Raw genomic sequence first — 47,143 nt, forward strand, 5'->3', positions numbered from 1 at the left:
CCCGCGTAACCAGAGACCCGATCTCCCGGTGGTTTCATGGGGGTAAAACCCAACCCCCGGGGCCCCCGGCGCGACAGGCGCGGGGGCCCCTCGTGATGTGGAGGTGTTGATGGTTCCAGAACCCCGCAATTCCGGGGACATGTTCGACGACGAGCACTACCCGGCCTACACCATGGGCCGCGCCGCGGCGATGCTCGGCACCACGGCCGGGTTCCTGCGCAGTCTGGACGAAGCGAAACTGATCAACCCGCAGCGGTCCGACGGCGGCCACCGCCGCTACTCCCGGTACCAGCTGCGTATCGCCGCCCGCGTGCGGGAACTGGTCGACCAGGGCACCGCCCTGGACGCCGCTTGCCGCATCGTGACCCTCGAGGACCAACTCAACGAAGCCCAACGCCTCAACACCGAGCTCCGCGACCAGATCTGACCGGCCGGGCGCCGGCACGAGCGGAGCGAGTGGACCGTGTGGATGACCTGGCCGGACACAGCCGTGCCAGGGCCGGCAGGTCATCCCGAGTCGCTCAGGCCGTTGACTGCGGGCACGGCCAGCGCATTCGCACCAGTGTGCCCGAGGCGTTGCGACACAACTCGACCTCGGCGGCCAGCTTCTCGATCATCAGCAACCCGCGCCCCCGCCACGACGGGACCGAGTCCGGCTCTCGGGCCTTCCACCGACCGTGATCGGCGACGACGACGGTCAGGATGTCCGCCTCGCTGTCGGCGTGCAGGTCGAACACCCGGTGTGTGGCGCCGGCGGGATACGCGTGGTCGATGACATTGGCCATCGCCTCGTACACCGCCAGTCCGATGTCGTCGACGATCTCCCGCGACCGACACACCGCCCGTGCCCAGCGCAGCACCGCCGCTCGGACCGCCCCGGCCTGCTCGGCGACTGCCGGCACCGCACGCAGGTGCAGGGCCGTTTCCACGGGATCGGTCGGCAAGCTACCGGGATCGTCCACCCGTTCCCCCATCTCCGCTCGGCGAACCTCACCGTGACAGTGTGCCCAGCCAACCCCGGAACTATCCCGACGCAGCCGGAGCCGGTGGTGCTCGACCTGAACAGCGTGACGTTCCTGGCCCCCGGCGTTCGGTCAGCACGGCTCAGCCGGCGCGTCCGGACGGCACCTGAGGAGCGCGCCGGCAAGTGGCCAGCGACACCACGGCGGGTGAGTGATGCCGACGCGAGCCGCGATCGCCTCCAGGCGCGCGCCGGCCAGGCCCTGCGCGCGCTTCCGGCGCCGTCGCCGGCAGCAACCTCGCCGACGTCGCCGTCACCCCCGATGGCTCCGTTCTCTATGCCGCCGCCGGTTCCCAGACCTCCGTCGCCGGCTTCGCCACCACCGACCTCGCCTCGCGCGGCGCGTACTCCACCGGCCACTTCCCGAACGCCGTCGCGAGCTCCACCGACGGCCAGTACCTCGCGGTCGGCATCTACTCCGCCGACCACAAGGTTCTGGTGTTCAAGGTCGGCGGCACCACGCCCGTACGGGCCGACGGCCTCTCCAACAACACCACCGCCGCCCGCGGCCTGGTCTTCTCCACCGACAGCAAGAAGCTGTTCGTCATCGTCGACGGCGTGGACGGTCCCGCGCTGAAGGTCGTCGACGACCCGACCGAGGGCCGCAGCCTGCTCTGCTGAGTGCTCAGCAGGCGCCGTTGTCCTGCCAGATGTTCCACGCGATCGCCGAGCCCGGCGTCACGCCGGTGGACCAGTAGGTCGCGGTCCACTTGTGGCTGTTGTACGAGACGACGTTGCCCGGCACGTACGAGGTGCTGGTGCTCCACGCGGCCAGGCCGGCGCAGCCGCCACCGCCGGGCGGCGTCGTCGTGGTGGTCGTGGTGGGCGGCGGCGTGCCGCCCCCGCCGTTGCCGCCGTTGTAGGCGTCGAAGATCTTACTGAAGTCCAGTGTGGACTGACTGATGTTGGTGCACGACGGCAGGCCGCTCACCCCGCCGCCGCACGGCTGGTCGCGGTCGACGGACCAGAACGCCAGCCGGCCGATCCCGTTGGCATTGGCGAAGTTCACCACGGTGTGCGCGTCGTTCTCGGTGAAGATCTCGGCCGCGTCGTCGTTCTGGCCGATCATCGGGGTGATGCCGATGTTGCCGTAGGTGTCGGACGACCACAGGGTGCGGGCGAAGTTCAGCGTCGCGGTGGCGGCCTGGGTGGCGTAGGAACCCATCTGCGGGTTGCCGTCCCAGCTGCCGTAGTAGTCCATGGTCATCACGTTGATCAGGTCGAGCCGCGCGCCGTCGGCCTTGGCGGCTTGCAGGAACGACTGCCCGTAGTTGTCGGGACCGGTGGGCAGCACCGGAATCGTCACCGACACCACCAGGCCGGGGTTGGCGCTCTCCAGACTCTTGATCGCGGCGAACCGGCGGTTGAGCGAGGCGGTGTCGGCGATCGCCGCGCCCTCCACGTCGAAGTCGATGTGGTTGACATGCAACGTGTTGATCACCGACTGGTAGGCCGAAGTGACCTGGTTGGTGTCGGTGCAGGACTGGGCCAGCTCGACGCCGCCCGCGCCGCCGAAGGACACGATCGCCTGCGCCCCGGCCGACTGCGCGGAGGCGATCTCGCCGTTCACGGTCGGGTCGTTGGTCACCGGCAGCGTGTCGCCCCAGATAGGGGTGCAGCCGGCGCCGATCACGAACGCCGCGGTGAACGCCTTGAGCCCGGCACCGCTGATCGCGGCGTTCAGCATGGGTTCCTGGTTGTTGGTCATGTCGACGTACGGCGCGACGCCGTAGCCGGTCGCCGCGGGGGCCGCGACCGCCTGGCTCTGGCTGGTCGCGCCGGCATAGCCGATCAGGCCGAGGGTGAGCAGCAGCCCGGCGGCCGGCAGGGCTGCCTTGGGGCGTAAGGATCTCATCGCGATACCTCGCAGGGGTTCAGTACTGTGTGATGATCTTGGTGAAGTCGTAGGCGTTCTGCGTGATGTTGCTGCAGGTGCCCGGCGCCCAGTTCTCCGGAACGCCGGCGGGGCACTGGAAGTCCCGGTTGACCGACCAGTACGAGAACCAGGCGGGATGGTTCGCCCTGGCGAAGGACAGCAACTGGGTGAACGTGTCCTGGGTGAACAGCTCGCTGGGCTGGTCGCTGTGCCCGTTCATCAGCTGGAGACCCAGGTGCGCCCACGCCGTCGCCGCGCTCCAGCCGTAGATCGACGCCAGTTGGGACGCCGCCGTGGTGGCGATGTTCTCCGTCTGCGCCACCTCGGCGCCGCTGGTCAGTCCGGTGTCGAAGTCCATGATGTTGACGATGTCCAGCCGCGCGCCGGCGGCGACCGCTTGCCGGATCTCGTCCGTGCCGCTGCCCGGGAAGCCGACGGTGGTCATCGGAATCGTCAGGGAGACAACAAGATTCGGGTTGTTGCGCTCCAGGATCGCGATGGCGCCGAAGCGGACCGCGGTGTTGGCGTCCAGCGCGCCGTTCTCGTAGTCGAAGTCGACGTGCTTGAGCTGGTACTTGGTGATCACCTGCTGGTAGGCGCCGGCCAGCGCGGTCGCGCTGCCGCAGGTGCTGCCGAGCTCGGTCCCGTTGTAGCCGCCGAAGGACACGGCGGCGTCGCCACCGGCCGCGCGGATCGCGTTGATCTGCGTCGCCACCGCGGTGTCGTTGGCCACGAGCTGGGTGCTGCTGCCGTCCCATGCCGGCGTGCAGCCGCCGGAGTCGAGCACGAACGCGAGGTTGAACTCTTTCTCCCCGGAGCCGGCCACGATGGCGCTGATCGACGGCGGGTTGTTGTCCAACGGCATCAGGTACGCCGGATGGCTCCAGCCGGTGTTCGGCGGCGGAGTGACCGTGGTGGTTGTCGTCGTGGTGGTGCTGGTCGGCGGAGGAGTGCTGCCGGACGGTCCGGCAAGGGTGACGTCGTCGGCGTAGTAGGTGGCCTGGCCGTACCAGCCGTGCACGAACACGGTGACGCTCGTGGTCGACGCGCCGGTGGTGAAGGTCGTGCTGAGCTGCTGGTACGACGGCGCGGACTGGGTCCAGGTGCTCGCGCTGACACCGGTCCCGGTCGCGCCGAGGTAGACGTACGAGCACTGGACGAACGCGGTCAGCGTGTACGCGCTGTTCGGCGCGACGCTGATGGTCTGCGTGCACTGGGCGGTGGCGGCGCTGGACGGCGCGCCCGCCAACGCCTTCGCGCCGGCGTGCACCGGCGAGGACACCACGGACGCGGTGCCGGCGCCGCAAGTCCAGCCGGTGAGGCCGGACTCGAAGCCGGGATCGGCCACGAGGTTGGTCGCCGCGGTGGCGGACGGGGCGATCGTCAGGGCGGCGGTGAGGAGGGCGGTCATGGCGGTGGCGAGGGCCGCCGCGATGCCGAGGCGGGTGCGTGACAGGGAAGGCATGTGTTCCCTCCAACGGCGGCGGTGGGTACCACCCTGAAAGTGGACTAGACCACCGGCCGCCGTCAAGTGCTGTCAACTGTGAACGCCCGCCGGGCGCGGACCACCGGGCTCGGTGGTCCGCCCTGGGTTTCTCCTGACGGCCACACCAATGCCCGATTCGTCACTATCCACAGTGGACTAAAGCAGGGTCCAGCGCTGGTTGGCGCCGGCGTTGCAGTCCCAGATGATCAGCTGCGTGCCGTCGGTGGCCGATGCGCCGGGGTCGTCGAGACACCTGCCGGACTGCACGCTCACCAGCGAGCCGTTCGCGCCGGAGGACCACTGCTGGTTGACGCCGCCGCTGCACGTCCACAGCTCCACGTGCGTGCCGTTCGCTGTGTTGCCGCCCGTGACGTCCAGGCACAGGCCGTTCAGCCGCAGCGTGCGATCCGGCATCACGGTCCAGTGCTGCGCCGCGGATCCGTTGCAGCTCCACAGATCCACGGTCGCACCGGCGGTGGCCGACGAGTTGTAGTCGTCCATGCACTTGCCGGCGACCCCGGATGGCACCGGCCCGGCCAGCAATCCGGTCTGCTGCCGGATCAGCGCGGCGACCAGGGCGTGGCCGGGAAAGTCCGTCATCACCACGCCGACATGGCTGGTGGCGCCGCCGTCCAGGTAGTCGACGGCCTTCGGATTCATGCCGGCGGCCATGTCGGCGGGGTTCGCGCCGAACGGCGAGCAGTTCGCCGACAGGTACGTGGTGTACATCGCGCCGGAGGTGTTCGCCTTGGCCATGTTCGACTGCGCCTCGGCCCACTTGCTGTTGAGGTCGCACTGCGTCCAGTCGTTCTCCACGTACTGGCCCCAGTCGCCGGTCGTCAGCTGGGTCAGGCCGTAGCCGCCGTAGACCTGGCCGCGCGGGCCGGTGAACGTGGTCAGCACGATGTGCCCGCGCGCCTGGCCCAGCGTCGGCATGTCGGCGGTTCCGTTTCCGCTCACCGACGGCGCGTAGAACAGGCCGGGGTAACGGGACACGTAGCCGTCGAAGATCCGGACCCGGTCCGCCTGGGTGATGGTGGACGGATCGTCGGCGCAGTGCCCGATCGAGCCGCTGCCGCTGCCGCCCTCCGTGGAGTCGCCGTCGCATTCGCCGTGCAGGTCCATCAGCACGGACTCCCCGGGATGCGCGGACAGGAAGGTCTGGGCGTGCGTGAGCACGTCGTCGAAGTTGGCGTTCTGGTAGACGTCGGTGTGGTGGACGGCGAACGCGGTGTTGTTGTTCACCACCCGCACCCGGATGTCGATCGCGCGGATGCCGGCGTTCAGCTGCGCGTCGAGAGTCGCGGCGCCGTCGCCGTGATCCTCCTGGGCCTCGTAGTAGGACGGGAACAGCCCGCCGTGGATGGCGAGCGTGTCGTGCGTGCCGGGAATGGACAGCGTGCCGAGGCCGGTCTGCGCCGGCAGGCCGGCCATCCAGTCCGGATGGCTCTCCGCGGTGAGGCTGTTGAACGCGTCCGTCGACGACGAGGGCTGTGCGGAAGCGGTGCCGGAGAAGGCGACGAGCAGGAGCAGGGCGGTGGACAACACGGGCACGGCGGGATGCCGCATGGTCTTCCTCCATCGGATCGGTCCACAAACGACCCGTACGGTGGACTGGACCAATGGCGGTGTCAAGCGCTGTAACGGTTCCGCTGACAAGATCGGACAGGACCGCCCGACAACGTTGACGGCGAAGGCCGAGCACCGCACGCTTCCGTTGTCCCCTAACGACAATCGACGGGCCGCCACCCGAGCAGAAGGGTAAGGCCATGCGATCAACCCTGCCGATCGCCGCCGCGCTCGCCACCGTTGTGCTCACCGCTGGCGTCGCCCAGGCCGCGCCGGCGATCAGCAACGGGCTCTACGCCGGCTACATCGCCTACTCCGGCCACTACACCGCCGTCAGCGCCGCCTGGACCGAGCCGACCGTCAGCTGCGCGGCCGGCGAGCGTTCCTCGGCGACGTTCTGGATCGGCCTGGACGGCTACGGAACCTCGGACCTCGAGCAGATCGGCACCGCCGTGGACTGCTACTCCGGTCCGCCCGCCTATTCCGCTTGGTACGAATGGTTTCCGGCCGCCGGGGTCGGCATTCCCAACACCGTCCGGCCGGGCGACCGGATGAGTTCGTCGATCACCGCCAACGGCAGCGACTTCACCATGACGTTGACCGACAGCACACAGAGCTGGTCCCGCTCGTTCACCAACACGATCTCCGGCGTGCCGCTCAGCTCGGCCGAAGTTGTCGTGGAACCGCCGACGGTCGGCACCGGTCCGCTGCCACTGGCCAACTTCAGCTCCGTCACGTTCTCGTCGGCCTCCGTCAACGGGGCGCCGCTGGGCAACTCCACCAACGGTAAAACGGAGATCGACATCAACGGCAGCGGCCCCAAGACGTCGACGACGTCGCTGTCCGGCGGCAACCAGTTCACAACGCGGTGGTTGACGCACTGAGGGCACACGACCCGTCGCGCACGCGCGCGACGGGTCGGCCGGTGGCCACGTCAGGTGTGAGCGAGGAATCCTGACTTCGGCACGCTGGTGACGTCGCCCACGGCATCACGGCGGCCATCTCGTCGTACCACGGGTGAGCCGGGGGAAATGCCGTTGTGCGTGGGCATTGATGGGGAACAATCTGCGCCCATGGATCTGGAGGAGTTGTCGGCTCGACTCGACTCACTGGCCTATCCGGCACGCCAGCGAGTCCTCGCCGACACGGCACGCTCGCTGGCCGGGTCGCCGACGCTGACCGCCCTGTTGGCCGAGCTGGAGGCGCAGCCCGGCATCGCCCGCATGTGGGCCGTGACGATGGCGGTCGTCGCGGGTGACCAGACCTGTCTGCAGCGCTGCCTGACCTCGCCCGACATCGCGGTGGCGGAGGCCACCGTGAACCACTGCGTGCGGCAGGGCCTGCACCTCGACGTGATCGCGGCCGTGCTGCCGACCGCGCCGCTCGCCTGGCGGCGCTCCCTCTACCGGGCCATGCGCGGCAGCGAGAACCTCGACTGGGCGAGCAGCCTGCTGCCTTCGGTGCGCAAGCGGTTCGGCGACCACGAGGCGGCCGCCATGCTGCCGGCATGCGACGCGGACACCGTCACGACGCTGCTGCCCGAGTTGGACTTCGCGGTACCGAACGTGGACCTGCTCGCCCGCCGTCATCCGACCGTGCTGCTTGATCACCTGCGGCGCCGGCTGACCGACGCGGGCGAGGCCGAACGCGCCACCGTGTGGGCGCGGTACAGCCCGGCGGTCGGCGATCTTGCCCGGCACGACGTCGGACAGATCCTCGACCTGGTGGAGCGGCTGGGCCCGGTGACCGGGTTGCCGACCGGGGCCGGTCGCTGGCTGGTCATGCTGGCCAAGGCCGACCCGGAGCGGGTGGCCTCGATCCTCGCCGACCCCGATCGGCGGATCCGGTTTCACCCCAGCCGAAGCCTGTGCGAGGCGTTGCGGCAGGTGTCGGACACGTCCTTGGCCGCACTGGTGCGTGCCACGATCGGCGACCATGGTCGCCTGACCACGCTGCTGCGCCGATTCCCGCCGTCCCGGCGGACCGCGGTGTTGGACGGCGCACTGGATGGCCGGGACATGGTCGCGGCCGGACTGCCCACCTCGGTGTTGGATCTCCTGCCGTGGCCGGCACGGCATGCCCACGCCCGCCTGCTGCTGACCACTCGGATCGTGGCCGACGACCCCCGGACCCTGCTGGAGGTCACCGCCAGGCTCCCCTGGGCGGAAGCCGAACCGGTGCTGCGCGCGCGGACTGCCCGCTCGGTCGCCGCGGAGCGCGAGCACGCCTACGTGCTGCTGATCGGCGCGGCGAGGGCCACCCGTGACCCGAGCACGCTCGGGCAGGCGTTGGCGTCGTTGACCCGACTGTCCAACGAGCAGGATCCGGTCCGCCGCGCCGCGCTGCAGGCGATTGCCGCGATCCCCGCCGGGCTACTCGCACAGTCCGACCTGTCGCAGCTGGAGAAGATCGCCACCGACGCCCTTGAGGCCAGGGACGCGTCCTGGATCACGCGGCAGGCCGTGGAAGCCGTGGCCATGAGCCTGATCCGACACGGCGCGACGACGACCGCATCCCCCGTGCTCGACTGCGGCCTGCGGATCATGGACCTGGCCGGCGGCCACAACCGCACGCTCAACCTGCACGCCCTGGACCGCAACCTGCCGCACGGTGCGGAACACGCCGTGTTCCAGGTGCTGCGGCCACGCATCGCCGCCGACGCGCGAGTGGACCGCCACGAACTCGCCCTGTCACTGGCCGCGGGCCTGCGGCGACGCGCCTGGGCCATGCCGGACCTGCAGAACTACCTCGGCACGGCCGTCACCGCCGCGGACGACGGCACGGTCCGGCGCGCGATCGACCTGTGGTTGGCGCCACCGGCCACCCGATCCGAACGAGTCGAGATCGTGTTCGGCCGCGACCCGTCGACGATCACCGTCGGCTCGGTCGCGGAGGCGATCAGCCGCCGACGCACCGATCTGGTGGATCGCGTGCTGGCGGGTCCGGTGCACGGCCGGTTCGTCAATCCGGGCGTCCGGCTCGTGCCGATCTTCGACGACTCGCTGCGGCACTGGCTGCCCCGTCAGGTCGCCCGCTATGCGGAACTGTTGACCGACCTGGCGACCGCACCGGAGAAGACTGTCTGGGAACGAACAGCCGCCGTGCGGCGGCTGGGCCGCCTGCCCGGGGCGGGAGCCGACGCCGTGCGGCCGTTCCTCTCCGACGACGAGGTGGCCGTCGTCGAAACCGCCCTGGCCGCGTTGGCCTGGACCGATCGTCCCGACCAGGTGCTGGGCGAGTTGCTCGGCTACGCCGACACCGATCGTGCCCGGGTCGCGGTGCACGCGGCGACTCGCTGCGCCCGCGCCGTCGCACCGGACGTGCTGCTGGCTGCCCTGCGGCCGGTGCTCGCCGGCCGAAAGGTGACCTCCCGCAAGGAGGCCGTGCGGCTGATCGCCGAGCATCGCACGCCCGGCGCGGTGGACCAGTTGACGGCGTTGTGGGCCGACCCGGAGCTGCACCGCGATGTCCGGCGCAGCATCGTGTCGGCGGCGCGGTGGGTGCTGGACGACGATCGCATGTGGACGGTGCTGGCCGAGGCCACGACGGCCACGCCCGCTGTTGCCACCGCCCTGGCCGATGCCGGACCGTTCACGGTCGCCGAGCGCCACCGGGCCCGGTACGGCGTCCTGGTCCGCACGGTGGCGCGTCACCCCGATCCCGACACGGCCCGGGCGGGGTTGGCCGCGTGGCCGGCGTGGGCTGCCTGGGACCACGGCGGCGCGGCATCGCTGGCGACCGTGATCCACGACCTGGACAACACCGCCACCTGGCGGTCAGCGGTCGACGGGCTGATCACCGCCTGCGCGGTCACCGGCGACCCCGCGCCTCTACGGGCCGCGGTCGCGGCGTTGGCCGGCGCGGACGACGTCATGGATCCTGATCGGGACCTGCCGGCTCAGCAGCGGGTGAGCTATCTGGTGAAGGGCCTCGCCGCACGCGTCGACATGTCCGGTGAAGCCCTGCGCGGTGCGGCGGAAGCGCTGTCCGAGGTGCTGGTCTCCACTACGGACCACCGTACCGACGGGCTCACGCTGGCCGTGGCCGCGCTGCCCAAGCGGGGCGACCTGCTGCCGGCGTTGCGACGGATCGCCACGTTCGCGGATCGGCCGGTGCTGGCGTGGTGCGTCACCGACCGGGTGGAGAGCTGGCTGGCCGCGCACGATCCGGGACGTCCGTCGTTGCTGTCCACCGCCCGCGACCTTTCGACGACGGCCGCGGGTGCGCTGCTGGCCGCCGGCATCTCCAGCCAGGCCGGCCAGTACGCGGGCTGGCCGGCGCCGTGGCGTGATCTCGTGCTGGAGCTGCGCGAACACGCCGACCCCGACGTACGCCAACGCGCCCGACGAACTGCCATGGCACCCGAATGACGCGGTCATCGCCGTGCTGACGCACGTGGCGTCACAAGGCCCACCCGACGCTGCCCAGAAAGAACCGGCCGGAGTTGTCGAATCCGGGCCGTCTCGTTCGTCGCACAGGTGAGACAGCACCCACCGGGGCGCCGTCACGACCCATCGGAGAGACCGATGTCGCACCCTCTGACCAAGGTCCACCGCATGTTCGAGCTCATCGAGCCGATCGCCACCGTCACCTACTCCGAGGTTGCGAACGAGCCGTTCCTGGCCGTGGGCATACGCAACTTCTGGGACGGCTATTTCGCCGGCCGGGCCGCTCCGCTGGGTCTGGCGCCGGCCGAGGTGGTGCACGCGGTCTTCTACAACTTCGCCGACGGCGAGGTCGCGCGCCACATCCCGTGGGTCTGGGGGAAGATCACCCCGCAGGAGGCGATCGCCGTGCGCGAGCGGGGCAGCACCGCCGCGCTGCGGCAAAGGCTCGGGGCGCTCGCCGACTCCCCCGGTCTGGCGCGGGCCGCCGACCTCGCCGTCCGAGCCGCGGTCAGCGCGCCGACCGACGGCCGGGCGCTGTACGCCGGGCTCCGGGCCCTCGACGTGCCCGAGGAGCCGGTGGCCAGGCTCTGGCACGCGACGACGCTGCTGCGGGAGCACCGCGGAGACGGCCACAACGCCGTCCTGCTGGCCAACGGCGTCGGCGGCACTGAGGGCCACGTCCTGCTCGCCCTGTCCCTCGGCATGCGGGCGGAGGAGTTCGGCCGGATCCACCACCTGCCCGCAGCCCAGCTGGCCGCCGTCATCGACGGCCTACGTGCCCGCGGCCTGGTGAACGCCGCCGGCGGCTTCACCACCGCCGGCCGGGAGATCAAGGAGCGGATCGAGGCCCTCACCGACGAGCTGGCGGCACCGGCCTACGACGTGTTCAGCGCAGATGACCTCGACGAGCTGATCGCGGCGCTCGAACCCCTCGCCGCCGCCGCGCAGTCCGCCGACCACTGAACGCAGGCCAGCTCGGCAAGCTCCACCGATCGCTCGTTATCCGGCCTACTCGTCCGTAACACTGGCCAGAGCACGATTGTTCAGCACGGGATAGAAGACCAGCGTGACCAGAATGAGAAAAACACCAGCGGCGACATACGAGACCTGGACGGCGAACAAGCTGGCGAGAATGCCGCCGAGTCCCGCGCCGACCGGTCCCCCGGCCATTACCACCAGTCTGCTCGACGAGAGCACCCTCCCCAGCAGGTCACCAGGCACGATCTGCTGACGCAGGGTGCTCACCACGACTTTCTCCGCGGTCATCAGCGCACCGGTCGCCATCATCATCGCGGCCGCAATCCACACATTGGCGACAAGTCCGAGAACCAGAATGGCCGCGCCCACGCCGGCCTTGCCCGTGAGCATCACCGTGCCGGGGCCGAACCGCTTGCTGACTGCCGCGGCGGCCAGTCCCCCGACCGTCGCGCCGACCGTGGTGGCCGTCAGCAACAGACCGAAACCGAAATCCGGAAGTCCCAGGTCCTCCTTGGCCAACAGCGCGAGCATCGCGAACTGAGCGGTGACGGCCACGTTGCCGAGGCAGGAAACCGTGGCCAGCGCCCGCAGGGTCCGGTTGCCGAACAACCACCGAATGCCCTCGACGATGTCGCTCCGCACGCTCTTGCGCGCAGCGTCGGGCGTCTCCTTCGGCGCGGCGTCCGTCCGGATCGAGAAGATCAACAGGCCGCTGGCGGCGAACGAGAGAGCGTTGCCGGCGAACGGCAGGAAGTTCCACAGGCCGAACAGCGCGGAGCCGAGCGGAGGCCCCGCGAAGTCCTCACCGTTGCTCTCCGCTGCGGCGATCCGCCCGTTCGCCGTGGCCAGACCCCGCGGATCCCGCGACACGAAGTCGGGAATGGCCGACTGGGCGGCGAGGTCGAAGAAGACCTGGCCGATGCCCAGCAGGAACGCCGCGAGCACCAGCCACACCAGGTCTACCCGCGCGGTCAGGACCAGCACCGCGACAGCGACCATGACGACGAACCGGCCCAGGTCGGCCCACACCATCACCCGCCGGCGGTCCAGCCGGTCCACCACCACACCGGCGTGCAGCGACAGCAGCGCCCAGGGGATCTCGGCGGCCATGACGACGACGCTCAACGCCATCGGACTGCTGGTGCTCTGCAGGACCAGCAGGGGCAATGCGGCGGCGTGCATGCCGGTGCCGATGGCCGACACGAGCGTGGCGCCGAAGAGTCGGTGGAATCGGCTTCCCAGTCTCACCTTGACGTTGCCAACCCGATTCTCAGCCATGCTCATCCACGGGCTGGCACCGTACGGGGCCGACTTTCGCCGGCCACTCCCGAGGTCGACCGCGGGAGCGGCCGGAAAAGCCGCTCGGAGGTCCAGCCGGGCCCCCTGCGCCGGTGGCTGGACAAACCCCGCCTGCTACTACACCTGCTCGGCGTCGACCGTCGTCGCGGGCTGACTGCCGGACTTCCGGCGGTCCTCGAACTTGATGCCGCACTTGCCGGCCAACGCGACACCGGCACCGACCGTGGTGGCCACCGGAGCAACCAGAGCCGCCACCAGCCCGAGAGCCATCGGCACCTCCAACACCACGTCGTCCTTGCTGTCCCGCACCACCACGCGACGGTTGATGCCCTCGCTGACCAGCCCGCGAACGGCGTCGACCACCGAGTCGACGGCGGTACGGGTGTACTCGGGCTTGGATTCGCTCATGACTCTCCTCGAACTGCGGATGTCCCCTTGCACCTCCAGCGTGCCCGCGGGCCGAGCACGCTGCCATCAGGGTTTCCCCTGATCCGCGCCTGATTCCCTCGCAGGAACGATCCCGAGGTGAGGATCAGGGGCCTTCCCGGACAGGCCCCGGCGTCGACTTCGACGGGGACTTGCGCCGGTCCTCGCCGAGCCGGCTACTCACCGAGCATCGAGCGGCGGATCTCGGCCAGCCGGTCCTTGCCCGCCTGCTCACGGTCGGCGATCTTCTTGTCCAGGGCTTCCGCCGTGTTCTCCGTGCCCAGCCCGGCCAGCTCGGCCGAGCCCAGCGACGTCGTGTACCGGCTCTCGATCTTGTCCCGGACGAAGTCGAAGCCGGGCACGCCGCTCTCGTCGTAGTCCGGATCGGGCAACGACGGCGCGGGGACCACGAGCGCGGTGGTCGAGGTGTCGTCGACGACCTCGCCGTCCACCACGTCACGCTCCTGCTGGTGTTCGTCCATCGTCGTCTCCTCACGGCCGGTCTGACCTCCGACCTTAGCGCCAACCGAGCCGCCTGGCGGTCGGCGCCCGCACGGTGCGGGCCGCAGCGATGACTCTGGACGGCACAGACCGGCACGGCGGGGACCAGCGTGTCGCGTTCGTAGATCGCCACCGGACACGTGTCCTCCATGAAGGCCACTGTCCACAATAGACTCGATGCACGGAGCCATTCCGGACGAGCGCGGCTCGCACCGCCGTCGACCACGAACCACGTCCTTTCGCACAGCGGAAGGGTTTCGCCGCGGATGTTTGGCTGACAGTCTCTAGCTCGTCGCGCCGGTGTATCGCTTCAAACCCTGCCGCCACACGACTGTCGCCACCATCACCGCGACGACGCTGGTCCCCAGGGCGGCCACGACGGCGGTCACGTCGAGTGTGCCGGCCAGTGCCCGCGCCGGCACGGTGGCGATGAGCGCGACCGGGAGGACGTAGGTGAACAGGAGCCGGACCGGGCGGGCGTATATGTCGGCCGGATAGCGGGCCAACTGCCAGGTGTTGCTGAACAGGCTGTGGAGATCGAGGCGAGGGGCCCAGAAGGCGATGCTGGCGAAGATCATGCCCACGGCCCACATCGTCACGGTCGCGGCGGTCACGAGCGCCAGCCAGAGCGCAACGGCGCCGAGACCGGGTGGGCGGGCGCTGAGTCCGACGACGACCAGCCCCAACGGGATCTGCACGCCGGCGAGCGGCGTGGCGGTGCTCAGGCTGACCAGGAACATGCTCGGCGCCGGTCGCAGCAGGTGGTGGTCGAGCCCGCCGTCACGGATGCCGCGGGTGGGGAACGCGGCGAGGTTGGGGTCCACGAAGGTCGCCTTGATGCCGCTGAGCAGCTCGAAGGTGCCGATCAGGACGATGACGTCGGATTCGCTCCAGCCGGCGAGGCTGTCGGTGCGGGAGAAGATCACCAGCGTGGTCGCGATGGTCGACAGCAGGGCGACCACGGCCAGCCCGGTGTCGAACAGCAGGTTCACCCGGAACGCCACGGTCTGCCGCAGCGACAGGGAGAAGCCGATGCCGAGCAGGCGCAGGAGTCTCACGGCTCACGCCCCGACGACCGAGTAGCGGCGGATGCCGCGCCGCCAGACGACGGCGGCGAGCCCGGCGAACAGGCTGCCCCAGCCGAGTAGCAGCAGGTAGCCGGCGCCGACCGGGGCGCCGGTGGCGATGTCCGCCGGCAGGCCGAGCATGGCGTAGAACGGCAGCGCCAGGGCGATCGAGCGCCACGGCTCCGGCAGGTCGGCGATCGGGGCCGCAGTGCCGCCGAGCAGGTAGGCCAGGATGTGGGAGAAGGCGACGATCGCGTGGACCCGCTCGGTCCAGAACGCCGTCAGCGCCAGCAGCCATGTCCACAGGAACCGCACGATCGCGGCGCCGAGCAGCGCCGGCACGGCCAGCAGCAGCGCGGACGGCCGGTAGCTCGCGCCGGCGACGATCGCCACCACGATGGTCAGCGGCAGGCCGAAAAGCCCGAGCCAGAGCCGGATCGCGATGTTCTCTCCGGCCGGGCCGATGATCACCGGCTGCGGCTTGAGCAGGTCGTGGCTGACGCGGCCGTCGTACACCGCCTCGGAGAAGGTGTAGTCCTCGAACGAGGCCGTCACCAGGTACACGCCGACCAGCGCGACGAAGTAGTTCAGCGTGTTCCGGTCGCCGGGCAGCACCGAGGTCCACACGACGAGGCCGATCAGCGGCCCGATGGCGTAGTTGACGGCGAGCGTCGCGGCGAACGTCCACGAGCTGGCCCAGTCCAGGAACTGGTTGCGGACCCGGAGTCCGAGCAGTCGAGCCAGCCGGGTGGTCATACCCCCTCCCGGTAGGCGAGATCGATCACTGCCTCCAGCGCCGGCTCCTCCACGGACAGGTCGACGACGTCGATCGCGCGCAGCAGGGTCGACGTCACCTCGGCGACCTGGTCACGCGGCACGCGCAGCTCCCAGATGTCGTCGTGGGCGGCGACAACCTCGGCCACGTCGAGGAAATCCCACATGGTGGCCGACGGGGCGGTGATCCGGATGATCTTGCACGGCGCCAGCCGGACCGCCAGCTGCTCCCGCGGACCGTCGTAGCGCACGCTGCCGTGGTCGATGAGGATCAGCCTGCGGCACAACGATTCCACGTCGGCCATGTAGTGGCTGGTGAGCAGGATCGCCGCGCCGGTCTCGGCGGCGTAGGCGGCGAGGAACCGCCGGATCGCCGCCGCCGCGGAGACGTCGAGACCCAGCGTGGGCTCGTCGAGGAACAGCACCCGTGGCCGGTAGAGCAGCGACAGGGCGAGCCCGGCGCGCATCTTCTCGCCCAGGCTCAGCGCCCGCAACTGCCGATCCAGCAACGGTTCCAGTTCGAGCATGACCACCAGCTCGTCGAGGGTGCGCAGGTACTCGGCCCCGGGGATCTCGTAGAGCACCTTCTGGTACAGCAGGGAATCCAGCAGGGTCAGCTCCTGCTGGCCGCCGGTGGGCTGGCTGCCGCGGACCAGCGCGATCTGCTTGAGGAACGGCGTCTGCCGCCGCCACGGCGTGTGGCCCAGCACCTTGACGTCGCCGCCGGTGGGGTGCAGCAGGCCGGACATCATCTTCATGGTGGTGGTCTTGCCGGCGCCGTTCGGTCCGATGAAGCCGACCACCTCGCCGGCCGCGACCTCGAACGACACACCGCGCACGGCGTGCACGTCACGAAAACGTCTATGCAGCAACGATTTGAACGCCGCAGCCAGCCCGGCCTCCCGGACGGGCACGCGGTAGGTCATGGTCAGGTCGTCGACGACGACGGCCGTCACGTCCATAGCTGCTCCAGCGGCAGGTCGGCGAACAGCGCGTCCCAGGCCTCGTCGTCGCCCTGCCAGCGGCCGGGCAGCAGAGGGACCTCGCGGAAGGCGACCCCCGGCGGCAGCTGGTCGAGATCGGCCGGCGGCGTGCGGCCCAGCCACAGAATCGCGAAGTCGTGGGCGGGATACCGGGCCGCGACGAGGTCGCGGAGCTCGACGATGTCGGCGACCTTCTCCACGCCGTTGGCGTCCTGCCGCACGTACAGCACACGGGCCGAGGACGCTGTCATCTCGCGCCAACGCTCGGCCAGGAAGGCGAACTTCTCCTGCGCCTCGGGAAGTTGGGCCTCGATGTCGGCGACCGTGAGCGGCCGGCCCTCCTCGGCGTGGAACTCGTGGTAGAACTCCATGCCCGCGTGCAGGTCCAGCGCGCCGTCGCCGTCGCTGGTCAGCGCCATCCGGCCGGACCGGAGCACCTCGCCGAAGTCGGTGGCGATGGCGTCCCGGACGTAGACCAGATCGATCTCCAGCCAGTCGAAGAAGTGCGCGCCGTCCTGACCGAGGATCCGCCGGATCTGGTAGGTGGACTCGCAGTGCTGGCCGAGTCCGACACACAGGTCAAACGACCTCATGCCGACTCCTTTCCGAGCGCCCGGACGCGCCGGCGCAGGGCATCGTGGTCGAGCAGGCCACACTCGATGCCGTGCTGGCGATCGAGCGCGAGGCCCGCCAGCCGGCCGGATCCGCGCCACTCGACCGGTTCCAGCGCGGCGATCGGGTCCCGGTACGCCTCGTCCATCGACACGATCTGCCAGCCGGCGGCCCGCAACGCCGCGGCCGCGTCGGCGATGAACAACGCGTTCACATCGTTCTCGTGCAACAGGAACACGTGAGCCGGCGACCGGCCCAGCGCCCTGACCGCCAGCTCGTCGTAGAACTCCGCCGGCCCGAGCAGCGACTCCACGTAGAGGTCACGCAGGGCGTCCAGGCTCATGTCGGGTTTCGCGAGGGACTCCAGCAGCCAGTCCAGCGTCGGCACGGTGATGTAGGCGTTGGTCCATCCCTGGTCGGCCAGCGCCGCGCTCACGGCCGACCGCTTCGCCGGGTCGGCGTCGCCCTCGTCGATGTACGGGTAGCGGAACCAGGGCCGCCGGCCTTCGCGGTCGGTGAACCAGGCCGCGGCCCGGTCGAGGTCCGCGAGGTAGTCCTCGACCGAGGTCTCCGACAGCGCCGGGTGGCTGTAGCTGTGGCTGCCGATGACATGCCCGGCCGCGGTGTAGGCCTTGATCCGCTCCTCGCCGCCGACGCCGCGTGGCTCCCGGAGGCCGCCGACCACCACGAAGAACGCCGCCTGGTCGATGCCCGCCCGGGCCAGGTTCTCGATCAACGTCTCGGTGCGCCGGTCGGGCGAGAAGAAGGCGCCCGCGTAGTGCGGCACGTCGTCGAAGCTGAAGGCAATCCGTTTCACAGCCGCCCCTCTTCCAACATCGGCACCCGCACGTCACCGCTGCGGTCGAGCTTGTTCCAGGCCGTGCCGCGGCCCGTGAGCACTCGGTACCAGGCGACCCAGGTCACCAGCGAGCTCACCATCGGAACGACCATGGTGGACAGCGGCCCCGACCGCGTGTCCGGCAGCCCGGCGGCCGCCCGGCCCTCGGCATCGAGCGAATGCGCGAATCTTCGCGTCACCCGAAGGTAGACGTAGTTCAACAGCAGCACCGCGATCGCCACCAGCAGCACGGGCGCGAGCCCTTCCCGGACCAGGATCAGGACGGCCAGCACCGGCAGGAAAACGGTGCCCAGCACCGAGAACAGCGGCAGGATCGAGTGGTTCCACAGCATGTAGCACCACATCAGCGCCATCGAGTCGCGCCGCCGCAGCGCCGGTCCGGCGGTCTTCAGCATCACCTGCGTCTTGCCGGTCGCCCAGCGCAGTCGCTGTTTGCACAGACTGCCCAGTGTGTCCGGCGCCTCGGTCAGCACGATCGCCGACGGGCGGTGCACCACCTCGAAACCGTTCATCAGCAACAACATCGTCAGGTGCGCATCCTCGGCCAGCGTGCCTTCCGGGTAACCGCCGAGCCGGGCGACCGCCCGGCTGCGGAAGGCTCCGACGGCGCCCGGCACGACGGTGATCCGCCGGATCAGCGAGAACGCGCGGCGCTCGACGTTGTTGGCGAACTCGTACTCCCGCACCTGCGCGTCGAAGACGGTCCGGCTGGCGGGAAAGCGGTTTCCGACCAGCATGTGCCCGGAGACCGCGCCGACCCGGCCGGAGTCGAAGCCGGCGAGCAGGCTGGCGATCGTGTCCGGCAGCACCTGCGTGTCGGCGTCGATGGCGACGAAGAACTCGGTGTCCACCGCGGTCAGCCCGTGGTTGAGCGCGGCGGCCTTGCCCCGGTTCTCCTGGCCCAGCACCGCGATCACGTCACCGTGCCGGCGGCACAGTTCGCGCATGACCTCGATGGTGCCGTCGGTGGAGCCGTCGTCGACGCAGATGACCCTGGCGATGTCGACGTGCCGCGACGCCAGGATCGACTCCACGGTCTGACGCAGCACCTTGCGCTCGTTGAAACACGGCACCAGCACGGAGATCCGCCGGGGCGGTCCGGTGACCGGTCTGGTGGCCGCCGGATCGGGTCTGGACGCCATCACCAGCAGGACGAAGCCCTGCACGGACGCGTAACAGGTGATCAGGGCAAGGAGAACGAAGCCGACGTCGATGCTCACGGCTCACTGCACGCCGAGGTCGTGGGGCGTGACGGTGACGTCGGCGAAGGCCTCCAGGTAGGTGGTCATCGAGGTGCCGGCCTCGTCGTGGTGGGGCCGGCCATGCTCCAGATAGGCGACGACCCCGAACGGGCCTGCGAGGTGCGCGGCCCCGAGCAGGCTGGCCGGCGACGGGACGTCCGGCCCGGCCGTCCAGATGTCGCAGCCGGTCGTGGCGAAGTGCCGGTCGAGGATGGTGACGGTGTGGCGCAGCGACCGGCGCAGGATTGCGAGCTGGCAGTCGTAGGTCCGCAGGTCGTCGAACGAGTGCACGCCGTCGCGGCCGGTGAAGGTGCCCTGCCAGCGGTTGACGTCGGTCCCGATCCGCCAGCGGCCGGTGGCCTCGTCCTGGTAGAGCACGCTGGTCTTGCCGTCCCGCCAGGTGCTGTCGGGCAGCGTGCTGGCGTAGAAGGAGGGCACGCCGACCTGCTGGCCGTCGACGACGGCGTCCTCCATCGCCGGGCGGTAGTACTGGAGGTCGATCAGCAGCGGCTCGCCGAACTGGAAGCCGACGAAGCCCCACGGGTTGATGACGGCGGCCTGCACCGCGGCCAGGCCGATCGTCTCGCGGTCCTGGAAGAGGTCGAGCACGCCCGTGGCGGCCAGGAACTCCGCGATCGTGCACCGCCTCGGCAGCGGCGCCCCGGTCTCGACCGACCGCACCAGGCGGCCGGGCTGCCGCACGGCCCAGTAGTCCATTGCCTCGGTGTCGAGGTTGGCCGTGTACCAGCCAAGGTCGCGCGAGTCGATGCGCGACTCCATGTCGAGCAGGCGCTGAAAGAAGTCCGTCCGCCGCACCGTTTCCATGACTCCTACCTCAGAGGGTTGTCGTGGCACGCGAGCAGTCGCCGGCTGCCGAAGAGCACGTTGTACTGCTGTGGCGTCTCCGCGTCGCGGGCCAGCGGCGTCAGGCCGTGCCCGGCCAGCTCGGCCACCACGTCGCCGACCAGCCACTGGTCGCGCCAGAAAGCGCTTTCCTCTACTTCGATCTTGAGCACGTCGCACTCGGACAGAAATGCGGCACAGCCGGACAGCACGGTCCTGGCGGCGCCTTCCACGTCCATCCACATGGCGAACGGACCGGCCGTGTCCGCGAACTCGTGGTCCAAGGTGGTGGCCGCCACGGACACTTCCTCGTACTCGACGTCACCGAGCCAGTCGCCGCCGGCGCGGGTGAGCAGCGAGTTGTAACCCTCGACCCGATCGTCGCACCAACTGGAACTCTCCGCGACCACGAAGAACGAGATCTCGCCCGGCTCCGCGGCCAATGCCTGGTGCCGGTATTCGACCCGACCGGCCGCAAAGTCGGTAATGCGTGAAAATCGTGCGTAAACGTAGGGATTTGCCTCGAACGCCACGACCCTGCACTCGGGCAGCGCCCGCGCGACCCGCAGCGACGCGGCCGCCTCATAGGCGCCGGCCTCGACGAAGACGCGCGGTTCCACCCGCAGCACCAGGTCGTGAAATAGATCGTCGAGTTCGGCAACCGTCATTGGCAACAGGTCCACAGCACCGCTCACGAGATCCATACTCAGCCGGTATTCGCGTTTACGTCAAGCGGCCCGACCATTCGCACCGAAATCGCTGCCCGGTTCCCGGCGCTCACATCCGCATTGCCATGGCAAGCACGCAGCGAACAAGACACATCAATTCGGTGTTTTCCCTAGTGGTAGATCAGCCAGCGGCGGGCCGCTCGTCACGTGCGGTCGAGGCGAGCCACCAGTGCGTCGAGGGCCAGGTCGACGGCGAACTCGTACTCGACGGCGCTGTCGAAGCGGGCGAGGTGAGCGGCGGCGGCGGCGATCGCGGGCAGGCCGCTGCGCTCCAGGACGGCGCGGCGGTGGGCGATGCCGTCAGTGTCGGTGGTGCCGAAGGCGGGCCCGGCGTTGACCTCCCGCAGCAGGGCGCCGACGAGGGTTGCGACGAGCACGCGGAGGAGGCGCACGGATTCCTCGGCGGGACAGCCGGCGTCGCGCAGGACGGCCAGCACGGCCTCGACCGGCGTGAGCGCGGCGAGCGAGTCGAGCTGGCGGGTGAGGACCAGGGAAGCGGCCTCCGGATGTGCCAGTGCGGGCTCACGGAAGGCGTACGCGATGGCCCGCAGATCGGTCCGCAGGTCCCCGGTGCGCGGCGGCGGCACGACGGCCCCGAGCAGGTGCTCGGCGACGGCGTCGAGCAGGCCGTCCTTGCCGTCGACGTGGTTGTAGAGGCTCTTGGCGTCCACCCCGAGCACCCGCCCGACGGCGCGCATGCTGACCGCGCCGACGCCGCCCTCGTCGATGACCCGCAGGGTCGCCCGGACGATGGCGTCGCGGGAGAGCTGGCTCTCGCCCCTCGGCGGCCGCCCCCGACGTCCGGTGCTGGTGGTCATGTCGCCCATGATGCCGGACGGCCATGGGAAAAACCACGCTGTGGGTATACAGTGCCGGCCATATACCCACACCGTGGATAAAAGGGAGCTCGCCCATGTCCCGCTTCGCCCTGCCGCCCGAGGACGTCCTGCGCGCACGGGAGCGGCTGGTGCTCGACCACTTCCACGACGAGGTCCGTCAGGACTGGGACGCCACCCTCGCGACGTTCCCGCACCCGCACTACGAGCTGATCGCCCAGATGACCGTGCACGACGGCGACACCGAGGTCCGCGGCTACTACCACGACACCCGCGTCGCCTTCCCCGACCAGGACCACGAGATCATCGCGCTGCGCCACGCGCACGACGCCGTGATCGTCGAGTTCTGGCTGACCGGCACGCATAACGGCCCGCTCGGCAAGATCCCGCCCACCGGTTCGCGGCACCGCACCCGGATGACCGCGTACTTCGTCTTCGACGCCGACGAGAACCTGGTCACCGAGCGCATCTACTTCGACCAGCTCACCATCCTCCGGCAGCTCGTCGCCGGGCTGGACAAGAAGAATCCCGCCGACCTGCTCAAGCTCGGGAAGGTGGTGGCCGGCGCGCTGGCCATGTCCGGTGGCGCGCCGGACCCGCGCCTGACCGGCACCGTCGCGCCCGACCTCGGCGCGTGACCGTGCTCAAGGTCCATCACCTCAACTGCGGCACCATGCGGCCGCTGGCCACGCCCGGCGGGATCGTCTGCCACGTCCTGCTGGTCGAGACCCCGGACTGCCTCGTGCTGGTCGACACCGGCGTCGGCCTGCGCGACGCCGCCGACCCGGCGGGCCGCTTCGGTCCGACCCGGTTCTACGTCCGCCCCGCCTTCGACCGGGCCGAGGCCGCCGTCAACCAAGTCGGCCGCCTCGGCTTCGCCCCTCGCGATGTCCGGCACATCGTGCTCACGCACTTCGACGGCGACCACACCGGCGGCCTGGCCGATTTCCCCTGGGCCCAGGTGCACCTCACGGCCGCCGAGAGCCACGCCGCCCAACACCCCGCCGGCGCCGTGGAACGCGGGCGATACCTTGCCTCGCACCGTGATCACGGTCCGGTGCTGGTGGAGCACACGCCCTCGGCAGGCGAGGCGTGGCGCGGTTTCGCCGGGGCCGAGGAGCTGGCCGAAGGTATCGTGCTCATCAACCTGCCCGGGCATTCCCGGGGCCACGCCGCAGTTGCGGTGGATGCCGGCGATCACTGGGTGCTCCACGTCGGCGATGCCTTCTTCCACCGCAACCAGATCACCGGGCGCGGCCGGACACCCCTCGGCCTCGCCGCGCTGGAGCGCATGGTCGCCCACGACTGGCGCAAGGTCCGCGCCAACCACCGCCGGCTCGCCGAACTGTGGCAGGCGCCCGATTCTGACGTGCTGCTGGTCAACGGGCACGACCCCGAACTGCTGGACCGGGCGTTGAACCGCTCCAGCGGTGGCGCCGGTCGGCGCCACCGCTGACGGGTCAGCCCGTGGTGGAGATGTCGTCGAGCTGCTCGGCCGCCGGACGCACCGGGTACAGATCCCCGCTCGGCGGGCGCGGGACACTCGGCAGTGCCGCCCTGGCCTGACGATCACCGGCGTCGGCCGCGGCGTGGACGCTGTCCAGGGCCGCGTACTGGGTGAAGTTGAGATCCGGGTAGTGCCAGTTGGCAACGCCACCGGTCGCCGCCGGCAACAGGAAGTCGACGGCCTTGAAGATGCTGCCGCCCTGCGGGTTGGTGTAGCCCCAGAGGTCGACGCCGACGTGCCGGCCGAGCTGGGCGAGCCGGGTCAGCGCGACCAGGTTGAACGTCGAGTAGTGGTACGTGCGGGTGCGCGCCACCTCCTCCGGCTGGCTGCCGTCGGCGGCGATCTGATGGTCGATACGGACGGTCTTGGCCTGCTCCACGATGTTCTTGGCCACGGCCGTCTGTCCGGTGTAGAGCGCGGTCGACGCGGTCAGCATGTCCATGAAGGTGCCGTGGTTGTTCTGCGCCGCGGCCTCGTCCTTGCCGTACTGGCTGGTGCGCAGCCAGGTCAGGAAGTCGCTCGACCAGCCCTTGAACCCGCTCTCGTCGCCCTTGGACCAGCCCGGGGCGCCGGTGCCGAGAATGGCGGCGGCGTCGAGCACCTGGGTGAAGGTGTAGGAGAACTCGATGATGCCGATCCCGCGGCCGTCGTTTTTGCACGGGATGCCCTGCGCGAAGTTCAGGTTCGGGTTCATCTTCGTTGCGGCGTCGAGGAACCAGGTGCGCAGGTCGAGCTCCGCGCGCTTGGCGTACTCGGGCTTGCCGGTGTAGTACCACGCCAGCGACAGCTGGTAGATCGCGCTGAACGCCTTGAGGCGCTCGGCCTTGTCCGGCACGGCCGTCGTCTCGGGGTTGAGGAGGCCGTCCTTCTGCACGTAGGGACAGCCCATCGGATTGTCCGGCGTCTTCGGCTTGCTGGGCCACCAGTACGGGGCGAGGCTCAGGTAGTCGTGCTTGTCGCCGCTCGGCGGCACGCGCTCCTTGTCGGCCACGGTCCACGGACCGTCCTTGACCGCGACGTCGGCCTGCTTGAGCAGGTCGGCCAGCGAGGCCTTGGTCGTCCGGTCCCCGAACAGCAGGGCCAACCTGGTGAGCGCGAGGCGATCCCCGTCGAGGACGACGGTCTTGGGCGGGCAGAGCCGGGACAGCACGGGCAGCGAGCAGGCGCCGCCCGGGTCGACGGTCGCGGGGGCGGCCGACGCGACGCCGGTCAGCGGGAGGCTGAGCACAGCCACCGCGGTGGCCAGCGCGCCGACCCGTCGCAGGGATCTGAGGGACACCACAACCACTCCGTTCACATTCATGAACGCTGGACATATATGTGATTGCCGAGTAGATCCCTGAATCACGGTGCAGCAGAAGTCGGATGACGGGGCCGTTAACCAACCGTTACCTGGACCGCCTACTTCGGCCCGACCGCCCGGAGCACGGTGAGCACCAGGGTCCTGGCGACGTCGACGACCTCGTCCAGCGGAACCTGTTCCCTCGGCCCGTGAGCCAGCCGCACGTCTCCCGGCCCGAACTGGAGCGTCGGCACGCCGGCCGCGGCGTACAGCCTGAGGTCGCTGCCGTAGGGTGCGCCGGATTCCACCGGAGCTTCGCGGCCCGTGGCATCCGCGTAGGCGTCCCCGACCAGGCCGCGCAACGGATCCCCCACCGGCAGCCGGCCGCTCGCGAACTGCCCGCCGGTCCAGGCCACGGTGGCCGGATGATCACGCAGCCACGGATCGGCCGCGCACGTCTCGGCGACACACCGTTCGAGCTGTTCCCTGGCCGCGGCGGGATCTTCGTCCACGCACACGCCGATCCGCCCTTCGGCCCTGAGCAGGTCCGGCACGCTGCTGGCCCAGTCGCCGGCACTGAGCTTGCCCACCGACAGCGCGTACGGCACGCGGTAGCCGGCCAGCAGCGGATCGGGCGTTTGGTTGCGAACGGTCTCCAGCCGGGCCAGGGCGCGGTGGATCGGCAGGTAGGCGTCGATGGCGCTGACGCCGGCCTCGCGGGTGCTCGCATGCGTGGCCTGGCCGGGAACTTCAATGCGGAAGGTCAACGCCCCCGCGTTGGCGGTCACCAGTTTTCCGCTTGTAGGCTCCGTGATGACGCACGCGTCGCCGGTGTGCCCGCGCCGCAGCGTGCCGAACGCGCCGAGGCCACCATCCTCTTCGCTGACAACGAAGTGCGCCGCGACCCGGCCTCGAAGCTGGACGCCACTGGCCTTGATCGCAGCCAGGGCAGCGAGGTTGGCCACGACCCCCGCCTTCATATCGCAGGCGCCCCGGCCGTGCACGGTGCGGCCGACGGTTCGCGGCGTGAACGGATCACCTTGCCAGCGCCCGAGATCACCCGGCGGCACGACATCCACGTGCCCCTGGAGAATCAGCGTGGGCCCGTCGTCCCCGGTCACGCCGACCAGGCCCCAGGCCTCGTCGCGTGGGGCCTCCGACCCCGGGAAGTCCGGATCTGCTTGCAGCGCAGGCAGATCCATGGACCACAGGTCGACGTCGAGCCCGAGTCGGCGCAGGCGCTCCGCGAGCCAGTGCTGTGCCTCCGACTCCGCCGCCGATCCCGTCACGCTCGGAATCGCCAGCAGCTCAAGCAAGTTCTCGGCGATCGCACCCTCGTCGACAGCGTCCAGGGCGGCCGACTCGGCCGGGGTTGTGTTCAAGACACCTCACTGTGCTCGCGGGGACCGCCTCGAATGCTAGGGTCCGGCCCGTCACGCACTCAATCGCCATGCATTGCCGATGACCGCCACTTTTTTGCACGTCTTGTTATGCTGCGGCGGTTTTTTGCGTGAGAGGGGACCGTCATGGACAGCATCGACGAGGGCATCATCCGCTGCGTCACCGTGAACGCCCGCAGCACCTACGCCGAGATCGGCGAGGCCGTCGGGCTGTCCCCGTCCGCGGCCAAGCGCCGGCTGGACCGGCTCGTCGCCGACGGCGTCATCGCCGGCTTCACCGCCCTGGTCAACACCGAGGCGCTCGGCTGGACCGCCGAGGCCTACGTCGAGGTGTACTGCACCGGCAACCCCACGCCGGCCGTGCTCCGCCGTGACCTGGAGCGCATCCCCGAGGTGATCGAGGCCTGCACCGTCTCCGGCCCCGCCGACGCGTTGCTGTACATGCGCGCCGCCGACATCCCCCACCTGGAGCGGGCGATCCAGCGCCTGCGCGAGAGCCGGGTCATCGACCGCACGGAGAGCGTCATCGTGCTCTCGCGCCTGATCAACCGTCCCCGCTCGACCTGACCGGCCTTCCGGTTCACGCGACTCACCGCCGGCACCCAAACGCACCGCCCCCAAGGTCCGGTCAGGCGCAACCGCTCTGCACCACCAGACGCTTCGCCGCGGACTCCTCTTCGACGGCTGCCACTGAGCCGTCGAAGGCCTCGTCGTCGGTCATGCCCATGCAGTGGACGATGACCTCGTGGTTGGTAGAGGTCACGGCGTTATGCGCCAGCACGTGCTCGAAGTCATCGGAGTCGCCACGCACGGAGATGATGCCGTAGTCATCCTTGCGCTCGGCGTAGTGCGGGTTCGGCAGCATCAGCAGCGAAGGCGTCCCTTCGACCGGCCGTTCCCCGCCTCCACCGTGGGCAAGGAGTTGCCACAGGTCGCAACCGATGGACGTAGGTACGCCGGACCTCGCCCGGGTCTCGATCTACCGGCAGTAGATCGAGACCGGGGCGGCCGGCATCGGTCAGCGCAGGCCGGGCAGCACCTGCGTGTGCTCGGTCCGCACGGCCTGGAGCGCGTTCGGGTTCAGGCGCAGCAGGGCGAGGATGCTCGGCGCGATCTGCGTGGTCGCCACCGGCGCGGTGACGGTCCAGTGCCCACGGACCCCCGCGCCGGAGACGATCAGCGCCACATCGCGGTCGTCGGGGGCGGCGCCGCCGTGTTCGGCGATCTTGGACTTCTTGCCGGTGTACACGACGCCGTACTGCACGACCCCGACGAGGTCGGGCACCCGGGGGTCGTTGGCCGCGGTGTGGAAATAGGACGGTCCGGTGTGGACGGACTGCAGGCCGGAAGCGGTGAAGGGCTTGGCCACGCCGGTGATGCCGTTGCCGGCGCCGTTCTGGGCGAGCAGATAGTGCCGGGCGAAGTCGAACGCGGCGGGTGAGCGGTCGTTGAGCCACAACAACATCGCGTCGTCGTCCGTCGAGTACGCCACCAGGTCGGCGCTGCCCGGGTGCGCGGCCTTCCACGCGGCGTTCAGGCCGTCCAGCAGCGGGCCGTCGGCGATGCGCGTGAGCGCCGCCGGATCGGTCGGCGACTGGCCGTGCTTGGCGGACAGGATGACCGTGGTCTTGTCGGCCAGGTGGCGCTTGGCCAGCTCGGCGGTCAGCGACCCGATCTCGCCGTTGACCGAGTCCAAAGCGCTGGACAGCAGCGGGCCCGGCGTGCCGTCGGCGAGATAGCCGCCGCCGGGCAGCTTCTGCGCGGTGGACACGGTCTGGAAGTTGAGGCCGAACACCGCCGGCGTGCCGACGCGGTTGGCGCCGGAGTGGTCGTAGCCGTCGATCTCGTTGCGCACGGCCAAAACCTTGTAATGGTCGTACTGGCGGGTCGCGGTGTTGTCGGTGGTCCAGTCGCCGCCGCCGACGTTGCTGTTGATCTCCGGCGTGAACAGGTCCTGAATGCCCGAGCCGGACGGGCCGTCGAGGATCGCGTACGCCGGGTGCTTGTCCGACCAGGCGGTGCGCAGGCCGGCCGCCCGGGCGACCTCGAAGACCGTGTTGACCTGGAGATACTGGTTGGGCTGCACGGGTTTGCAGGTCGCCGGGTCGACCGGCAGCGCGGACGGCTGGATCAGCGTCTGTGGCTTTCCGGTCATGCCGAGGATCGAGTTCGGCAGCCCGGCCAGGCCCTGGCCCGCGTCGAGGGCGGTCTTGTCCTTGTCCAGGTCCTCGGTGAGATCGACTTCCGCACCCGGCTTCGCGGCCGCGCAGTCGGTCGTGCCGGCGGGCAGCAGCGCGTGGTTGTACGTGGCGTCGTAGTAGATGCCGGTGGCGGCCGGATCGCCGCCGGTGAGCTGGCCGACCAGGCCCGGGAACGAATCGGACGGGACGGGCGTCCTGGCGTGCGCGTAGTCGATGCCGTCCCGGGCGAGCGAGGCGAGCGCCGAGTGCGGATGCTGGCGCACGTACCAGGCCAGGTCGGTGGCGTGCAGGCCGTCCACGGAGATCAGCAGCACGTGCCGGTCCGACGGGGCCGCGACGGCGGACGGTCCGACCGCGGTCGCCAACAGGGCCGCCGCGACCGCGGCCACCACTGGTGTTCTGCGCATGCGTTGCACTCCCATCGACAACTACTACATGTAAGTAGAAGTTCTAGGCGACGATGGTGTACGCCACCTGAACGCAGCACGAACCGCGTAAGGCGCCCCGGAACCGCTACATCTGGCCGCATGCTCGAACGACAGCGCGGAGTCACCTCACGACTACACTGCTGTAGTAGCTTGCCGGCATGACCTCGCCAGCCTCGACGCCCCGCGCGCGTCCACAGTGGACACATTCGACGTCAACACCGTTGGCCAGAACGAAGGTTCCGCAGGTGACCCTGATCTTCTGGGTCATCAAGGTGCTGACCACCGGCATGGGCGAGGCGACGTCGGACCATTTCCTGCTCGACTACGCCGATCCGAGCATCGTTGTCAGCGTCGCGTTCCTGACGCTGATCGTCGCGCTGGCCGTGCAGATCGCGGTTCGGCGGTACATCCCGTGGCTCTACTGGGCGACGGTGGTGCTGGTGAGCGTGGCCGGCACCATGGTGGCCGACATCCTGCACTACCTGCTCGATGTGTCCTTCGCGGCGTCGACGGTGTCCTTCGCCATCGCGCTGGCCGTGATCTTCGCGGCCTGGTACGGCACCGAGCGGACGCTGTCCATCCACAGCATCACCACGCGTCGCCGGGAGATCTTCTACTGGCTCACCGTGATGGCGACGTTCGCGCTCGGCACCTCGGCCGGCGATCTGGTCGCCGACACCGTGGGACTCGGCTTCCTCGGCGCCGGCCTGCTGTTCGCCGTCGCGTTCGCCGTGCCCGGGATCGCCCGGAGGGCGTTCGGCCTGAACGCGACCGTGGCGTTCTGGGCCGCCTACATCATCACCCGGCCGCTCGGCGCGTCCTTCGCGGACCTGTTCGGCATGCCCGCCGAGAACGGCGGCCTCGACCTCGGACTCGGCGCGGTCAGCCTGGTTCTGACGACGGCGATCGTCGCGCTCGTCGGCTTCCTTTCGGTGACGCAGAAGGACTCCGTCACCGCCTGACGCCGGTCCACCTCGGCGACGGCGGGCGCCGAGGTGGACCGCGAGTCAGCGGCGCCCCACCTCGGCCGTCGGCGTCTCCGCATCGGCCTGGACGTCGATCTTGGTGACGGCCAGGTAGGCGACGACACCGGCGATGAGCACTGCCAACACCAAGCTCACCGGCCCGCCGCCCAGCCCGAGGCCGCCCACATCGGTCGGCTTGCCCAGCCAGTCCGCCACGGACGCGCCCAGCGGCCGCGTGAGCACATAGGCGCACCAGAAGCAGAAGATGGCGTTCCACCGCCACCACCGGTAGCCCGCGGCGGGCACCGTGATCGCCACGGCGAACAGCACGATGGACCAGAAGTAGCCCAGATGCAGCGTCATCGCGGTCAGGTCGCCGGCCGCCGTGCCCAGCGCGAACGTCGCGACCACCGCCGCCCAGTAGAACGCCTCGCGGCGCGGCCGGTCGACACTGTGGATCGACAGGGTCCGCTCGACGCGGAACCAGACCACGTAGACGGCCAGCAGGACGATTCCGTACAGCAGCGCGGAAAGCGTGTACGGGACGTCAAATCCGACATGCAGCACATCGGCGGCCATCGTGCCGAACACGCCCACCATCGCCACGGCGAACCAGTAGGCCCAGGCGTTGTAGCGGCGCACCGCGAACTGCACGACCAGCGACACCACGAATCCGACAAAGCCCAGCAGCACGGCCGGAATCGGCGACAGCGCGGTCACCAGGTAGTCCGATGTCGACTCGCCCAGCGCCGTCGACAGGCCCTTGGCGAGCCAGAAGAGGGCGGTGATCTCGGGGACCTTGAGCGCACGGACGAGGTTCCGTGCCGGATGCATGCCGCTTGTCACGCCGAGAGCGTGCCACAGACCGTCGACACACTTCTACATCCGTGTAGTATCCGCTCCGGAGTTAAGTTAGCCTTACCGAAGGAGCGTGTCGAGGTGTGGGTCGACGGACTGCCCAACCTGGTCATCGGCCTGCGTGAGGGCCTGGAGATCGGGCTGGTGGTCAGCATTCTGCTGGCCGCCGTGCGCCGCACCGGCGCCGGGGCGTCGGCGGTGTGGCTCGGCGTGCTGGCCGCGGCGCTGCTGTCGCTCGGCTTCGGCGCGGTGCTGGCGTTCTCCCGGGCCGAGCTGACGATCACCGCGCAGGCGGTGTTCGGCGGCCTGTTGAGCCTGGTCGCGATCGTGCTCGTGACGTGGATGATCTTCTGGATGCGGCGCGCCGCCCGCGGCCTGTCCGGTGAGCTGCGGGAGAAGATCGGCCACGCGGCGGAGATCGGCGCCGGCGCGCTGGCCACCACCGCGTTCCTCGCCGTCGCCCGCGAAGGCCTGGAGACGGCGCTGTTCCTGTGGACGACCGTGCAGGCCTCCGGCGACACGCTCGCGCCGTTGGTCGGTGCCGCGGTCGGGCTGGCGGTGTCGTTCCTGTTGTGCTGGTTGATCGTGCGCGCCAGCGTGCGGGTGAACCTCGGCGTGTTCTTCTCCCGCACGGCGGTGCTGCTCATCGTGATCGCCGCCGGAGTGCTGGCCTACGGCGTCGGCGAGCTTCAGACCGCCGGGCTGGTGCCGGGGCGGAACTGGGTGGCGTTCGATCTGTCCACTGTGGTGTCCACCGACAGCTGGTGGGTGTCGCTGATCTCCGGCATCACCAACCTGGCGCCGCGAATGACCGTGCTTCAGGTCGCCGTGTACGTCGCGTACCTGGTCACGGTGTTGGTGGTCTTCCTGCGCAAGCCCGGCACGGCAGCCGTGCCCGTCGAACGGCCCGCCCGCCGACTGCCGCGATGGGTGTACGCGACCGCGGCGGTGGTGCTGCCGCTGCTGGCCGTCGGGGTGCTCGCGCTGGTCACGTCACCGTCGGGCGACGGCTCGGCGACGCAGGTCACTGTCACGGCCGACGGCTGCGCCAAGGACTGGTCCGGCACGACCGCCGGCTCGTCGACCATCACCGTGGTCAACAAGTCCGGGCACGGCGGCGAGATCTACCTGATCCGGGCCGCCGACGGCGGTGTGATCGGCGAGATCGAGGGCCTCGGCCCCGGCACCCGCCGGTCCCTCACCGTCGACCTGCCGGCCGGCCAGTACAGCTGGCGCTGCCTGGTGCCGGGCGAGCTGGACCAGGTCTCCCCCGTCGCCGCCGTCACCGGTGGGTCCGGCGGGACGGTGGTGCCGGCGGTCGCGCCGGTGTCGGACAAGGACCTCAAGGAGCCGGCGGACTCGTTCACGTCCTACCTGACGGACAAACTGTCCACACTGGACACTCAGACCGGCGACCTCGCGGCCAAGATCACCGCCGGCGACAAGGACGGCGCTCGGGCGGCGTGGTTGGCGGCGCAGCAGACCTGGGAGCGGCTCGGCGCCGCGTACGGGCAGTTCGAGGACCTCGGCGTGTCGATCGACGGCCTGCCGCAGGGCCGTCCCCAGGGCGTCGACGATCCCGGCTTCACCGGCCTGCACCGCGTCGAATACGGCCTGTGGCACGGGCAAACCGCCGCGCAGCTGGCACCGGTCGCCGTGAAGCTCCAGCAGGACGTGCAGACGCTGCGTCAGAAGCTGACCTTCGATCCGGCCGACCTGCCGCTGCGGGCGCACGAGATCCTGGAGGACGCGTTGCGGCGCATCCTCAACGGGCAGACCGACCAGGGATCCAACTCCACGTTCACGCTGGTCGCGGCGGATGTCGATGCCACCGACGCGGTGCTGGACCGACTCCAGCCGCTGGTCGACGCCCGCAAGCCGGGCCTGATCGCGACGGCCCGCACCCAACTCGCCGCGGTGGCGGCGGCCTGTCAGACCGGCAGCCGGCAACTGGTCGACGCCCGGGTCGGCGCCGCCGTGGAAACGCTGTCCGCCATCCCCACCCTGCTCGAAGTCCGCGCCAGCTGAATCTGTGTCACCTGAAGGAGTCCCTGCCATGTCGCTGAGCCGTCGCCGCTTCCTCCAGGGCACGGGCGCCGGTGTCGCCGGCACCGCGTTGGTCGGCGGCCTCGCCGCCGCCGGTGCGCGGGCCGACACCGTCACCGCGCCCGAGGTTCCGCAGTCGTACCCGTTCCACGGGCCGCGCCAGGCCGGCGTCGACAGCCCGCCGCAGCGGTTCGGCACCTTCGCGGCATTCGACGCGACGGCAGCCAACCGGGCCGCGTTGACCGACATGTTCAAGGCACTGACCGACCGGGCCCGCTTCCTCACCGCCGGCGGCACCCCGCCCGACCTCGGCGTCGGCGCGCCGCCGTCGGACAGTGCCGTGCTCGGTCCGATCGTGCCGGCCGACGGCCTCACCGTCACGGTCTCCGTCGGCGCCTCGCTGTTCGACTCCCGCTACGGCCTGACGAAGCCCGCCGGTCTCTCCGCCATGCCCACCTTCCCGGACGATGTGCTGGATCCCGCCTGGTGCCACGGGGATCTCATGCTGCAGATCTGCGCCAACAACATCGACACCGTGCACCACGCGCTGCGGGACCTCACCCGCCACACCCGTGACGGCATGCAGCCCCGCTACCGCCTCGACGGCTTCGGCTCACCCCCGCGTCCGGCCGGCACACCCCGGAACCTGTTGGGGTTCAAGGACGGCATCTCCCAGCCCACCGCCGAGGTCGTGTGGCGGCCCGACGGCAGCTCCTTCCAGGTCGTGCGGTTCATCCGGATGCTGGTCGAGTTCTGGGACCGTGTCTCGATCTCCGAGCAGGAGCGCATGTTCGGCCGCCGCCGCGACAGCGGCGCCCCGCTCGACGGCAGCGTCGAGACCGACATCCCCGACTACGCCAAGGATCCGGACGGCAAGGTCATTCCCCTCGACTCCCACATCCGCCTGGCCAACCCCCGCACCCCGAAGGCCGAGTCCAGCCGCATTCTCCGCCGTCCCTTCAACTACGACCGCGGCTTCCAGCCCAACGGCGCCATCGACGCCGGCCTCCTGTTCTGCAGCTACCAGCAGGACATCGCCCGGCAGTTCGAGACCGTGCAGAACCGCCTCGCCGGCGAGCCCCTGACCGACTACGTCACCCCCTTCGGCGGCGGCTACTTCTACGTCCTGCCCGGCGTCCACGACAACACCGATCACTACGCCCGCGCCCTGCTGACGTGAGAGCTGGTTTGACGGGCGCAGGCTCCGCGTCGTGGGAGGCAGTTGAGGGTGATTTCGTAAGAGCGACGCGGGCGGCCCGGGTGGTGTGTGGTGCGGCACCCGGGCCAGCCGCGTCGTCAGAGGGAAGAGGCTTCGCTGACCCGGTCGTGGGAACTGATCAGCGAGGCGAGGGCGGCCAGGACCTCGGACTGGTGGTCGCGGAGGTAGAAGTGGCCGCCGGTGAAGACCTGATGGTGCTGGAGGTTGTGAGTGTCACTCAGTTCACGCCAGCCGTCGGCCTGGAGGGTGGTGACCTCGGGGTCGGCGTCGCCGTGGAAGACGGCGAAGGGGGTGCGGACGGGCGGAGGAGAGGTGGGGTGGTAGGTCTCGATGAGCTCGTAGTCGGCCCGCACCATGGGGAGCAGGACCTCCAGGAGCTCGGGACTGTCGAGGACCACGGGACTGGTGGCGGCCTCACGGCGGAGCTCGGCGACTAGGGCGTCGTCGTCGACGAGGTGGAAGGTCTTGCGGGGACGGCGATGGGGCGGGGGCGAGCCGGAGACGACGAGCAGCTGCGGCTGGAGGTCGGCCCGCTCGCATCGGAGGGCGACCTCGTAGGCGAGGGAGGCGCCGAGGCTGTGCCCGAACAGCACGACGGGGCGTGAGAACAGCGGTTCGAGCGCGGGGGCGATGGCGTCGGCGAGGTCGGCCATGACCCGGAGGGTGGGCTCGGCGATGCGATCCTCCCGGCCGGGGTACTGCGCGACGTGCGTTTCGATCTGCGCGGGCAGGCCCTCGCCCCAACCCCGGTAGAAGCTGGCCGAGCCGCCGGCGTGAGGCATGCAGACGAGGTTGACCGACGCCTCCGGCCGCCTCAACAGGGTGCGTATCCACCGATCGGCCATGTCACCCACCCATCTCGTGGTCGATGAGATCGAGCAGCTGTTTCGGACCACGCAACAGCTCCCAGTGATCGCCGTCCAGGGTGTGGAAACTGGCCTGCACGCAACGATCCCAGCCCGGCGGCACCTGCTCGGCCGGCACGACCTCGTCCTTGGTCCAGCCGATGACGCAGACGGGGGCGCTGGTCCTGGCGGTGTCCTCGTAGCGGTACCGCCGCTGCACCTCGAGATCGGCCAGCATGGTCTCGGCGGCGATCTCGGCCAGCTCGGGGTCGATGGACCGCCCCATCGCGGCACACAGCGCCGTGATCTCCGCGACGAGGTCCACAGTGGACAGGTCGACGAAGTTGAGCGGCCCGTAGAGGCCCTGGTCCGGGGCGCCCCACGAGGAGGCGAACAGCCTGTGCGGCAACGGAAGTCCGCGCTTCTCCAGCTCGCCCGCGGTCTGCAACAGGTACGGCACCGCGCCGCAGTGGCCGAGCAGGCCGTACGGGCGGTCGGGCGTCAGCACCTCGGCCAGGGCGTCAGACAGCTGCTCGGCGTATTCCTGGTGACTGGCCGGAACGGGCTGGTGCAGGCGGTTCTCCCGGCCGGGCGGCTGCACGGGGCAGAACCAACCGCCGCCGATCTGCATCGGCCACTCGGCGAAGGACGACGCGCCGACGCCGGCGTAGGGCAGCCCGAAGACGATGAAGTCGCCGTCCGGCGGCGGCTGTCGGATGAACCACTTGTTCATGCCGCCGGCTCCACGTCGAAGGCGACCTCCATGCGGGTCATGCCGTTGATCCAGTTCGACACGATCTGCGTGGGCTCCGCGGTCAACGCGAAGCCGCGGACACGACGGGCCAGGATGGAGAACACGATCGACAGGGCGGCCTTGGACACCTGCGCGCCGATGCAGTAGTGCGGCCCGACGCCGAACCCGAGGTGGGTGCTGGGCGTGCGGTCCAGCCGGAACTCGAACGGGTCGGACCAGATCGTGGCGTCCCGGTTGGCCGAGCCGACCCAGCCGCACATCCAGTCGCCCTCGGCGATCGCCACGCCGCCCATCTCGGTGTCCATGGACGCCCGACGGAGCAAGTGGTTGGTCGGCGAGGTCCACCGCGTGCCCTCGTTGACGAGATCCGGCACCAGGGTGGAGTCGGCCCGCACGGAGTCCCAGACGGCCTGGCGGTCGGTCAGCGCCACGATGGTCTGGCTGGCCACGTACGGCGTGGTGGCGTGCGCGCCCATCATCAGGCTGTAGCAGTTCAGCGCCACCTGCTCGTCGGTGAGCCGCTGGCCCTCCAGCTGGAGCTCGGTCAGCGCGGTCATCACGTCATCCCCGGGATCGTCCCGGCGCAGCTTGATCGCGGCCTCGAACAGCTCCAGCATCTGGATGTGGGCCTGCGTGGACGCGACGTGCGCGTCGATGCCGCCGTTGAGCGTGGGCTCGTCCGGCGTCACGCTGACCGCCGTCCAGTGGGCGATCTCGTCGCTCATCTCCTCCGGGATGCCCATCATCGGCGCGAGCATGGCCATCGGCATCTTGTGCATGACGCCGACGAACTCGCCGCCGCCCTCGGCCAGCAGCGGCTCCAGCAGCGCGCCGATCCGGGACTCCATCTCCGCCCCGCAGCGGCGGATCACCTCGCGGCTCAGCTTGCGCAGCACGGGATTGCGCAGCTGGCCATGGTACGGCGGGTCGGTGACCGTCATGGTCTGGCCGCGGGCCAGGTCGCCGATGCCGACCGAGGCGAGGATCGTGCCGTACTCGGAGGAGAACGTCTCGTGGTCCTTGAGCAGCCGCTCGCAGTCGTCGTACCGCGTGACCGACCAGAACGGCGTGCCGTTGGGCGCGTGCTGCAACAGCACCGGCTGCTCGTGCCGCAGCGTCTGCCACAGCGGGTGCTGGCAGCCTTCCTTGTACCGCAACGGGTCGTACATGTCGACGTCGTCGAGCGGCACGCGGACGTCGGGCCCGGGGGTGCTGATCTTCATCTCGTGTCTCCGACCCGGTCATCCGTGAGGCTCTCGATCGTCTTGGCCAGACCGCCGATGGTCTCCTGGCCGATGAACTGCCGTGCGGTCAGCTTGATTCCCACCGCCCGCAGGCTTTCCAGGGCACGGATGCTGCGCAGCGAGTCGCCGCCGAGCGCGAAGAAGCTGTCGTCCATGCTGACCTCGTCCAGTGACAGCACGTCGGCGATCACCTGCGCCACCAAGCGTTCCGTGTCGGTCTGCGGCGCGACCGGCTCGTCGAGGCCCATGTCACGCCGGGACTTCCACGGCGGCGGCAGGGCCTTGCGGTTGACCTTTCCGTTCTGGTCAAGGGGAAGCTTGTCCAGCAGCAGGTAGTTGGACGGGGCCAGGTAGGCGGGCAGCCGCTCGGCCATCCAGGAGCGCAGCCCGGTCGCGGTCAGGATCGCCGTGCCGGCGGGCGCGGCGTAGGCGACCATGCGCTTGTCGACCTCGTTGTCCCCCACCACAAGCACAGCGGCGGCGCTGACCGAGGGGTGCGCGTTCAGGGCCACCTCGACCTCGCCGAGCTCCACCCGGTAGCCGCGGATCTTGACCTGCCGGTCGGCCCGGCCCACGAACTCGACCTCGCCGTTGGGCAGCAGCCGGCCGAGATCGCCGGTGCGGTACATGCGCGCGCCCGGCACCTCCGAGTACGGATCGGGCAGGAAGCGCTCGGCGGTCAGCCCGGGACGGCGGTGGTAGCAGCGGGCCAGTCCGGCGCCGCCCAGGTGGATCTCGCCGACCTCACCCACCGGCAGCTGGTCGAGTTCGGCGTTCAGCACGCGCACGATCTTGTTCTGCAGCCCGCCACCCAGCGGCATGCGCTCGTAGTCGGCGTCGGGGTCCACCGCGTGCAGAGTCGCGAACACGGTGGTCTCGGTCGGGCCGTAGCAGGCGTAGACGGTGTTGCGGATGACCTTGGCCGCGGCCTGGACGTGTTGCGGGGAAAGGACATCGCCGCCGGTCAGCAGCACGCCGACGCTGGCGAACATGTCCACGTCGTGGTCGACGAGCAGGTGGAACAGGCCCGAGGTGATGAACATCCAGTCGGGCCGGGTCGCGCGCAGGGCATCGCCGAGCTCGCTGACGGAGACCTGCTGCGGGCTCAGGGCCGCGACGCGGCCGCCACGGCCTAGCGCGCACCAGATCTCGAACGTCGAGGCGTCGAACGCGGTGGGCGCGAGGTGGGCCACGACCTCGCCGCGGCCGACGCGTAACCGCGGGTCGGCCTGCACGAGGTCGAGCACGTCGGCGTGGGTGATCGCGACGCCCTTGGGCACGCCGGTCGAGCCGGAGGTGTAGATGATGTAGGCCAGGTTGCCGGGATCCACCTCGACGTCGAGGTTGGCGGCGTCCGTGCCATCGCCGAGAGCGACGAACTCCACCCCGGCGGGCAGGTCCAGCTCGGCCGTCGAGCCGACGACCACCGTCGCACCGGAGTCAGCCAGCATGAAGGCCCGACGCTCGGCCGGGTACTCGGGATCGAGCGGCACGTAGGCGCCGCCGGCCTTGAGCACGGCGAGCACCGCCACCACGAACTCGATCGACCGGGGCACGGCGACGGCCACCCGGGTCTCGACGCCGACCCCGCGGTCGGCCAGGCGGCGGGCCAGGCCGTTGGCCCGGGCGTTCAGCTCGCCGTAGCTGAGGGACGCCTCGCCCGCGGTGACGGCGACCGCGTCCGGGCAGTCCGCGGCCTCCCTTTCCACCACACGATGTAACACATTGTTCACGGGCGTTCCGGTGTTCTGCGGCCCGATGTCCGTCCACACCTCGTCGACGTGGGCAAGGCACTCCGAACGGGTGCCGGCAATGCCCGCTTCATGCCACCCCGACGGCAGCGGACGTTCGGCCGGCCAGATGGAAAACTGCTGCCCATCATTGCGAACAACGCTCAATTTTTCGTTCTCATCCGCCACGGGCGCTCCAAGGATTGGACAGGAGTGGGCGAGGGCATAGACGCACGCGAATCCCCCAAAGACGAGTCGATCGTACGGGACACGGCCCGCCGCGGCACAAGAGGTTTACCGGCCGCCCCCTTGCGCTGTCCGGACGCAGAAGCGTTCGACCGAAACCAGGTATTAAATCCGCCCCAAAGGGCGCATCTAGGTCCGCGAGAACCGCGCCGGCAATCCAACTCGTCATGCTATGGTCCGACATACGCGCGGACGGCCCGATCACACGCGCATGCGTGCGGCAGGATTCCCGAATGGAGTAGCGATGCCGGATCAGTCTTGCCCAAAAGGGCTGCCATTGTCGTTCGCACAGGAGCAGTTGTGGTTTCTCGACCTGCTGTCTCCCGGGGAGACCGGCTACAACGTCCAGATGAACTACCGGCTGCGCGGCCCGCTCGACGAGGCGGCGCTGCGCCGGTCGCTGACCTGGCTGGTCGCCCGGCACGAGGTCCTGCGCGCCACCTTCCGGGAGGCCGACGGCACGCCGTTCCAGGTCATCGAGCCGCCGGCCGAGGTGGAGCTGACGGTGGTCGACCGCACCGGGCTGACGCCCGAGGAGCGCGCGGCGACCGTGCGGGCGGACCTGGGCGCCGTCGCCGGCACCCCGTTCGACCTGGCCGCCGGCCCGCTGCACCGGTTCACGCTGGTCCGGCTGGCCGATGACGATCACGGGCTTGGCCTGGGCTTTCACCACATCGTCGTGGACGGCTGGTCGGTCGGCATCATCGGCGGCGAGCTGGCCGCGGCCTACGAGAGCTTCCGCACCGGTGCCGAGCCCGACCTGCCCGCACCCGCCCTGACCTATCGGGATTTCGTCGCCGACCAGCGGGAACGCGGCGCACAGGAGGCTCGGGAGCTGGACTTCTGGGCCGAGCGCCTGGCCGGTCTGCCGGAGTTGAGCCTGCCGACCGACCGGCCGCGCACCCCCGCGTCGGGCCTCGTCGCGGGCGACGTCGTGCGCGACCACGCCGCGGATTTCCATCGTGACCTGCGGCTTTTCGCCGAGCAGCACGACACGTCGCTGTTCATCGTGCTGGCCGCCGCCGTCGCGGTGGTGCTGGGCCGGCACACCGGGCTCCGCGACATCGCGATCGGCGTGCCGATGCTCGGCCGCACCGACCCGGATCTCGAAGACGTGGTCGGCATGTTCATCAACATGGTCGTGCTGCGCGTCGATCTCGGCGACGACCTGCGGTTCGACGAGCTGCTGGCCCGGGTCGCCGACGCCTCGCTCGACCTGTACGACCACCAGGAAGTGCCGTTCGAGCAGGTGGTGGACCGGGTCCGGCCGTCACGCGAGGCCGGGCGAAACCCGCTGTTCCAGGTGTCGCTCCAGGTGCTCGGCGCGGCCAACTCGCCCAGCGCGTTCGCACTTCCGGGGCTGGCGGTCGAATGGCTCGAACCGGTCACGACCAGCGCCACCTTCGACCTGAACATCAACTACTTCGAGCTGTCGGACGGCATGCGCGTGCACCTGTCGTACCCGGCCGACGTGTTCGACCGGTGGCGGGTCGACTCCTTCCTCAGACACGTCGACCAGGTGCTGCGCTCGGTGCTGAAGGATTCCCGGCAACCCGTCTCGGGCATGGGAATTCTCACCGACGCCGAGTTGGACCGGGTGTTGTCCGCAAGCGACGAAAGGGCATACGTCGTGGATCCCGAGGGCAACCTACTGCCCCGTGGAGTGCCGGGCGAACTGCTGCTCGGCGGTGCCGAGGAATGGATCCGCCACGTGCTTGACAAGGCCGAACTGGCGCCGGCGAACTTCGTGGCCGACCCGTTCCGGGAAAACGCCGCCGTCTATCGTGGTGGCGATCGGGCAATCTGGTCATCCGATTGGGAGTTGGCCGTGATTCACGAAACGGAAACACCCGAAACGACCCCGACACAGACCGCACCGGTGGCCGCTGTCGCCGAAGCGACGACGCCGACCGAAACGGCGCTGGTCGAGATCTTCGAGACGGTTCTCGGCGGACGGCAGATCGACCTCGAGGCGAATTTCTTCGAACTCGGCGGCAATTCGCTGGACGCCAGCCGCGTGATCAGCCGAATCAAGAAGACCTTCGGCGTGAAGGCGAGTGTTCGGCTGCTGTACGGGGACAACACGGTGCGCGCGATCGCCGGCGCGGTCGACGAGCTGAAGGCCTAGTCATGCGGCCGCCGCCGGCATCTCCCGCAGTCGCGTGATCGAGGACAGGGCGACCGCCACGATCATCGCGACCGAGCCGGCGGCGAACAGCCAGAGCGCGGTGCGGACGCCGAGCTGCTCGCCGAGCAGTCCGGCGGCCGCCGTGCCGAGGGCGGCCCCGGCGTAGAGCAGGGTCCGCATGGCGGCGTTCATCCGGCCCAGCAACGCATGCGGTGTGACGATCTGCCGCAGGCTGCTGACCACCACGTTGGCCACCGAAACACCCAGGTAGGCCAGGAAGTACGCCACGAAGAACACGCCGAGCGCGACCGGCCGCGGCCCGCCGGCGACGGGCACCAGGAGCAGGCCGAGGAAAGTCGTCGACATGAAGACGGCATAGGTCCGGCCCACGCCGAGCCGGCGCAGCACCTTTCCGGACACCGACGCGCCGATGACCCCGCCGACCGCGCCGATCGACAGCACCAGGCCGATCAGTCCAGGCGGCAGGCCGTTGTCGTGCAAGGCATACAGCAGGTAGAGGGTGTTCGTCGCGTTGGAAAGGAAGTTGCACAGGCCCCCGAACAGCGCGATCTGCCACAGGTATCGATTGCCGACGACCCAGCGGAGGCCCTCGCCCAGCTCCGACAGCAGCCGCCGCGGCGCGCCGTCCTTGGGCTCCGGCTTGGGTTCCCGGGTCTTGATCAGCAGCAGCGACACGACCGAGGCCAGGTAGGACACCGCGTCCACGGCCATGGCAATCGGGGCCGTCAGCGCGGTGACCAGCACGCCGCCCAGTCCCGGCCCGGCGGCTGTTGCGGCGGCCGAGGTGGCGCCGAGTTTGCCGTTGGCATCGACGAGGAAGTCGCGGTCCCGCACCAGGGTCGGCACGTACGACATCCAGCCGACGTCGAACAGCACCGACGCGGTCCCGACCGCCGCGGTGATCAGCACCAGCGGCACGAACTCCAGCCGGCCCAACGCGGCCAGCAACGGCACCAGTCCGATGAGGACCATTCGGATCACATTGGACGCGATCATCATCGGGCGGTGCCGGCTCCGGTCCACCCATACCCCAAAGGGCAGCGCGAACAGCACGTAAGGGAACCATGTCACGAAGCCCAGCAGGCCGAGCTGGCTCGGGCCGGCCGCGAACGCCGTCACCGCGGTCAACGGCAGCGCCAGCGTGGTGACCTGCGAGCCGAACAGGGACACCGTCTCGCCGAACCAGAACTTGAGGAAGTCGGTGTTGCGCCACAACGCCGAGCGGCGGGGCGCCGCCCTGTCCAGGCCGGTCATCGGGTCACCGCGCCGGCCCGGTCGAGGCTCTCTCCCACCAGGCGGCTCAGCTCGACCAGGCTCGTTCCCGTCCAGATCGAGTGATGGTCCCCGTCGACCACGTGTTTTTCCACGTCAGCGGCAAAAAGCTCCCACCGCATCGCGTCGGCGCTCGACTCCGCGGCCCGGATCGACACCACCGGGCCGCCTTCGTACCGACAGCCCTCGTACTCGCACACGGCCTGCATGTGCGCCCGGTAGACGGCATAACGGTCGAGCAGGTACTCGGCGTCGATCTCCTCCGGCAGCAGTCCGGACCGCTCCACCGCGGCGAAAGCGCTCTCCGCGGTGTCACCATGGGCAACGTCCTCGACGCGGGCCCAGTCCATGCCACCGGCCGTGACCAGGTCGTACAGGAAGGAGTGGAACAGGACGGGCTCGGCCGGCAGTTCGGACCGTTGCGGCGTAACGGAATCCACGATGACCACCAGCGGCACCCCGGCTCCTTCGGACACCAGGCGCCGCGCCATCTCCAGCGCCACCACGCCGCCCATCGACCAGCCCAGCAGGTGGTACGGGCCGTCGCTGTTGGCGCGCAAGGCATCGATGTACTCGCTGGCCAGATCGGGCAGCGAGGTCATCGGCGTTCGCTCGTTGTCGCACCCCGGCGCCTCGAATCCGTACACCGGCTGCTGCGGATCCAGCAGCCGGACGAGTCCGTTGTACGCGTAGGGCGAGCCCGACACGGCCGGCACGCAGTACAGCGGCGGCCTCGTCCCGTTGGGCCTGATCGCCACGAGCGCGCCAGCCCAGCCCGCGTCGGCGGACAGCCGCATCCGAACCCCCAGTCACGGCCGACACCCCAGTCAGCGACTACCGGTTATTTAACAGGCCGCACTACGTCAACAACACCCTTGACTCCCTCCTCCGCCCTTTCGCACCACCGGCCACTGCGCCCATCGGCACAGCCGGGGTACAAGATCACCCTTCCAGGGCCTTGGCCCCGTAGACCTCCAGGCAGTGCAGGGCGAGTTCCAGGTACACGCGCCGCTCGTGCACCGAATGGCCCAGCAGCTGCTCAGCCTGCTGGATTCGGTAGCGGACGGTGTTGCGGTGCAGGCTGAGCTCCTTGCCTGCCAGGTCCGCACTGCCACCGGTCGCGAGGTAGCGGTGGACCGTGCGCCGCAGGCGGGCCGTGGCCTCGTCGGGCGCGGCCAGGCCGCCCAGCTCCCGTGCGACCAGCACGCGCAGCGCCGCCATCCCGCCGATCCCGCCGGCCAGGCAGGCCAGTTCCACGTCGGCATACCAGGTGACCGGGGCGTCGCCCTCCCCCGCCAACGCCACCGACTGCGCCGCGAGCGCCTCCCGGTGGCTGCTCCGGAAGCCCGCCAGACCGGGCGCCGGGCTTCCCACGGCGGCACGGATGCCCGGGCGCAGGGTGACCGACGCCAGCGCCTCCGGGGCGGGCGTCGTCGGCGTGGCTGCCCAGCACCAGGCTCCCCTTGCCCCGCTGGCGATGTTGAGCGGATGGGTGCATCCGAGCGCCGCGCCCAGCGCCGACATGGAGCCTTCCAACGCCCGTACGACATCGGAGCCGTCCGCTGCCCACAGCACGAAGGCCGTGTGGTGCTGGCGCAGCGGATGGCCGAGCAGTTCACCCATGGCGTCGAGGTCGACGTCGTCGCCGTGCAGGATCGCGTGCACGGCGTCCGCGCGCTGCGCCAGGGCCCCGCGCCGCCACAGCTCCCGCTCCTCGGCGTAGGCGGCCACCAGCTCCTCCACCGACCCATCGATCCACCGGCTGACCCGGTCCCAGAACCGCACCAGCACCGCCGAGCGCAGGTCGCCGTCGGTGATGCCCTCCTGCACCGTCTCCGTCACGTACGACCACACGGCCCGCTGCGCCACCCGGTACGTCTTCAGCAGCACGGTCAGGCCGAGCCCGCGCCGGGCGATGGTGCGGGCCAGGTCGAAGGCCTCGTCCGGCGGGCGCACCCGGAAGTCCTCGCGGGTCACGGCGGCGAGGAAGGCCCGCCAGTGCGCTGCCGTGCTGGTGTGCAGGTCGCGGTCCAGATCCCCGCCCTCGGCGTACTCGGGGACCTCCGCGACGATCTCGTGGTCGGTCATCGCCGCCAGCCGGGCCAGCTCCGCGGGGGCCGAGGCCTGCTCCGCGTAGCCGGCGATCCAGGCCGCCGCTTCCGATCGCATCTCCGCTTTGTACCGCCGCACAACGCCGCCGGCAAACATTGGACCCGCCGACCGTGCCCCGGCCGGTCGCGCGGCCGATGCTGGGTGCGACCACACGACGGCCGATCGGGAGGCAGCGTTGTCCACTCGAGAATCGTTCGACTACGTGATCGTCGGCGCGGGCAGCGCCGGCTGCGTGCTGGCCGACCGCCTGTCACGGGACCCGGCGGTCTCGGTGCTGCTGCTGGAGGCCGGCCCGCCCGACGACGCCGACGAGATCAAGATCCCGGCCGCCTTCGCCGGGCTGTTCCGGACCCGCTGGGACTGGAACTACGAGACCTCGCCCCAGAAACACCTCGGCGGGAGGCGGGCGTTGTGGCCGCGGATGAAGGCCTACGGCGGCTGCTCGTCGATGAACGCGATGATCTACATGCGCGGCAACCGCGCCGACTATGACGGCTGGCGGCGCGACTTCGGCGCGGTCGGCTGGGGCTACGACGACGTGCTGCCCTACTTCGTCCGCGCCGAGACCAACAGCCGCCACGGCGCGCCGTTCCACGGCACCACCGGCCCCCTGCACGTCGAGGACCGCCGCTACACCCACGAGCTGACCGACGCGTGGGTCGCGGCCGCGGTCGCCAGCGGGATGCCCGCCAACGACGACGTCAACGGCGCGAACCAGCTCGGCGCCGGCCTGTACCAGGTGACCTGCCACCGTGGGCAACGCTGGTCCACCGCCGACGGCTACCTGCGGCCCTCGATGACCCGACCGAACCTCACGGTCCGCCCCGGCGCGTTCGTCACGCGCGTGCTGCTGGCGGGCCCACGCGCGGTCGGCGTCGAGTACACCACCGACGGCCGGACCCAGCAGGTGTTCGCCGACGGCGAGGTGCTGCTGTCCGGCGGCGCGATCAACTCGCCGCAGCTGCTGATGCTCTCGGGCATCGGCCCGGCCGCGCACCTGCGGGAGTTCGGCATCGACGTGGTGGCCGACCTGCCCGGCGTCGGCGAGAACCTGCACGACCACCCGGCCACTCCAATTCTCTGGCACACCAGGGGAACCACCGACATCGCCATCGACCACGTCAGCCCGCGCCGGCTCGTGCAGCAGCAGGTGCTCGGCACCGGCCCGCTGACCTCCAACATCGGCGAGGGCGGCGGGTTCCTCTGCACGCGCGACGGCCTGAGCGCGCCGGACATGCAGTTCCACGTTGCCCCCACGGGGTTCTACGACAACGGCCTGCGCGAGCCGGTCGGCCGGATGTTCACCGCCGCCGCCACGCTGGTCGACGTGGCCAGCCGTGGCCGATTGCGGCTGCGCTCGGCCGACCCGCGCTGGAAGCCCGACCTCGACCCGGCCTACTTCGCCGAGCCCGCCGACACCGACGCGATGGTGGCCGGGCTGCGCCGGCTCACCGAGATCGCCCGGCAGGCCCCGCTGGCCCGCTACCTCGACGGCGCCTACCTTCCCTCCACTGTGGACGGTCTGAGCGACGAGGCCTGGCGTGAGCACATCGAATCCTGGACGCAGACGCTCTATCACCCGGTCGGCACCTGCGCCATGGGCACGGGCGAGCAGTCCGTCGTCGACCCGGAGCTGCGGGTGCGCGGTATCGAGGGCCTGCGCGTCGTGGACGCGTCCGTGATGCCCCGGATCGTGCGCGGCAACACGAACGCGCCGACCGTGATGATCGCGGAGAAGGCCGCCGACCTGATCCGCGACCGCAAGCCCGCCACCGTTTCCGCCGCCGAGGAGGCCGTCAAGTGACCACGATCCAGCCCGCGCGCGCCGGTGAGTTCGCGGTGCACGACCCCGGCAGCGGCGACCTCGTCGGCCAGTACCCGGTCCACACCGCGGCTCAGGTCCGTGACACCGTCGAACGCGCCCGTATAGCGGGGGCGTGGTGGGCGGGCCTGTCGTACCAGGCGCGCGGCCAGCGGCTCGACCGCTTCCGCGGCGTGCTGGCCCGACGGGCCGCGCAGTTGGCCGGGGTGATCCACGACGAGACCGGCAAGCCGCATTCCGACGCCATGCTGGAGATCGCGCTGACGCTGGACCACCTGGCGTGGGCGGCGAAGAACGCGCCGAAGGTGCTGGGACCGCGTCGGGCCCGGACCGGGCTGATGATGGCCAACCACGTGGCCACGGTGGGCTACAAGCCGTACGGCGTCGTCGGTGTGATCGGGCCGTGGAACTACCCGGTGTTCACCCCGTTGGGCTCGATCGCCTACGCGCTGGCCGCTGGCAATGCCGTGGTGTTCAAGCCCAGCGAGCTGACCCCGGGCACCGGTGCCTGGCTGGTGGAGGCGTTCGCCCAGGTGGTCCCCGAGCACCCAGTGCTCCAGCTGGTGACCGGCGATGGCTCGACCGGCGCGGCGCTGTGCGGGGCCGGCGTGGACAAGATCGCGTTCACCGGCTCGACCGCGACGGCCAAGAAGGTGATGGCGGCCTGCGCGCCGACGCTCACCCCGCTGGTGGCCGAGTGCGGAGGCAAGGACGCTGTGCTCGTCGACGCGGACGCCGACCTGGACGCGGCGGCCGATGCCGCCGCCTGGGCCGGCATGGCCAACGCCGGGCAGTCCTGCATCGGCGCCGAGCGGGTCTACGTACACGAGCGGGTCTACGAGAGCTTCCTGAGCAAACTCGTCGCCATCGCCGGGAAAGCGCGCGCGGGCAGCGATCCCGGCGCGCAGCTCGGGCCGATCACGCTCGACCGGCAGGTGGAGATCATCCGGCGCCACATCGACACCGCGGTCGCTGCCGGCGGGCGCGTGGTGCTCGGCGGGTCCGACACGATCTCCGGCAACGTCGTGCAGCCGACGATCCTGGTCGACGTGCCCGAGGATGCCCCGGCGGTCACCGAGGAGACGTTCGGGCCGACGCTGACCGTCACGTCGGTGCGGGACATGGACGAGGCGGTAGAGCTGGCCAACGCCACCGGTTACGGCCTGGGGGCGACGGTGTTCAGCCGGCGTGGCAAGCAGCTGGCCGGGCTGCTGCGGTGCGGAATGGTCGCGCTGGACTCGGTGTTCTCCTACCCGCGGATCCCATCGCTGCCGTTCGGCGGGTGCGGCGACTCCGGCTTCGGCCGGATCCACGGGCCGGACGGGCTGCGCGAGTTCGCCTACGCGCAGTCGGTCGCGCGGCAACGCTTCACCGCGCCGCTGGCCCTGACGACGTTCGCCCGCACGCCCAAGACCGATGCGTTGGTGGCCAAGGTGATGACGCTGCTGCACGGCCGACACTGAACAGAAACGAGTGGCAGGCAGGGAATTCCCTGCCTGCCACTCCCTCCGCTGACCCCCTTTATGCAGGGAAGGACGCCTTACCCGTGTTGAACGAGGGTAAGGCGTCCTTCCCT

The 47,143-nt window shown here is 70.2% G+C and carries 42 protein-coding genes and 2 pseudogenes; 15 read left to right on the forward strand and 29 right to left on the reverse strand.

Annotated elements, in window-relative coordinates; all coding sequences use genetic code 11:
* Positions 1-109: 109 nt before the first annotated feature.
* Positions 110-427 carry a MerR family transcriptional regulator gene (locus AB0M73_RS41315; protein WP_043733181.1) on the forward strand — a complete coding sequence of 106 codons (318 nt, stop codon included), beginning with the start codon at positions 110-112 and terminating at the stop codon, positions 425-427.
* Positions 428-521: 94 nt separating this feature from the next.
* Here the strand turns inward: AB0M73_RS41315 and AB0M73_RS41320 are convergent, their stop codons facing one another.
* On the reverse strand, positions 522-962 hold the full coding sequence (locus tag AB0M73_RS41320) for an ATP-binding protein (RefSeq protein WP_363903564.1): 441 nt from the start codon (positions 960-962) through the stop codon (positions 522-524).
* Between the two features lie 344 nt (positions 963-1,306).
* On the opposite strand from AB0M73_RS41320, the pseudogene AB0M73_RS41325 reads away from it, so the two are divergent.
* Together AB0M73_RS41325 and AB0M73_RS41330 are read left to right on the forward strand one after the other, a co-directional pair.
* Positions 1,307-1,420: pseudogene (locus tag AB0M73_RS41325) on the forward strand (hypothetical protein); the annotation flags it as partial.
* A 39-nt stretch (positions 1,421-1,459) separates the two neighbouring features.
* Positions 1,460-1,642 (forward strand): hypothetical protein, encoded by a 183-nt coding sequence (locus AB0M73_RS41330; RefSeq protein WP_363903567.1) that lies wholly within the window; start codon positions 1,460-1,462, stop codon positions 1,640-1,642.
* Between the two features lie 4 nt (positions 1,643-1,646).
* Here the strand turns inward: AB0M73_RS41330 and AB0M73_RS41335 are convergent, their stop codons facing one another.
* The 3 genes from AB0M73_RS41335 to AB0M73_RS41345 all read right to left on the reverse strand — a co-directional run bounded on the left by AB0M73_RS41335 (position 1,647) and on the right by AB0M73_RS41345 (position 5,952).
* The gene (locus tag AB0M73_RS41335; protein WP_363903570.1) at positions 1,647-2,876 is read right to left on the reverse strand and encodes a chitinase; all 1,230 of its coding nucleotides are present in this window, start codon (positions 2,874-2,876) and stop codon (positions 1,647-1,649) included.
* Between the two features lie 19 nt (positions 2,877-2,895).
* A complete protein-coding gene (locus AB0M73_RS41340) occupies positions 2,896-4,362 on the reverse strand; it encodes a carbohydrate binding domain-containing protein (protein WP_363903573.1) in 1,467 nt (488 codons plus the stop codon).
* 177 nt (positions 4,363-4,539) lie between these two features.
* Positions 4,540-5,952, reverse strand: a complete 1,413-nt coding sequence (locus AB0M73_RS41345; protein WP_363903576.1) for a ricin-type beta-trefoil lectin domain protein — start codon at positions 5,950-5,952, stop codon at positions 4,540-4,542.
* A gap of 200 nt (positions 5,953-6,152) precedes the next feature.
* On the opposite strand from AB0M73_RS41345, the gene AB0M73_RS41350 reads away from it, so the two are divergent.
* From AB0M73_RS41350 to AB0M73_RS41360, 3 genes are all read left to right on the forward strand, one after another.
* Entirely contained in the window at positions 6,153-6,836 is a 684-nt protein-coding gene (locus AB0M73_RS41350; protein WP_363903579.1) for a G1 family glutamic endopeptidase, read from the forward strand.
* Positions 6,837-7,025: 189 nt separating this feature from the next.
* A complete protein-coding gene (locus AB0M73_RS41355) occupies positions 7,026-10,322 on the forward strand; it encodes a hypothetical protein (protein WP_363903582.1) in 3,297 nt (1,098 codons plus the stop codon).
* A 156-nt stretch (positions 10,323-10,478) separates the two neighbouring features.
* Positions 10,479-11,303, forward strand: coding sequence for a MarR family transcriptional regulator (locus AB0M73_RS41360; protein ID WP_363903585.1), 825 nt, complete (start codon positions 10,479-10,481; stop codon positions 11,301-11,303).
* A gap of 45 nt (positions 11,304-11,348) precedes the next feature.
* Here the strand turns inward: AB0M73_RS41360 and AB0M73_RS41365 are convergent, their stop codons facing one another.
* The 12 genes from AB0M73_RS41365 to AB0M73_RS41420 all read right to left on the reverse strand — a co-directional run bounded on the left by AB0M73_RS41365 (position 11,349) and on the right by AB0M73_RS41420 (position 21,469).
* The gene (locus AB0M73_RS41365) at positions 11,349-12,566 is read right to left on the reverse strand and encodes an MFS transporter (RefSeq protein WP_363903588.1); all 1,218 of its coding nucleotides are present in this window, start codon (positions 12,564-12,566) and stop codon (positions 11,349-11,351) included.
* A gap of 168 nt (positions 12,567-12,734) precedes the next feature.
* Positions 12,735-13,025, reverse strand: coding sequence for a DUF4342 domain-containing protein (locus AB0M73_RS41370; RefSeq protein WP_363903591.1), 291 nt, complete (start codon positions 13,023-13,025; stop codon positions 12,735-12,737).
* Between the two features lie 194 nt (positions 13,026-13,219).
* Positions 13,220-13,525, reverse strand: coding sequence for a hypothetical protein (locus AB0M73_RS41375; RefSeq protein WP_363903594.1), 306 nt, complete (start codon positions 13,523-13,525; stop codon positions 13,220-13,222).
* Positions 13,526-13,828: 303 nt separating this feature from the next.
* The gene (locus AB0M73_RS41380) at positions 13,829-14,602 is read right to left on the reverse strand and encodes an ABC-2 family transporter protein (protein WP_363903597.1); all 774 of its coding nucleotides are present in this window, start codon (positions 14,600-14,602) and stop codon (positions 13,829-13,831) included.
* Positions 14,603-14,605: 3 nt separating this feature from the next.
* Positions 14,606-15,367 carry an ABC-2 family transporter protein gene (locus tag AB0M73_RS41385; protein ID WP_363903600.1) on the reverse strand — a complete coding sequence of 254 codons (762 nt, stop codon included), beginning with the start codon at positions 15,365-15,367 and terminating at the stop codon, positions 14,606-14,608.
* Positions 15,364-16,347 carry an ATP-binding cassette domain-containing protein gene (locus AB0M73_RS41390; RefSeq protein ID WP_363903603.1) on the reverse strand — a complete coding sequence of 328 codons (984 nt, stop codon included), beginning with the start codon at positions 16,345-16,347 and terminating at the stop codon, positions 15,364-15,366. The genes AB0M73_RS41385 and AB0M73_RS41390 overlap by 4 nt, the downstream gene beginning before the upstream one ends.
* Positions 16,338-16,961 (reverse strand): DUF1796 family putative cysteine peptidase, encoded by a 624-nt coding sequence (locus AB0M73_RS41395; protein ID WP_363903605.1) that lies wholly within the window; start codon positions 16,959-16,961, stop codon positions 16,338-16,340. Before AB0M73_RS41395 ends, AB0M73_RS41390 begins: the two co-directional genes overlap by 10 nt.
* Entirely contained in the window at positions 16,958-17,797 is an 840-nt protein-coding gene (locus AB0M73_RS41400) for a polysaccharide deacetylase family protein (protein WP_363903608.1), read from the reverse strand. The genes AB0M73_RS41395 and AB0M73_RS41400 overlap by 4 nt, the downstream gene beginning before the upstream one ends.
* Positions 17,794-19,059, reverse strand: a complete 1,266-nt coding sequence (locus AB0M73_RS41405) for a glycosyltransferase family 2 protein (protein WP_363903611.1) — start codon at positions 19,057-19,059, stop codon at positions 17,794-17,796. Before AB0M73_RS41405 ends, AB0M73_RS41400 begins: the two co-directional genes overlap by 4 nt.
* Positions 19,060-19,062: 3 nt before the next feature.
* Entirely contained in the window at positions 19,063-19,905 is an 843-nt protein-coding gene (locus AB0M73_RS41410; protein ID WP_363903614.1) for a hypothetical protein, read from the reverse strand.
* 5 nt (positions 19,906-19,910) lie between these two features.
* A complete protein-coding gene (locus AB0M73_RS41415; protein WP_363903617.1) occupies positions 19,911-20,627 on the reverse strand; it encodes an FkbM family methyltransferase in 717 nt (238 codons plus the stop codon).
* A gap of 167 nt (positions 20,628-20,794) precedes the next feature.
* A complete protein-coding gene (locus AB0M73_RS41420) occupies positions 20,795-21,469 on the reverse strand; it encodes a TetR/AcrR family transcriptional regulator C-terminal domain-containing protein (protein ID WP_363903620.1) in 675 nt (224 codons plus the stop codon).
* A gap of 95 nt (positions 21,470-21,564) precedes the next feature.
* On the opposite strand from AB0M73_RS41420, the gene AB0M73_RS41425 reads away from it, so the two are divergent.
* The gene (locus AB0M73_RS41425; RefSeq protein ID WP_363903623.1) at positions 21,565-22,125 is read left to right on the forward strand and encodes an ester cyclase; all 561 of its coding nucleotides are present in this window, start codon (positions 21,565-21,567) and stop codon (positions 22,123-22,125) included.
* A complete protein-coding gene (locus tag AB0M73_RS41430; protein ID WP_363903626.1) occupies positions 22,122-22,943 on the forward strand; it encodes an MBL fold metallo-hydrolase in 822 nt (273 codons plus the stop codon). The genes AB0M73_RS41425 and AB0M73_RS41430 overlap by 4 nt, the downstream gene beginning before the upstream one ends.
* A 4-nt stretch (positions 22,944-22,947) precedes the next feature.
* Here the strand turns inward: AB0M73_RS41430 and AB0M73_RS41435 are convergent, their stop codons facing one another.
* Both AB0M73_RS41435 and AB0M73_RS41440 read right to left on the reverse strand, forming a co-directional pair.
* A complete protein-coding gene (locus AB0M73_RS41435) occupies positions 22,948-24,273 on the reverse strand; it encodes an alginate lyase family protein (RefSeq protein WP_363903629.1) in 1,326 nt (441 codons plus the stop codon).
* Between the two features lie 122 nt (positions 24,274-24,395).
* The gene (locus tag AB0M73_RS41440) at positions 24,396-25,658 is read right to left on the reverse strand and encodes an ArgE/DapE family deacylase (protein WP_363903632.1); all 1,263 of its coding nucleotides are present in this window, start codon (positions 25,656-25,658) and stop codon (positions 24,396-24,398) included.
* 144 nt (positions 25,659-25,802) lie between these two features.
* Here AB0M73_RS41440 and AB0M73_RS41445 point away from each other — a divergent pair, with 144 nt between their 5' ends.
* A complete protein-coding gene (locus tag AB0M73_RS41445) occupies positions 25,803-26,243 on the forward strand; it encodes an Lrp/AsnC family transcriptional regulator (protein ID WP_363903635.1) in 441 nt (146 codons plus the stop codon).
* Positions 26,244-26,304: 61 nt separating this feature from the next.
* Here the strand turns inward: AB0M73_RS41445 and AB0M73_RS41450 are convergent, their stop codons facing one another.
* Together AB0M73_RS41450 and AB0M73_RS41455 are read right to left on the reverse strand one after the other, a co-directional pair.
* The gene (locus AB0M73_RS41450) at positions 26,305-26,541 is read right to left on the reverse strand and encodes a hypothetical protein (RefSeq protein ID WP_363903638.1); all 237 of its coding nucleotides are present in this window, start codon (positions 26,539-26,541) and stop codon (positions 26,305-26,307) included.
* A gap of 153 nt (positions 26,542-26,694) precedes the next feature.
* Positions 26,695-28,299 carry an alkaline phosphatase family protein gene (locus AB0M73_RS41455; RefSeq protein WP_363903641.1) on the reverse strand — a complete coding sequence of 535 codons (1,605 nt, stop codon included), beginning with the start codon at positions 28,297-28,299 and terminating at the stop codon, positions 26,695-26,697.
* 251 nt (positions 28,300-28,550) lie between these two features.
* Here AB0M73_RS41455 and AB0M73_RS41460 point away from each other — a divergent pair, with 251 nt between their 5' ends.
* On the forward strand, positions 28,551-29,267 hold the full coding sequence (locus tag AB0M73_RS41460; protein ID WP_363903644.1) for a hypothetical protein: 717 nt from the start codon (positions 28,551-28,553) through the stop codon (positions 29,265-29,267).
* 45 nt (positions 29,268-29,312) lie between these two features.
* Here the strand turns inward: AB0M73_RS41460 and AB0M73_RS41465 are convergent, their stop codons facing one another.
* Complete coding sequence (locus AB0M73_RS41465; RefSeq protein WP_363903647.1) at positions 29,313-30,116, reverse strand: hypothetical protein; 804 nt, start codon at positions 30,114-30,116, stop codon at positions 29,313-29,315.
* A 93-nt stretch (positions 30,117-30,209) separates the two neighbouring features.
* On the opposite strand from AB0M73_RS41465, the gene efeU reads away from it, so the two are divergent.
* Positions 30,210-32,156: an iron uptake transporter permease EfeU gene (efeU, locus tag AB0M73_RS41470; protein ID WP_363903650.1), complete on the forward strand. Its 1,947-nt coding sequence runs from the start codon at positions 30,210-30,212 to the stop codon at positions 32,154-32,156.
* Between the two features lie 28 nt (positions 32,157-32,184).
* The gene (locus AB0M73_RS41475) at positions 32,185-33,354 is read left to right on the forward strand and encodes a Dyp-type peroxidase (protein WP_363903653.1); all 1,170 of its coding nucleotides are present in this window, start codon (positions 32,185-32,187) and stop codon (positions 33,352-33,354) included.
* 116 nt (positions 33,355-33,470) lie between these two features.
* Here the strand turns inward: AB0M73_RS41475 and AB0M73_RS41480 are convergent, their stop codons facing one another.
* The 5 genes and pseudogenes from AB0M73_RS41480 to AB0M73_RS41500 form a co-directional block, all read right to left on the reverse strand.
* Positions 33,471-34,238: an alpha/beta fold hydrolase gene (locus AB0M73_RS41480; RefSeq protein WP_363903656.1), complete on the reverse strand. Its 768-nt coding sequence runs from the start codon at positions 34,236-34,238 to the stop codon at positions 33,471-33,473.
* Between the two features lies 1 nt (position 34,239).
* Positions 34,240-34,971, reverse strand: a complete 732-nt coding sequence (locus AB0M73_RS41485; RefSeq protein WP_363903659.1) for a thioesterase domain-containing protein — start codon at positions 34,969-34,971, stop codon at positions 34,240-34,242.
* Positions 34,968-36,215, reverse strand: coding sequence for a cytochrome P450 (locus tag AB0M73_RS41490; protein WP_363903662.1), 1,248 nt, complete (start codon positions 36,213-36,215; stop codon positions 34,968-34,970). Before AB0M73_RS41490 ends, AB0M73_RS41485 begins: the two co-directional genes overlap by 4 nt.
* On the reverse strand, positions 36,212-37,945 hold the full coding sequence (locus AB0M73_RS41495) for a non-ribosomal peptide synthetase (RefSeq protein WP_363903683.1): 1,734 nt from the start codon (positions 37,943-37,945) through the stop codon (positions 36,212-36,214). Before AB0M73_RS41495 ends, AB0M73_RS41490 begins: the two co-directional genes overlap by 4 nt.
* 75 nt (positions 37,946-38,020) lie before the next feature.
* Positions 38,021-38,155: pseudogene (locus tag AB0M73_RS41500) on the reverse strand (MbtH family NRPS accessory protein); the annotation flags it as partial.
* A gap of 334 nt (positions 38,156-38,489) precedes the next feature.
* Here AB0M73_RS41500 and AB0M73_RS41505 point away from each other — a divergent pair.
* Positions 38,490-40,340 carry a condensation domain-containing protein gene (locus AB0M73_RS41505; protein WP_363903665.1) on the forward strand — a complete coding sequence of 617 codons (1,851 nt, stop codon included), beginning with the start codon at positions 38,490-38,492 and terminating at the stop codon, positions 40,338-40,340.
* Here AB0M73_RS41505 and AB0M73_RS41510 read toward each other — a convergent pair whose 3' ends face one another.
* The 3 genes from AB0M73_RS41510 to AB0M73_RS41520 form a co-directional block, all read right to left on the reverse strand.
* Positions 40,341-41,615, reverse strand: coding sequence for an MFS transporter (locus AB0M73_RS41510; RefSeq protein WP_363903668.1), 1,275 nt, complete (start codon positions 41,613-41,615; stop codon positions 40,341-40,343).
* Entirely contained in the window at positions 41,612-42,430 is an 819-nt protein-coding gene (locus AB0M73_RS41515; protein ID WP_363903671.1) for an alpha/beta fold hydrolase, read from the reverse strand. The genes AB0M73_RS41510 and AB0M73_RS41515 overlap by 4 nt, the downstream gene beginning before the upstream one ends.
* Before the next feature lie 145 nt (positions 42,431-42,575).
* Positions 42,576-43,802 (reverse strand): helix-turn-helix domain-containing protein, encoded by a 1,227-nt coding sequence (locus tag AB0M73_RS41520; RefSeq protein ID WP_363903674.1) that lies wholly within the window; start codon positions 43,800-43,802, stop codon positions 42,576-42,578.
* Between the two features lie 118 nt (positions 43,803-43,920).
* Here AB0M73_RS41520 and AB0M73_RS41525 point away from each other — a divergent pair, with 118 nt between their 5' ends.
* Both AB0M73_RS41525 and AB0M73_RS41530 read left to right on the forward strand, forming a co-directional pair.
* Entirely contained in the window at positions 43,921-45,549 is a 1,629-nt protein-coding gene (locus tag AB0M73_RS41525) for a GMC family oxidoreductase N-terminal domain-containing protein (RefSeq protein ID WP_363903677.1), read from the forward strand.
* Positions 45,546-47,030 (forward strand): aldehyde dehydrogenase family protein, encoded by a 1,485-nt coding sequence (locus AB0M73_RS41530; protein WP_363903680.1) that lies wholly within the window; start codon positions 45,546-45,548, stop codon positions 47,028-47,030. The genes AB0M73_RS41525 and AB0M73_RS41530 overlap by 4 nt, the downstream gene beginning before the upstream one ends.
* The last annotated feature ends 113 nt before the right edge of the window (positions 47,031-47,143 follow it).

This window comes from Kutzneria sp. NPDC051319 (assembly GCF_040682195.1).
In the GTDB taxonomy this organism is placed as follows: Bacteria; Actinomycetota; Actinomycetes; order Mycobacteriales; family Pseudonocardiaceae; genus Kutzneria.

Coding starts and splice junctions, on each gene's coding strand:
- AB0M73_RS41390 (WP_363903603.1), bottom strand. CDS start 16,347: ATGGACGTGACGGCCGTCGTCGTCGACGACCTGACCATGACCTACCGC.
- AB0M73_RS41315 (WP_043733181.1), top strand. CDS start 110: ATGGTTCCAGAACCCCGCAATTCCGGGGACATGTTCGACGACGAGCAC.
- AB0M73_RS41490 (WP_363903662.1), bottom strand. CDS start 36,215: ATGAAGATCAGCACCCCCGGGCCCGACGTCCGCGTGCCGCTCGACGAC.
- AB0M73_RS41375 (WP_363903594.1), bottom strand. CDS start 13,525: ATGGACGAACACCAGCAGGAGCGTGACGTGGTGGACGGCGAGGTCGTC.
- AB0M73_RS41455 (WP_363903641.1), bottom strand. CDS start 28,299: ATGGGAGTGCAACGCATGCGCAGAACACCAGTGGTGGCCGCGGTCGCG.
- AB0M73_RS41515 (WP_363903671.1), bottom strand. CDS start 42,430: ATGCGGCTGTCCGCCGACGCGGGCTGGGCTGGCGCGCTCGTGGCGATC.
- AB0M73_RS41360 (WP_363903585.1), top strand. CDS start 10,479: ATGTCGCACCCTCTGACCAAGGTCCACCGCATGTTCGAGCTCATCGAG.
- AB0M73_RS41385 (WP_363903600.1), bottom strand. CDS start 15,367: ATGACCACCCGGCTGGCTCGACTGCTCGGACTCCGGGTCCGCAACCAG.
- AB0M73_RS41350 (WP_363903579.1), top strand. CDS start 6,153: ATGCGATCAACCCTGCCGATCGCCGCCGCGCTCGCCACCGTTGTGCTC.
- AB0M73_RS41345 (WP_363903576.1), bottom strand. CDS start 5,952: ATGCGGCATCCCGCCGTGCCCGTGTTGTCCACCGCCCTGCTCCTGCTC.
- AB0M73_RS41370 (WP_363903591.1), bottom strand. CDS start 13,025: ATGAGCGAATCCAAGCCCGAGTACACCCGTACCGCCGTCGACTCGGTG.
- AB0M73_RS41445 (WP_363903635.1), top strand. CDS start 25,803: ATGGACAGCATCGACGAGGGCATCATCCGCTGCGTCACCGTGAACGCC.
- AB0M73_RS41480 (WP_363903656.1), bottom strand. CDS start 34,238: ATGGCCGATCGGTGGATACGCACCCTGTTGAGGCGGCCGGAGGCGTCG.
- AB0M73_RS41355 (WP_363903582.1), top strand. CDS start 7,026: ATGGATCTGGAGGAGTTGTCGGCTCGACTCGACTCACTGGCCTATCCG.
- AB0M73_RS41340 (WP_363903573.1), bottom strand. CDS start 4,362: ATGCCTTCCCTGTCACGCACCCGCCTCGGCATCGCGGCGGCCCTCGCC.
- AB0M73_RS41450 (WP_363903638.1), bottom strand. CDS start 26,541: ATGCTGCCGAACCCGCACTACGCCGAGCGCAAGGATGACTACGGCATC.
- AB0M73_RS41485 (WP_363903659.1), bottom strand. CDS start 34,971: ATGAACAAGTGGTTCATCCGACAGCCGCCGCCGGACGGCGACTTCATC.
- AB0M73_RS41395 (WP_363903605.1), bottom strand. CDS start 16,961: ATGAGGTCGTTTGACCTGTGTGTCGGACTCGGCCAGCACTGCGAGTCC.
- AB0M73_RS41420 (WP_363903620.1), bottom strand. CDS start 21,469: ATGACCACCAGCACCGGACGTCGGGGGCGGCCGCCGAGGGGCGAGAGC.
- AB0M73_RS41475 (WP_363903653.1), top strand. CDS start 32,185: ATGTCGCTGAGCCGTCGCCGCTTCCTCCAGGGCACGGGCGCCGGTGTC.
- AB0M73_RS41520 (WP_363903674.1), bottom strand. CDS start 43,802: ATGCGATCGGAAGCGGCGGCCTGGATCGCCGGCTACGCGGAGCAGGCC.
- AB0M73_RS41335 (WP_363903570.1), bottom strand. CDS start 2,876: ATGAGATCCTTACGCCCCAAGGCAGCCCTGCCGGCCGCCGGGCTGCTG.
- AB0M73_RS41510 (WP_363903668.1), bottom strand. CDS start 41,615: ATGACCGGCCTGGACAGGGCGGCGCCCCGCCGCTCGGCGTTGTGGCGC.
- AB0M73_RS41410 (WP_363903614.1), bottom strand. CDS start 19,905: ATGGAAACGGTGCGGCGGACGGACTTCTTTCAGCGCCTGCTCGACATG.
- AB0M73_RS41425 (WP_363903623.1), top strand. CDS start 21,565: ATGTCCCGCTTCGCCCTGCCGCCCGAGGACGTCCTGCGCGCACGGGAG.
- AB0M73_RS41415 (WP_363903617.1), bottom strand. CDS start 20,627: ATGGATCTCGTGAGCGGTGCTGTGGACCTGTTGCCAATGACGGTTGCC.